General features: G+C 71.5%; 52 protein-coding genes and 1 tRNA gene (1 of these 53 running past the window's edge). 24 read left to right on the top strand and 29 right to left on the bottom strand.

Annotation, left to right across the window (positions count from 1 at the left end):
* From ACIF9R_RS04805 to ACIF9R_RS04780, 6 genes are all read left to right on the top strand, one after another.
* Window positions 1-408: the 3' portion of a Tat pathway signal sequence domain protein gene (locus ACIF9R_RS04805; protein WP_399974371.1), read on the top strand. Its footprint begins 195 nt before the window's first position; 408 of the gene's 603 nt are visible here — the last part of the coding sequence; the start codon falls outside the window, past its left edge; the stop codon is at window positions 406-408.
* 287 nt (window positions 409-695) lie between these two features.
* Window positions 696-1,928, top strand: coding sequence for a branched-chain amino acid ABC transporter substrate-binding protein (locus ACIF9R_RS04800; RefSeq protein ID WP_399974369.1), 1,233 nt, complete (start codon window positions 696-698; stop codon window positions 1,926-1,928).
* A 115-nt stretch (window positions 1,929-2,043) separates the two neighbouring features.
* Entirely contained in the window at window positions 2,044-2,976 is a 933-nt protein-coding gene (locus ACIF9R_RS04795; protein ID WP_399974366.1) for a branched-chain amino acid ABC transporter permease, read from the top strand.
* 5 nt (window positions 2,977-2,981) lie between these two features.
* Complete coding sequence (locus ACIF9R_RS04790) at window positions 2,982-4,808, top strand: branched-chain amino acid ABC transporter permease (protein WP_399974363.1); 1,827 nt, start codon at window positions 2,982-2,984, stop codon at window positions 4,806-4,808.
* A 5-nt stretch (window positions 4,809-4,813) separates the two neighbouring features.
* Window positions 4,814-5,731: an ABC transporter ATP-binding protein gene (locus tag ACIF9R_RS04785; RefSeq protein WP_399974360.1), complete on the top strand. Its 918-nt coding sequence runs from the start codon at window positions 4,814-4,816 to the stop codon at window positions 5,729-5,731.
* Window positions 5,728-6,444 (top strand): ABC transporter ATP-binding protein, encoded by a 717-nt coding sequence (locus ACIF9R_RS04780; protein ID WP_399974356.1) that lies wholly within the window; start codon window positions 5,728-5,730, stop codon window positions 6,442-6,444. The genes ACIF9R_RS04785 and ACIF9R_RS04780 overlap by 4 nt, the downstream gene beginning before the upstream one ends.
* Window positions 6,445-6,510: 66 nt before the next feature.
* On the opposite strand, the gene ACIF9R_RS04775 is transcribed toward ACIF9R_RS04780, so the two are convergent.
* On the bottom strand, window positions 6,511-7,167 hold the full coding sequence (locus tag ACIF9R_RS04775) for an ANTAR domain-containing response regulator (protein WP_399974353.1): 657 nt from the start codon (window positions 7,165-7,167) through the stop codon (window positions 6,511-6,513).
* A 105-nt stretch (window positions 7,168-7,272) separates the two neighbouring features.
* On the opposite strand from ACIF9R_RS04775, the gene ACIF9R_RS04770 reads away from it, so the two are divergent.
* Window positions 7,273-7,345: transfer RNA gene (locus tag ACIF9R_RS04770), tRNA-Leu, on the top strand.
* Between the two features lie 90 nt (window positions 7,346-7,435).
* Here ACIF9R_RS04770 and pyk read toward each other — a convergent pair.
* Window positions 7,436-8,872: a pyruvate kinase gene (gene pyk / locus ACIF9R_RS04765; protein ID WP_399974350.1), complete on the bottom strand. Its 1,437-nt coding sequence runs from the start codon at window positions 8,870-8,872 to the stop codon at window positions 7,436-7,438.
* A gap of 249 nt (window positions 8,873-9,121) precedes the next feature.
* Between pyk and ACIF9R_RS04760 the strand changes: the two genes are divergently transcribed.
* The gene (locus tag ACIF9R_RS04760) at window positions 9,122-10,927 is read left to right on the top strand and encodes a bifunctional metallophosphatase/5'-nucleotidase (protein WP_399974347.1); all 1,806 of its coding nucleotides are present in this window, start codon (window positions 9,122-9,124) and stop codon (window positions 10,925-10,927) included.
* Window positions 10,928-10,951: 24 nt separating this feature from the next.
* Here ACIF9R_RS04760 and ACIF9R_RS04755 read toward each other — a convergent pair whose 3' ends face one another.
* The 4 genes from ACIF9R_RS04755 to ACIF9R_RS04740 form a co-directional block, all read right to left on the bottom strand.
* Window positions 10,952-12,346 carry a lysine N(6)-hydroxylase/L-ornithine N(5)-oxygenase family protein gene (locus ACIF9R_RS04755; protein ID WP_399974344.1) on the bottom strand — a complete coding sequence of 465 codons (1,395 nt, stop codon included), beginning with the start codon at window positions 12,344-12,346 and terminating at the stop codon, window positions 10,952-10,954.
* Window positions 12,347-12,732: 386 nt separating this feature from the next.
* Window positions 12,733-15,228 (bottom strand): aminopeptidase N, encoded by a 2,496-nt coding sequence (gene pepN / locus ACIF9R_RS04750; RefSeq protein WP_399974342.1) that lies wholly within the window; start codon window positions 15,226-15,228, stop codon window positions 12,733-12,735.
* Between the two features lie 48 nt (window positions 15,229-15,276).
* Window positions 15,277-15,819 (bottom strand): two-component system response regulator, encoded by a 543-nt coding sequence (locus tag ACIF9R_RS04745; RefSeq protein ID WP_399974339.1) that lies wholly within the window; start codon window positions 15,817-15,819, stop codon window positions 15,277-15,279.
* Between the two features lie 111 nt (window positions 15,820-15,930).
* Window positions 15,931-16,305 (bottom strand): chorismate mutase, encoded by a 375-nt coding sequence (locus ACIF9R_RS04740; protein WP_399974337.1) that lies wholly within the window; start codon window positions 16,303-16,305, stop codon window positions 15,931-15,933.
* A gap of 107 nt (window positions 16,306-16,412) precedes the next feature.
* Between ACIF9R_RS04740 and ACIF9R_RS04735 the strand changes: the two genes are divergently transcribed.
* Complete coding sequence (locus ACIF9R_RS04735) at window positions 16,413-17,312, top strand: hypothetical protein (RefSeq protein ID WP_399974334.1); 900 nt, start codon at window positions 16,413-16,415, stop codon at window positions 17,310-17,312.
* Window positions 17,313-17,360: 48 nt separating this feature from the next.
* Here ACIF9R_RS04735 and ACIF9R_RS04730 read toward each other — a convergent pair whose 3' ends face one another.
* Complete coding sequence (locus ACIF9R_RS04730) at window positions 17,361-18,086, bottom strand: vWA domain-containing protein (protein WP_399974332.1); 726 nt, start codon at window positions 18,084-18,086, stop codon at window positions 17,361-17,363.
* Window positions 18,087-18,230: 144 nt separating this feature from the next.
* Between ACIF9R_RS04730 and ACIF9R_RS04725 the strand changes: the two genes are divergently transcribed.
* The 3 genes from ACIF9R_RS04725 (at window position 18,231) to ACIF9R_RS04715 (ending at window position 20,939) form a co-directional block, all read left to right on the top strand.
* A complete protein-coding gene (locus ACIF9R_RS04725; protein ID WP_399974329.1) occupies window positions 18,231-19,157 on the top strand; it encodes a rhomboid family intramembrane serine protease in 927 nt (308 codons plus the stop codon).
* Window positions 19,154-20,053, top strand: a complete 900-nt coding sequence (locus ACIF9R_RS04720; RefSeq protein ID WP_399974327.1) for a chitosanase — start codon at window positions 19,154-19,156, stop codon at window positions 20,051-20,053. Before ACIF9R_RS04725 ends, ACIF9R_RS04720 begins: the two co-directional genes overlap by 4 nt.
* A 91-nt stretch (window positions 20,054-20,144) precedes the next feature.
* Complete coding sequence (locus ACIF9R_RS04715; protein WP_399974325.1) at window positions 20,145-20,939, top strand: chitosanase; 795 nt, start codon at window positions 20,145-20,147, stop codon at window positions 20,937-20,939.
* A 161-nt stretch (window positions 20,940-21,100) separates the two neighbouring features.
* Here the strand turns inward: ACIF9R_RS04715 and ACIF9R_RS04710 are convergent, their stop codons facing one another.
* The 3 genes from ACIF9R_RS04710 to ACIF9R_RS04700 all read right to left on the bottom strand — a co-directional run bounded on the left by ACIF9R_RS04710 (window position 21,101) and on the right by ACIF9R_RS04700 (window position 28,261).
* Window positions 21,101-22,564 carry a glutamate synthase subunit beta gene (locus ACIF9R_RS04710; RefSeq protein WP_399974323.1) on the bottom strand — a complete coding sequence of 488 codons (1,464 nt, stop codon included), beginning with the start codon at window positions 22,562-22,564 and terminating at the stop codon, window positions 21,101-21,103.
* The gene (gene gltB / locus ACIF9R_RS04705) at window positions 22,557-27,158 is read right to left on the bottom strand and encodes a glutamate synthase large subunit (protein WP_399974936.1); all 4,602 of its coding nucleotides are present in this window, start codon (window positions 27,156-27,158) and stop codon (window positions 22,557-22,559) included. Before gltB ends, ACIF9R_RS04710 begins: the two co-directional genes overlap by 8 nt.
* A gap of 371 nt (window positions 27,159-27,529) precedes the next feature.
* The gene (locus ACIF9R_RS04700) at window positions 27,530-28,261 is read right to left on the bottom strand and encodes a VIT1/CCC1 transporter family protein (protein WP_399974320.1); all 732 of its coding nucleotides are present in this window, start codon (window positions 28,259-28,261) and stop codon (window positions 27,530-27,532) included.
* A gap of 261 nt (window positions 28,262-28,522) precedes the next feature.
* Between ACIF9R_RS04700 and ACIF9R_RS04695 the strand changes: the two genes are divergently transcribed.
* Genes ACIF9R_RS04695 through ACIF9R_RS04670 form a run of 6 tightly spaced genes read left to right on the top strand, consistent with a single transcriptional unit; the run spans window position 28,523 to window position 35,437 of the window.
* Window positions 28,523-29,527, top strand: coding sequence for an ADP-ribosylglycohydrolase family protein (locus ACIF9R_RS04695; RefSeq protein WP_399974317.1), 1,005 nt, complete (start codon window positions 28,523-28,525; stop codon window positions 29,525-29,527).
* A complete protein-coding gene (locus ACIF9R_RS04690) occupies window positions 29,524-30,819 on the top strand; it encodes an ADP-ribosylglycohydrolase family protein (RefSeq protein WP_399974314.1) in 1,296 nt (431 codons plus the stop codon). The genes ACIF9R_RS04695 and ACIF9R_RS04690 overlap by 4 nt, the downstream gene beginning before the upstream one ends.
* 7 nt (window positions 30,820-30,826) lie before the next feature.
* Window positions 30,827-32,008: an ADP-ribosylglycohydrolase family protein gene (locus tag ACIF9R_RS04685; protein ID WP_399974311.1), complete on the top strand. Its 1,182-nt coding sequence runs from the start codon at window positions 30,827-30,829 to the stop codon at window positions 32,006-32,008.
* Window positions 31,996-33,417 (top strand): ADP-ribosylglycohydrolase family protein, encoded by a 1,422-nt coding sequence (locus tag ACIF9R_RS04680; RefSeq protein WP_399974309.1) that lies wholly within the window; start codon window positions 31,996-31,998, stop codon window positions 33,415-33,417. Before ACIF9R_RS04685 ends, ACIF9R_RS04680 begins: the two co-directional genes overlap by 13 nt.
* A complete protein-coding gene (locus ACIF9R_RS04675) occupies window positions 33,414-34,610 on the top strand; it encodes a CaiB/BaiF CoA transferase family protein (RefSeq protein ID WP_399974306.1) in 1,197 nt (398 codons plus the stop codon). The genes ACIF9R_RS04680 and ACIF9R_RS04675 overlap by 4 nt, the downstream gene beginning before the upstream one ends.
* Complete coding sequence (locus ACIF9R_RS04670) at window positions 34,607-35,437, top strand: HpcH/HpaI aldolase/citrate lyase family protein (RefSeq protein WP_399974304.1); 831 nt, start codon at window positions 34,607-34,609, stop codon at window positions 35,435-35,437. Before ACIF9R_RS04675 ends, ACIF9R_RS04670 begins: the two co-directional genes overlap by 4 nt.
* Window positions 35,438-35,768: 331 nt before the next feature.
* Here the strand turns inward: ACIF9R_RS04670 and lgt are convergent, their stop codons facing one another.
* From lgt to hisI, 11 genes are all read right to left on the bottom strand, one after another.
* The gene (lgt, locus tag ACIF9R_RS04665; RefSeq protein ID WP_399974301.1) at window positions 35,769-36,761 is read right to left on the bottom strand and encodes a prolipoprotein diacylglyceryl transferase; all 993 of its coding nucleotides are present in this window, start codon (window positions 36,759-36,761) and stop codon (window positions 35,769-35,771) included.
* 96 nt (window positions 36,762-36,857) lie between these two features.
* Window positions 36,858-37,637 carry a DsbA family protein gene (locus tag ACIF9R_RS04660; RefSeq protein ID WP_399974299.1) on the bottom strand — a complete coding sequence of 260 codons (780 nt, stop codon included), beginning with the start codon at window positions 37,635-37,637 and terminating at the stop codon, window positions 36,858-36,860.
* A 134-nt stretch (window positions 37,638-37,771) separates the two neighbouring features.
* Window positions 37,772-38,587: a tryptophan synthase subunit alpha gene (trpA, locus tag ACIF9R_RS04655; RefSeq protein WP_399974297.1), complete on the bottom strand. Its 816-nt coding sequence runs from the start codon at window positions 38,585-38,587 to the stop codon at window positions 37,772-37,774.
* Window positions 38,584-39,867 carry a tryptophan synthase subunit beta gene (gene trpB, locus ACIF9R_RS04650; protein ID WP_399974294.1) on the bottom strand — a complete coding sequence of 428 codons (1,284 nt, stop codon included), beginning with the start codon at window positions 39,865-39,867 and terminating at the stop codon, window positions 38,584-38,586. Before trpB ends, trpA begins: the two co-directional genes overlap by 4 nt.
* Before the next feature lie 55 nt (window positions 39,868-39,922).
* Window positions 39,923-40,141, bottom strand: coding sequence for a tryptophan biosynthesis modulator TrpM (gene trpM / locus ACIF9R_RS04645; RefSeq protein WP_399974291.1), 219 nt, complete (start codon window positions 40,139-40,141; stop codon window positions 39,923-39,925).
* Between the two features lie 21 nt (window positions 40,142-40,162).
* Entirely contained in the window at window positions 40,163-40,972 is an 810-nt protein-coding gene (gene trpC / locus ACIF9R_RS04640; protein ID WP_399974288.1) for an indole-3-glycerol phosphate synthase TrpC, read from the bottom strand.
* A 153-nt stretch (window positions 40,973-41,125) separates the two neighbouring features.
* The gene (locus tag ACIF9R_RS04635) at window positions 41,126-41,566 is read right to left on the bottom strand and encodes a DUF2752 domain-containing protein (protein WP_399974286.1); all 441 of its coding nucleotides are present in this window, start codon (window positions 41,564-41,566) and stop codon (window positions 41,126-41,128) included.
* A gap of 78 nt (window positions 41,567-41,644) precedes the next feature.
* Entirely contained in the window at window positions 41,645-41,896 is a 252-nt protein-coding gene (locus tag ACIF9R_RS04630) for an HGxxPAAW family protein (protein WP_399974283.1), read from the bottom strand.
* Window positions 41,897-42,086: 190 nt separating this feature from the next.
* The gene (locus tag ACIF9R_RS04625; RefSeq protein ID WP_399974280.1) at window positions 42,087-42,731 is read right to left on the bottom strand and encodes a TIGR02234 family membrane protein; all 645 of its coding nucleotides are present in this window, start codon (window positions 42,729-42,731) and stop codon (window positions 42,087-42,089) included.
* A 50-nt stretch (window positions 42,732-42,781) separates the two neighbouring features.
* Window positions 42,782-44,305, bottom strand: a complete 1,524-nt coding sequence (locus ACIF9R_RS04620) for an anthranilate synthase component I (protein ID WP_399974277.1) — start codon at window positions 44,303-44,305, stop codon at window positions 42,782-42,784.
* 11 nt (window positions 44,306-44,316) lie between these two features.
* Window positions 44,317-44,742: a phosphoribosyl-AMP cyclohydrolase gene (gene hisI, locus ACIF9R_RS04615; protein WP_399974275.1), complete on the bottom strand. Its 426-nt coding sequence runs from the start codon at window positions 44,740-44,742 to the stop codon at window positions 44,317-44,319.
* 130 nt (window positions 44,743-44,872) lie between these two features.
* Here hisI and ACIF9R_RS04610 point away from each other — a divergent pair, with 130 nt between their 5' ends.
* Together ACIF9R_RS04610 and ACIF9R_RS04605 are read left to right on the top strand one after the other, a co-directional pair.
* Window positions 44,873-45,508, top strand: a complete 636-nt coding sequence (locus ACIF9R_RS04610; RefSeq protein WP_399974272.1) for a TIGR03085 family metal-binding protein — start codon at window positions 44,873-44,875, stop codon at window positions 45,506-45,508.
* Between the two features lie 21 nt (window positions 45,509-45,529).
* On the top strand, window positions 45,530-45,928 hold the full coding sequence (locus ACIF9R_RS04605) for a VOC family protein (protein WP_399974270.1): 399 nt from the start codon (window positions 45,530-45,532) through the stop codon (window positions 45,926-45,928).
* Between the two features lie 24 nt (window positions 45,929-45,952).
* Here ACIF9R_RS04605 and hisF read toward each other — a convergent pair whose 3' ends face one another.
* Genes hisF through hisD form a run of 8 tightly spaced genes read right to left on the bottom strand, consistent with a single transcriptional unit; the run spans window position 45,953 to window position 51,737 of the window.
* On the bottom strand, window positions 45,953-46,708 hold the full coding sequence (gene hisF / locus ACIF9R_RS04600; protein ID WP_399974267.1) for an imidazole glycerol phosphate synthase subunit HisF: 756 nt from the start codon (window positions 46,706-46,708) through the stop codon (window positions 45,953-45,955).
* On the bottom strand, window positions 46,705-47,109 hold the full coding sequence (locus ACIF9R_RS04595; protein WP_399974264.1) for a Rid family hydrolase: 405 nt from the start codon (window positions 47,107-47,109) through the stop codon (window positions 46,705-46,707). The genes hisF and ACIF9R_RS04595 overlap by 4 nt, the downstream gene beginning before the upstream one ends.
* Before the next feature lie 16 nt (window positions 47,110-47,125).
* Complete coding sequence (gene priA / locus ACIF9R_RS04590; RefSeq protein ID WP_399974261.1) at window positions 47,126-47,848, bottom strand: bifunctional 1-(5-phosphoribosyl)-5-((5-phosphoribosylamino)methylideneamino)imidazole-4-carboxamide isomerase/phosphoribosylanthranilate isomerase PriA; 723 nt, start codon at window positions 47,846-47,848, stop codon at window positions 47,126-47,128.
* 4 nt (window positions 47,849-47,852) lie between these two features.
* Window positions 47,853-48,494 carry an imidazole glycerol phosphate synthase subunit HisH gene (gene hisH, locus ACIF9R_RS04585; RefSeq protein ID WP_399974258.1) on the bottom strand — a complete coding sequence of 214 codons (642 nt, stop codon included), beginning with the start codon at window positions 48,492-48,494 and terminating at the stop codon, window positions 47,853-47,855.
* A gap of 5 nt (window positions 48,495-48,499) precedes the next feature.
* Window positions 48,500-48,658, bottom strand: coding sequence for a hypothetical protein (locus tag ACIF9R_RS04580; RefSeq protein ID WP_399974255.1), 159 nt, complete (start codon window positions 48,656-48,658; stop codon window positions 48,500-48,502).
* 3 nt (window positions 48,659-48,661) lie between these two features.
* Window positions 48,662-49,255, bottom strand: a complete 594-nt coding sequence (gene hisB / locus ACIF9R_RS04575) for an imidazoleglycerol-phosphate dehydratase HisB (protein WP_399974252.1) — start codon at window positions 49,253-49,255, stop codon at window positions 48,662-48,664.
* Entirely contained in the window at window positions 49,252-50,391 is a 1,140-nt protein-coding gene (locus tag ACIF9R_RS04570) for a histidinol-phosphate transaminase (RefSeq protein ID WP_399974249.1), read from the bottom strand. The genes hisB and ACIF9R_RS04570 overlap by 4 nt, the downstream gene beginning before the upstream one ends.
* Window positions 50,388-51,737 carry a histidinol dehydrogenase gene (gene hisD / locus ACIF9R_RS04565; RefSeq protein ID WP_399974246.1) on the bottom strand — a complete coding sequence of 450 codons (1,350 nt, stop codon included), beginning with the start codon at window positions 51,735-51,737 and terminating at the stop codon, window positions 50,388-50,390. The genes ACIF9R_RS04570 and hisD overlap by 4 nt, the downstream gene beginning before the upstream one ends.
* A gap of 193 nt (window positions 51,738-51,930) precedes the next feature.
* On the opposite strand from hisD, the gene ACIF9R_RS04560 reads away from it, so the two are divergent.
* The 4 genes from ACIF9R_RS04560 to ybaK all read left to right on the top strand — a co-directional run bounded on the left by ACIF9R_RS04560 (window position 51,931) and on the right by ybaK (window position 56,084).
* Entirely contained in the window at window positions 51,931-53,508 is a 1,578-nt protein-coding gene (locus ACIF9R_RS04560; RefSeq protein ID WP_399974243.1) for an oxidoreductase, read from the top strand.
* A gap of 188 nt (window positions 53,509-53,696) precedes the next feature.
* Window positions 53,697-54,773: a hypothetical protein gene (locus tag ACIF9R_RS04555; protein ID WP_399974240.1), complete on the top strand. Its 1,077-nt coding sequence runs from the start codon at window positions 53,697-53,699 to the stop codon at window positions 54,771-54,773.
* 11 nt (window positions 54,774-54,784) lie between these two features.
* A complete protein-coding gene (locus tag ACIF9R_RS04550; protein WP_399974237.1) occupies window positions 54,785-55,525 on the top strand; it encodes an LON peptidase substrate-binding domain-containing protein in 741 nt (246 codons plus the stop codon).
* A gap of 28 nt (window positions 55,526-55,553) precedes the next feature.
* Window positions 55,554-56,084: a Cys-tRNA(Pro) deacylase gene (gene ybaK / locus ACIF9R_RS04545; protein ID WP_399974235.1), complete on the top strand. Its 531-nt coding sequence runs from the start codon at window positions 55,554-55,556 to the stop codon at window positions 56,082-56,084.
* The last annotated feature ends 370 nt before the right edge of the window (window positions 56,085-56,454 follow it).

Raw genomic sequence — 56,454 nt, 5'->3', positions numbered from 1 at the left:
CCGCCCGAACCGCCGTACCCGAGCCAGGTGACGGCCTTCGCCTACCTGAAACCGCGGCCCGCGGATCCCGACACCGCCCCGCCCGGCTTCACTTTCGAGGTCGAGATGAGAACGGAATCCGGCCCTCCGGTCACCGTGACCCGGATATCCCAGCCGTACGCGGGGCTGTCCGTGACCTCCAGCCCACGCGTCCCCTTCCGGACGAAAGCAGGATCCCCCCGCAAGATCACCATCACCATGCGGGTGACGGAATGCGGAAAAGTGCCACGGAATGCCGGACTGCCTTTCCTGGATGTAACTCTGCGTAATGCGCGCGCAATGGAGGTACACAGCTTCATCCTCGGGTCCCCGTACGCGCGGGACCTCTCCCGAGCCCTACAGGTAGCCTGCGGCAACGATTCGAGGTAATCACCAAAACCGCCGAGACGCCTGAACCGACCCCTCCGGGTCCTGCGGTTTCTCACCATCCGGACAGAACAAATCGGCCAGAATTCTGCCCTTCCCCCCACGACGTACCGCTCTGCAATACGTCGTGTCATAACAAGAGCGTCACAGCCTTGGCCAGGGTCTCCTCCGTATTCCCGACCCGGCTTAGAGTCACGGCCAGTCACCGCGCCGCCTGATTCTCACTTCGGCCCAGCGCTCGACTCGGCCGTTTCCACCGGGAAGCGGCTGTCAGGGGAAAGGACTGGATCGTGCGTCAACGTTCGCTCATAGCCATCACCGCCGCGCTGGCGGCGGGAGCGCTCACCCTCACTGCCTGCGGCTCACGCGACGACGACGGCGGCGGCTCGGACTCCGGCAACGGTGGCACCACCGTGGTCATCGGCGTCGACGCGCCGCTGACCGGCGACCTGTCCGCGCTGGGCCTCGGTATCAAGAACTCCGCGGACCTCGCGGCCAAGACCGCCAACAAGGAGAAGTACGTCGAGGGCATCACCTTCAAGATCGAAGCCCTCGACGACCAGGGTCAGGCCTCCGTCGGCCAGCAGAACGCCACCAAGCTCGTCGCCAACGACGACGTCCTCGGCGTCGTCGGCCCGCTGAACTCCTCCGTCGGCGAGTCCATGCAGAAGGTCTTCGATCAGGCCAAGCTGGTCGAGGTCTCCCCGGCCAACACCAACCCCGCCCTGACCCAGGGCGTGAAGTGGCAGACCGAGAAGGTCCGGCCGTACAAGTCGTACTTCCGCACCGCGACCACGGACGCCGTTCAGGGCCCGTTCGCCGCGCAGTACGTCTTCAACGACGCCAAGAAGAAGAAGGTCTTCGTCATCGACGACAAGAAGACCTACGGCGCCGGCCTCGCCGCCACCTTCACCGACGAGTTCAAGAAGCTCGGCGGCAAGGTCGTCGGGACCGAGCACATCAACCCCGACAGCAAGGACTTCAACGCTGTCGCCACCAAGGTCAAGAACTCCGGCGCCGACGTCGTCTACTACGGCGGCGAGTACCCGCAGGCCGGTCCGCTGAGCAAGCAGATCAAGGAAGCCGGCGCCAAGATCCCGCTGGTCGGCGGGGACGGCATCTACAGCGGCGACTTCATCAAGCTGGCCGGCGCCGCCGGCACCGGCGACCTCGCCACCTCGGTCGGCGCGCCCGTCGAGGAGCTCCCCTCCGCCAAGGAATTCGTCGCCAACTACAAGGCCGCCGGATACAAGGAGGCCTTCGAGGCGTACGGCGGCTACTCGTACGACTCCACCTGGGCGATCATCGAGGCCGTCAAGAAGGTCGTCGAGGACAACGACGGAAAGCTCCCCGACGACGCCCGCGCCAAGGTCGTCGACGCCATGCAGAACGTCTCCTTCGACGGTGTGACCGGCAAGGTCGCCTTCGACGAGTTCGGTGACGCCACCAACAAGCAGCTCACCGTGTACTCCGTCAAGGACGGCGACTGGGCCACGGTGAAGTCCGGCACCTTCACCGGCTGATCCACGCCCGCACCACTCCCACGAGCCGCGCGGGGCGCTGTTCCACTGGCGCCCCGCGCGGACTCGGTTCCGGCCCCATCCGTCGAACTATTCCGAAAGTCTCGGAGGACATGCGGTGAACGAACTGCCGCAGCAGCTGGTCAACGGCCTGCTACTGGGATCCATGTACGGGCTGATCGCCATCGGCTACACGATGGTCTACGGCATTGTCCAGCTCATCAACTTCGCGCACGGTGAGATCTTCATGGTCGGCGCCTTCGGCGCGCTGACGGTACACATGTACCTCCTGCCCGACGGCACCTCCATCTGGGTCGCACTGCCCCTGATGCTGCTCGGCGCCATGATCGTCTCCGTCCTGGTCGCCATCGGAGCGGAACGGTTCGCCTACCGCCCGCTGCGCGGCGCCCCCCGCCTCGCCCCGCTCATCACCGCGATCGGACTCTCGCTGGCGCTCCAGCAGGCGATCTGGGCGTTCTACCCCAACGCGAAGTCCAAGCTCGCCTTCCCGCAGATCGAGGGCGGTCCCTTCACCGTCGCCGGCGCGACGATCCAGACCGGCGACATCTTCCTGCTCATCGCCGCCCCGGCCAGCATGGCCTTCCTCGCCTACTTCGTGATGCGCACCCGCACCGGACGCGGCATGCAGGCCACCGCCCAGGACCCGGACACCGCCAAGCTCATGGGCGTCAACACCGACCGCATCATCGTGGTCGCCTTCGCCCTCGGCGCCATCTTCGCCGCCATCGGAGGCGTCGCCAGCGGCCTGAAGTACGGCCAGATCGACTTCAAGATGGGCTTCATCCTCGGCCTCAAGGCCTTCACCGCTGCGGTCCTCGGCGGCATCGGCAACATCTACGGCGCCATGATCGGCGGTGTGGTCCTCGGCGTCGCCGAGACCCTGGCCACCGCCTACATCGCCGACATTCCGGGCCTGGGTCAGTTCGGCAGCCAGTCCTGGGCCGACGTCTGGGCCTTCATTCTCCTCATCCTCGTGCTCCTGTTCCGGCCGCAGGGCCTGCTCGGCGAGCGCGTTGCGGACAGGGCGTGACACCGATGACGACACAGACCACCGCTTCGACCAGCCCGGCCGCCCCGGCCGCGAGCACCCCCACCGGCCTCATCGGCATCCCCCCGCAGCTCGGCCGCGCCCTCGCCACCGGCGGCAGCGCCCTGGCCGTCGCCTCCACCTTCCTCGCGTGGACCTGGACCGCCGAGTTCCCCGGCGATCTCACCTTCTACGGCTATCCCGGCGGACTGCAGGTGCTCGTCCTCGTGGGCGCCCTGCTCTCCACGCTGTTCGCCGTCGCCTCCTACGGCGTCAAGGGACTCGGCTGGCTCACCCCGGGCGGCGCCGACGCGGCCCTCAAGTACGCCGTCCTGGGCACCTTCGCCACCGCCTGGTACACGATCCTCGCGATCAGCTTCAAGCTCGGCGGCCTGGTCAACCTCGAACCCGGCGGCTACATTGTCGCCGCCGCCACCCTGGCGGCACTCGTCGGCGCCCTGGCCCTCCCCTTCGAGCGGCCCGAACCCGACCCCATCGACCCGGACGACAGCTCCTGGGAGCAGTTCAAGCACGACCTCGGCCAGCGCTGGGCCACCCTCCGGGCGGCCTTCGCCGCCGGCAGCCCGCGCCCCGTGCGCACCCTGCCGTCCTACGCCGAGATCCTGATCATCGTCGGCATCCTGGCGGTCGCCCTGGTCGTCTTCACCTACGGCATCGGTACCGAGTACGACGAACTCTTCGTCGGCTTCCTCATCACGGCCGGTTTCGGGTTCACCGCCCTGCACCGTGCGGGTCTGATCAGCCATGCCTCACAGATCACCGCGCGCCACACCAACATCACCGTGTGCGGCGCCTTCATCGCGGCGGCCTGCTTCCCCTTCACCCAGACCGACGACCAGTACGCCACCCTCGGCGTCTACATCCTCATCTTCGCCACCGTCGCCCTCGGTCTGAACATCGTCGTCGGACTCGCCGGCCTGCTCGACCTCGGCTACGTCGCCTTCCTCGGCGTCGGCGCCTACGCGGCAGCCCTCGTCTCCGGCTCCCCCAGCTCGCCGTTCGGCGTCCACTTCCCCTTCTGGGCCGCCGTGCTCGTCGGGGCGGTCGCCTCGCTCGTCTTCGGCGTGCTCATCGGCGCCCCGACCCTGCGGCTGCGCGGCGACTACCTCGCCATCGTGACCCTCGGCTTCGGTGAGATCTTCCGGATCGCGGCCAACAACACCGACGGCACCTCCGGGCCGGACCTCACCAACGGATCCAACGGCATCGCGTCCATCCCGGACCTGAAGATCCTCGGCTTCGACCTCGGGGTCCAGCACGACATCGCCGGTTTCACCATCGGCCGGTTCGCCAACTACTTCTTCCTGATGCTGCTCATCACGGCCGTCGTCGTGCTGGTCTTCCGGCGCAGCGGGGACTCCCGCATCGGCCGGGCCTGGGTCGCCATCCGCGAGGACGAGACGGCAGCCGAGGCCATGGGCATCCACGGCTTCCGGGTCAAGCTCATCGCCTTCGCGGTCGGCGCCACCCTCGCCGGCCTCGCCGGAACCGTCCAGGCGCACGTCACCTACACGGTGACCCCCGAGCAGTACCTGTTCGCCGGCACCACCCCGCCCAACTCCGCCTTCCTGCTCGCCGCGGTCGTCCTCGGCGGCATGGGCACCATCGCCGGACCCCTCATCGGAGCGGCGCTGCTCTTCCTGATCCCCAACAAGCTCCAGTTCCTGGGTGACTTCCAGCTCCTCGCCTTCGGTCTCGCGCTCGTCCTGCTGATGCGTTTCCGTCCCGAGGGCCTCATCCCCAACCGGCGCCGCCAACTGGAGTTCCACGAAGAGGCCGACGCGCCCACAGTCCTGAGCAAGACAGGGGCCTGACCACCATGACCACCGACACCACCACGAAGGACACCGCCCCGGGCGCACCCGCCCCCGGCACCCCCGTCCTCGACGCACGCGGCGTGACCATGCGCTTCGGCGGCCTCACCGCCGTCCGCGACGTCGACCTCACCGTCAACAGCGGCGAGATCGTCGGACTCATCGGCCCGAACGGCGCCGGCAAGACCACGTTCTTCAACTGCCTCACGGGCCTCTACGTCCCGACCGAGGGCGAGGTCCGCTACAAGGACAAGGTCCTGCCGCCCAAGTCCTTCAAGGTCACCGCCGCCGGCATCGCGCGGACGTTCCAGAACATCCGGCTCTTCGCCAACATGACGGTCCTGGAGAACGTCCTCGTCGGCCGCCACACCCGCACCAAGGAGGGCTTCTGGTCGGCCGTCCTGCGCGGACCCGGCTTCCACAGGGCCGAGGCAGCCTCCCGCGAACGGGCCATGGAACTGCTGGAGTTCGTCGGCCTCGCCGCCAAGGCCGACCATCTCTCGCGCAACCTCCCCTACGGTGAGCAGCGCAAGCTGGAGATCGCCCGCGCCCTCGCCAGCGAACCCGGCCTGCTGCTCCTCGACGAGCCCACCGCCGGCATGAACCCCCAGGAGACCCGGGCGGCCGAGGAACTCATCTTCGCCATCCGCGACCAGGGCATCGCCGTCCTCGTGATCGAGCACGACATGCGGTTCATCTTCAACCTCTGCGACCGTGTCGCCGTCCTCGTCCAGGGCGAGAAGCTCATCGAGGGCGACCCGGCCACCGTGCAGGGCGACGAACGCGTCATCGCCGCCTATATCGGTGAACCCATGGAGAACGACCCCGGCGCCGCCGAAGCCGCCGAGGTCGAGGCCGCCGAAGCCGCCGCCGAAGCCGCCGCCGCTACGGACGCCGCGCCCGGCAAGGAGAACGACCGATGACCGCACTCCTCGAGGTCGAGGACCTCAAAGTCGCCTACGGCAAGATCCAGGCCGTCAAGGGCATCTCGTTCAGCGTCAACGCCGGTGAAGTGGTCACCCTCATCGGCACCAACGGTGCCGGCAAGACCACCACCCTGCGCACGCTCTCCGGGCTGCTCAAGCCCGTCGGCGGCCAGATCAGGTTCGAGGGCAAATCCCTCAAGAAGATCCCCGCCCACAAGATCGTCTCCCTCGGGCTCGCCCACTCCCCCGAGGGGCGGCACATCTTCCCCCGCATGACGATCGAGGACAACCTGCGCCTCGGCGCCTTCCTGCGCAGCGACCGGGCGGGCATCGACAAGGACATCCAGCGCGCCTACGACCTCTTCCCCATCCTCGGGGAACGCCGCAAGCAGGCCGCCGGAACCCTCTCCGGTGGTGAGCAGCAGATGCTCGCCATGGGCAGGGCGCTGATGTCCCAGCCCAAGCTGCTCATGCTCGACGAACCCTCGATGGGCCTCTCGCCGATCATGATGCAGAAGATCATGACGACCATCGCCGAGCTGAAGGCCCAGGGCACCACCATCCTGCTCGTCGAGCAGAACGCCCAGGCCGCCCTCTCCCTGGCCGACCACGGTCACGTCATGGAGGTCGGCAACATCGTCCTCTCCGGCACCGGTCAGGACCTCCTGCACGACGACTCCGTCCGCAAGGCCTACCTCGGCGAGGACTGAGGCACCCGCACACAGCTGAGGCCCGCGCCCCTCTCACGGGGGCGCGGGCCTCGGCCGTACGCCGTCCTAGCCCTTCGACGCCTTCTTCTCCTCGGCGTCGTCGATGACCGCCTGGGCCACCTGCTGCATCGACATCCGCCGGTCCATCGAGGTCTTCTGGATCCACCGGAACGCCGCCGGCTCCGTCAGGCCGTACTGGGTCTGCAGCACCGACTTGGCCCGGTCCACCAGCTTGCGCGTCTCCAGCCGCAGACTCAGGTCCGCGACCTCTCGCTCCAGCTCCTTCAGCTCCGTGAACCGCGACACCGCCATCTCGATCGCCGGCACCACGTCGCTCTTGCTGAACGGCTTCACCAGGTAGGCCATGGCGCCCGCGTCCCGCGCCCGCTCCACCAGGTCACGCTGCGAGAACGCGGTCAGCATCAGCACCGGGGCGATGCCCTCCTCGGCGATCTTCTCCGCCGCGGAGATGCCGTCCAGCTTCGGCATCTTCACATCGAGGATGACCAGATCGGGCCGGTGCTCGCGTGCCAGCTCGATGGCCTGCTCACCGTCACCGGCCTCACCGACGACGGTGTACCCCTCCTCCTCCAGCATCTCTTTCAGATCGAGCCGGATCAGGGCCTCGTCCTCGGCGATCACCACACGGGTCGTCAACGGAGGAACGTGCGACTTGTCGTCATCGGGCGCGTCTACGGGCTGGGGCGGCTCGGGGGCACTCACGTGGGCTCCTTGGTGCGGGGCAGACCGGTACTGCTGACAAGAGCGTACCCAGCTGCGATAAGGTGGGGGCACGGCGGGTGACCGTCGACCTTCGTTTTGCAGGGCGCCCCGGTAGCCCAGCGGTAGAGGCAATGGTCTCAAACACCATCCAGCGTCGGTTCGAATCCGACCCGGGGTACTTTTCCTCTGTATTCAAGGTCACCATTTGGGAGCGGATGTCCACCTTTTCGGTGAACATCCGCTTTTTTCTGTGTGCCGGGCGTGTCCGCTACCGGAGACCGTCGCTCTCGCCGATGTGATGGACACGGACGAGGTTGGTGGTGCCGGAGACTCCCGGCGGGGAGCCGGCCGTGATGACGACCGTGTCGCCCTGCCCGCAGCGGCCGTACCTCAGCAGCAGCTCGTCGACCTGGGCGACCATCGCGTCCGTGGAGTGCGCAGCGGGGCCGAGGAAGGTCTCCACGCCCCAGGTGAGGCTGAGTTGGGAGCGGGTCGCCGGGTCGGGAGTGAAGGCGAGGACGGGGATCGGGGAGCGGTAGCGGGAGAGGCGGCGGGCGGTGTCGCCTGACTGGCTGAAGGCGACCAGGAACCTGGCGCCGAGGAAGTCACCCACCTCGGCCGCCGCGCGGGCGACCGCGCCGCCCTGGGTGCGCGGCTTGTTGCGTTCGGTGAGGGGCGGGAGCCCCTTGGCGAGGATGTCCTCCTCGGCGGCCTCCACGATGCGCGCCATGGTGCGGACGGTGTCGACGGCGTGCTTGCCCACACTCGTCTCGCCGGAGAGCATCACGGCGTCGGTGCCGTCGATGACGGCGTTGGCGACGTCGGACGCCTCGGCCCGGGTGGGACGGGCGTTGTCGATCATCGAGTCGAGCATCTGGGTCGCCACGATGACCGGCTTGGCGTTGCGCCGGGCGAGCTTGATCGCACGCTTCTGGACGATGGGCACCTGCTCGAGGGGCATTTCGACGCCGAGGTCGCCACGGGCGACCATGATGCCGTCGAAGGCGGCGACGATGTCCTCGATGTTGTCGACCGCCTGGGGCTTCTCGACCTTGGCGATGACCGGGAGGCGGCGGCCCTCCTCGTCCATGATGCGGTGGACGTCCTTGATGTCGCGCCCGCTGCGGACGAAGGAGAGGGCGATGACGTCGAAGCCGGTGCGCAGGGCCCAGCGGAGGTCGTCCTCGTCCTTCTTGGAGAGGGCGGGCACGGAGACGGCGACACCGGGGAGGTTGAGTCCCTTGTGGTCGGAGACGATGCCTCCCTCGACGACGGTGGTGCGGACGCGGGGGCCGTCGACGGCGACGACTTCGAGGGTGACCCTGCCGTCGTCGACGAGGATCAGTTCGCCGGTGGTGACGTCGGCGGCGAGGCCGGCATGGGTGGTGCCGCAGCTGTGGCGGTCGCCCTCGGCGCCTTCCTCGACGGTGATGGTGAAGGTGTCGCCGCGTTCGAGGAGTACCGGTCCTTCGGTGAATCGGCCGAGTCGGATTTTCGGGCCTTGAAGGTCGGCGAGGAGGCCGACGCTGCGGCCGGTCTCGTCGGCGGCTTTGCGCACCCGGTGGTAGCGCTCCTCGTGCCCGGCGTGCTCGCCGTGACTGAGGTTGAATCGGGCCACGTCCATTCCGGCGTCGACCAGCGCTTTGATCTGGTCGTACGAATCGGTGGCGGGGCCCAGTGTGCAGACGATTTTCGCTCGGCGCATGGGGCGAGCCTATGGCTTACCGATGGGTAGTTATCCGGTGACGCATGACGACTCAACGGCCTGTCGGTGAAAGCTTTTTGACAAGTGTTGAAGTGTGCGCCGGGGTGCTCCGATGAGCACGTCCGGCCCCGTGGGCGGCTGGTCACCGGATCGCAACCCCCGGAGGGCCTGTTCTGGTGGGCGTGTTCAGGTCAGAATCGTCGGGCGAATCTACGCGCGTTGTTCGTCGTGGTGCGAGGAGAACCTGACATGCCGTTGAACCGCCGGAAGTTTCTGAAGAGGTCCGCCGTGACGGGGGCGGGGGTGGCACTGGCGGGTACGGCGGCGGCCCCCGCGGCCGAGGCGGCCGGGGCGGGACGGGGGAGGAAGCGGGTGAAGCGGTACGCGCTGACCGTGATGGGGACGACCGACCTGCACGGGCACATCTTCAACTGGGACTACTTCAAGGACGCCGAGTACACGGACCCGGCCGGCAACGCACAGGGCCTCGCCCGGGTGTCGACGCTGGTGAACCAGGTCCGCGAGGAGAAGGGCCGGCACCACACGCTGCTGCTGGACGCGGGCGACACCATCCAGGGCACACCCCTGACGTACTACTACGCGAAGGTCGACCCGATCGCCGCCGAGGGCGGTCCGGTGCATCCGATGGCGCAGGCGATGAACGCCATCGGGTACGACGCGGTGGCACTCGGCAACCACGAGTTCAACTACGGCATCGAGACGCTGCGGAAGTTCGAGGAGCAGTGCGACTTCCCGCTGCTGGGGGCCAACGCGCTGGACGCGAAGACGCTGAAGCCGGCCTTCCCCCCGTACTTCGTCAAGACGTTCCGGGTGAAGGGCGCTCCGCCGGTGAAGGTGGCGGTCCTCGGGCTGACGAACCCCGGTATCGCGATCTGGGACAAGGCGTACGTGCAGGGGAAGCTGACGTTCCCGGGTCTGGAGGAGCAGGCGGCCAGGTGGGTGCCGAAGCTGCGGTCGATGGGCGCGGACGTGGTCGTGGTGTCGGCGCACTCGGGCTCGTCGGGCACGTCGTCGTACGGTGACCAGGTGCCGTACGTGGAGAACGCGGCGGCGAACGTGGCGCGGCAGGTGCCGGGAATCGACGCGATCCTGGTCGGTCACGCGCATGTGGAGATCCCCGAACTGCGGGTCACCAACGAGGAGACCGGCAGGGAGGTCGTCCTGTCGGAGCCGCTGTGCTACGCGGAGCGGCTGTCCCTGTTCGACATCGGTCTGGTCCTCGAGCGGGGCCGCTGGCGGGTGGAGTCGGTGAAGGCGTCGCTGCGCGACGCGGCGACGGTGCGGGACGACCCGAGGATCACCCGGCTGCTGCGCGACGAGCACGCGCAGGTGGTGGAGTACGTCCATCAGGTGGTGGGGTCGGCGACCGAGACGCTGACGACGGTGGAGGCGCGGTACAAGGACGCGCCCGTGATCGACCTGATCAACAAGGTGCAGGAGGACGTGGTGCGGGCGGCCCTCGCGGGCACCGCGTACGCGTCGCTGCCGGTGCTGTCGCAGGCGTCGCCGTTCTCCCGGACCTCCGAGATCCCGGCCGGCGAGGTGACGATCCGGGATCTGTCCAGCCTGTACGTGTACGACAACACGCTGGTGGCGAAGCTGATGACGGGGGCGCAGGTCCGGGCCTACCTGGAGTACTCGGCGGAGTACTTCACGCAGACGGCGGCCGGGGCGCCGGTGGAGGTCGACAGGCTGACGAACGCGGGCGGCCGTCCGGACTACAACTACGACTACGTGTCGGGACTGCGGTACGAGATCGACATCGCGCAGCCGGCCGGGTCGCGGATCCGGAACCTCACCCACGACGGCGTCGCGCTCGACGACGCGCGGCAGTTCGTGTTCGCGGTGAACAACTACCGGGCGAACGGCGGCGGCGCGTTCCCGCACGTGGCGTCTGCGAAGGAGCTGTGGGCGGAGTCGACGGAGATCCGGACCCGGATCGCGGAATGGGTCACGGAGAAGGGCGTGCTGGATCCGAAGGACTTCGCGTCGGTGGACTGGAGGCTGACGCGGGACGGTACGCCGGTGTTCTGACCGCCGTCCGTCGTCGCGGGTGACTCAGGTCCCGTCCGCCAGTGGGGTGAGCCGTGCGGCTTTCCGGGCGGGCGGGATCTGCCGCGTCCGGGGCTGGAGGCCGAAGGTGGTGAAGGCGGTGCGGGCGGGCAGCGGGTAGACCTCCCGGCCGGCCAGGTGGTTGAGGATCGTGGCGCTGCGCCAGGCGGCCAGTCCCAGGTCGGGGGCGCCCACGCCGTGCGTGTGGAGTTCGGCGTTCTGGACGTAGACGCTGCCGGTGAGGGAGTGGTCGAGGCCGAGGCGGAAGTGCGCGTCGATACGGGGCCGGCCGGCGCGGTCGCGGCGCAGGTGGGGTTCGAGGGGGCCGAGGAGCCGGTCGAGGGGGCGTGCGCGGTGGCCGGTGGCGAGGACGACGGCGTCGGTGGTGAGGCGCGTGCGGGTCCGCTGATGGGTGTGTTCGAGGTGGAGTTCGATCCTCGCACGGGCGGTGCGGCGGGCGTCGCGGACGTGGACGGCGGGGGTGAGGACGGTGTCGGGCCAGCCGCCGTGGAGGGTACGCCGGTAGAGCTCGTCGTGGATGGCGGCGAGGGTGGCGGCGTCGACGCCCTTGTGGAGTTGCCACTGGGCGGGGACGAGCCGGTCGCGGACGGGTTCGGGGAGGGCGTGGAAGTAGCGGGTGTGGTCGGGGGTGAAGTGTTCGAGGCCGAGTTTGGAGTACTCCATGGGGGCGAAGGCCTCCGTGCGGCCGATCCAGTGGAGCCGTTCCCGGCCGGCGGGCCGGTGGCGCAGCAGGTCGAGGTAGATCTCCGCGCCGGACTGTCCGGTGCCGAGGACGGTGATGTGGTCCGCGGCGAGGAGGGTGTCGCGATGGGTGAGGTAGTCCTCGGCGTGCACGACGGGGAGGCCGGGAGCGGCGGCCAGGGGGCGGAGCGGTTCGGGCGTCCAGGGTTCGGTGCCGATGCCGACGACGATGTTGCGGGCGTGGACGCGGCTGGTGGCGGCGGTGCGGCCGTCGGGGGCCGGCCGGGTGACATCGGCCTCGAAGAGGGCGCTGCGGGCGTTCCAGCGGACGGTGTCGACCCGGTGGCCGAAGTGGAGCGCGGGCAGGTGGTCGGCGACCCAGCGGCAGTAGGCGTCGTACTCGGTGCGGCGGATGTGGAAGTGCTCGGCGAAGTAGAAGGGGTAGAGGCGTTCGCGGGCTCTGAGGTGGTTGAGGAAGGTCCAGGGGCTGGTCGGGTCGGCCAGGGTGACGAGGTCGGCGAGGAAGGGGACCTGGACGGTGGCGTCGTCGAGGAGCAGGCCGGGGTGCCAGGTGAAGTCGGGGCACCGGTCGTAGAAGGCGGTGCGCAGGGCGGGGAGGGGGTGGGCGAGGGCGGCGAGGGAGAGGTTGAAGGGGCCGATGCCGATGCCGAGGAGGTCGTACGGGGTGGGGGGCGTCATCGGGGACCTTCCGCATGGGCCTGGTGGACGAGGGTGAGCAGGCCCGCCGGCTCGCCGGCGCGGGCGGCGGGGTCCCGGAGGGTGGCCGACGGCCGGAGCCGGCCGTCGGCACGGGCACGGGCACGGGCACGGCCGGGGACGGTGCGGCCGGTGGCGGGCGACGGCCGCGGACGGTCGGGGCCCTGGGGGCCCGGGGCAGGGGGCGGCGACGTGCTCATGACTGTCCTCCGGGGTGGTGCGCGGGAGGATCAGCTTGTAGGGGGATGGGGCGTCACGCCCGGAAAGACAGGAGATCTGACCCAAAAGAGGGTATGCCCCGTTTGATGGGACGCGTGTGCGGAGGGCGCCTCCGTCCAGGCCGGAGGCGCCCCCGCGCGGGCGTGGGGCTACGCCTGCTGGACGCGCAGTGCGCGTGCCAGGTCGTCGAGCTGGTCGACGAGCCTGCGGCGCAGCGCGGGCGTCGGATCGGCCTTGCGCAGGCATTTCTCGCCGAGCTTGAGATGCTCGGCGTCGACGGCGTGGGCGGGGAAGGCCCAGCGTCCGACGGCCTCGGCGATGGCGGGCCCACGGCGTTCGGCGAGGGCGACGGCGTCCTTGTAGTAGCGGGCCACGTAGGGGCGTACGAGGTCGGCCTGTTCGGGCTGCCAGAAGCCCCGGGCGGTGGCGGTGAACAGATAGTTGGACAGGTCGTCGGAGCCGAACAGGGCGTCCCAGGCGCGGGCCTTGGCGTCCTCGTCGGGCAGGGCGGCGCGGCAGCGGGCGGCGCCCTCCTGGCCGGTGGCGCTGGGGTCGCGTTCCAGTTCGGCGGCGATGGCGGCCTCGTCGCAGTCGCCGAGCACGGCGAGGCGGGCGAGGATCCGCCAGCGCAGTTCGGGGTCGAGTTCCGGGCCGCCGGGCACGGTGCCGTCGGCGAGCCAGGCGGCGATGGCGTCGGGGTGGGCGGCGGTGTCGATGCGGTGCCGTACGGCGATGAGGCGCAGGCCCGGGTTGTCGCCGTCCTCGGTGCGGCGGATGAGGTCACGGCACAGTCCGGTGAGGGTGGCGAGCGCGGCGGGCCGCCGGCCGGGGACGAGGTAGCGGTCGGCGATGTGGACGGAGGCGAAGGCGAGGACGCCCTGGACGAGGGCGAGGTCGGTCTCCTCCGGCAGGTGGGCGGCGGCGGTCGCCAGGTAGTCGGTCGGGGCGAGTTCACCGTCGCGGACCATGTCGCGCAGGGCGTTCCACACGACGGCGCGGGTGAGCGCGTCGGGGATGCCGGACAGACCGCGCAGGACGGTCTCCAGGGAGGTGTCGTCGAGGCGGATCTTGGCGTAGGTGAGGTCCAGGTCGTTGGGGACGACGAGGGCCGGGCGGGTACCGGTGCGCGGCTCGGGTGCCGTGTCCTGGGAGACGTCGGTCTCGTAGCGCTCCCGCAGCAGAAGGGTGCGGCCGTCGTGGAGGTCCCGGTCGTAGACGCCGACGGTGACCCGGTGCGGGCGGTCGCCGTCCCGGCCGAGGGCGAGGGTCCACTGGCCGGGGCGGGAGTCGACGGACGCGGTGAGGGTGTCGACGCCGGTGGTGCGCAGCCAGGCGTCGGCCCAGGCGTGGACGTCGCGCTCGGTGGCGGCGGCGAGGGAGTCGATGAAGTCGGCGAGGGTGGCGTTGGCGAACCGGTGCCGCTTGAAGTGGGTGTTGATGCCGGCGAGGAAGTCCTTCTCGCCGAGCCAGGCGACGAGCTGGCGCAGCGCGGAGGCGCCCTTGGCGTAGGAGATGCCGTCGAAGTTGAGCAGGGCGGAGGCGGTGTCCGGGACGTTGCCGGGGGCCACGGGGTGGGTGGAGGGCCGCTGGTCGGCGTCGTAGCCCCATGCCTTGCGGGACACCCCGAAGTCGGTCCACGTGTCGGTGAAGCGGGTCGCTTCGGTGAGGGTCTGGTAGCCCATGTACTCGGCGAAGGACTCGTTCAGCCAGATGTCGTCCCACCACCTCAGGGTGACGAGGTCACCGAACCACATGTGGGCCATCTCGTGGGCGATGACCATGGCGCGGGTCTGGCGTTCGGTGTCCGTGACGGCGGAGCGGTAGACGAACTCGTCGCGGAAGGTGACCAGTCCGGGGTTCTCCATGGCGCCCGCGTTGAACTCGGGGACGAAGGCCTGGTCGTAGGAGTCGAAGGGGTAGGGCTCCTCGAACTTCTCGTGGTAGCGGTCGAAGCAGGCGCGGGTGATGTCGAGGAGTTCCTCGGCGTCCGCGTCGAGGTACGGGGCCAGTGAGCGGCGGCAGTGGATGCCGAAGGGCAGCCCGCGGTGTTCGGTGCGCACGGAGTGCCAGGGCCCGGCGGCGACGGCGACGAGGTAGGTGGAGACGAGCGGGGTGGGCGCGGCCCGCCACACACCGCCGCCGGTGTGCTCGGTGACGCCGTTGGCGAGGACGCTCCAGCCCTCGGGGGCGGTGACGGCGAGGTCGAAGACGGCCTTGAGGTCGGGCTGGTCGAAGGCGGCGAAGACCCGCTGGACGTCGTCGAGGAACAGCTGTGTGTAGACGTACGTCTCGCCGTCGGTGGGGTCGGTGAAGCGGTGCATGCCCTCGCCGGTGCGGGAGTAGCGCATGCTCGCCTCGACGCGCAGTTCGTGCTCGCCGGCGGTGAGGTTCCGCAGCGGCAGCCGGTTGCCGTCGAGGCCGCCGGGGTCCAGGGGCTGTCCGTCGAGGGTGACGTAGCGCAGCTCGGCGGGCTTGATCTCGACGAAGGTGTCCGCGTCCGCACGGGCGCCGAACCTGATCAGGGTGCGGGAGTCGAACGTCTCGTCACCGGTGGTCAGATCGAGTTCGATCGTGTAGCGGTGGACGTCGAGGAGCTGTGCTCGGTTCTGCGCTTCGTCGCGCGTCAGTACGGACATGCAGGCCATGCTGCCTGATGCCGTTGCCGTGGCACAGGGGCGGATCGGGTACGCGGCCTATGTCCGGTCTCGTTCGAGCTCCCCGGTCTGCGCCCCCGCGGGCTGTCCGGGCGCCATGTGCGCGTGCGGGTGGGGCAGGGCGGGGTGCGCGGGGGTGGGGGTGCGTTCGTCGAACCGGGCACGCAGGGCACGGATCTCGGCCTCCAGGGCGAGCCGGCGCTGATGTGCGTCGTAGAGGTGGCGGATCTTGGTGCGCAGGGCCCAGGGGTCGACGGGCTTGGTGACGAGGTCGGCGACGCCGAGGTTGTACGCGGCGGCCCCGAGCTGCCGGTCGCGGGCGAAGCCGGTGAGCAGGACGACGGGGATGTGCTGGGTCTGCTCCAGGCGCCGCATGTAGCGCACGACGTCGAGGCCGCCGGTGCCGGGCATGTGGACGTCCAGGAGCACCAGACCGACGTTTCCGCGCAGAAGCTGTTTGAGGGCCTCGTCGCCACTGGTGGCCCGGCCCAGCAGGTGGCCCAGCGGGGCCAGGGCGCTCTCCAGGGCGTACAGGGTGTCCTCGTGGTCGTCGACGATGAGGATCCGGGCGTGGGGCGGCATGGCGCACATCCCTCCTCGGAAGGGACCGGATGGCTGTCCGGACGCTGACGGACGGTGCTCGTCAGCCGACAAGGAGTGCACAGCGCAGCATGCTCCGCGCGGGCCGTTCTGTCACTCCCCGGCGGAGGAGGTTGTGGCCGGATTCGCCGGGGGCGTGGCGCCTGCGGTGTCGTCGGCGATGCGTTCGTGGTGGCGGATCACCTCGGCGATGATGAAGCCCAGGAACTTCTCCGCGAAGGCCGGGTCGAGTTTGGCGTTCTCGGCGAGGGCGCGCAGCCGGGCGATCTGGCGCGCCTCGCGGCCGGGGTCGGCCGGCGGCAGGCGGTGCTCGGCCTTCAGCCGGCCGACCTGCTGGGTGCACTTGAAGCGTTCGGCGAGCATGTGGACGACGGCGGCGTCGATGTTGTCGATGCTGTCGCGCAGCCGGCCGAGTTCCTCGCGGACGGCGGGGTCGGCGTCACCGGTCGTGGTGTTGCTGGTGGTCATGGCGCGTCAGCCTACGTGCGGGCGCCGGCGGGGGCCGACGCTGTCCGGGGCGCGGACCGGGGTGGGACCGTAGAGTGGAACGGGTTCAGGGCGCGCGGGGGTGCGACGTGGCGAACGGCGGACCGGTGGAGCACGGCTATCCGCATCTGGAGACGGTGCGGCAGGCCGTCACGGCGCTGTACAGGCGGCTGTCGTACGACACGGTCCGGACGTTCTCGGTGAGTGTGGCGCCCGTGGACGTGGCGTTCTGCGACACGGACGATCTGCATCTGAGGGCGCAGCGGGTGGCCTACGAGATGGTGCTCCACTACCGGCTGCCGGACGCGCGCCTGATCGTCGGATTCCGTGAGATGACCCATGCGGCGAACGTGGAACTGGCGGCGGGGCCGGAGTACTTCATCGAGCTGAACGACCGGTTCCGGACGCATCGGCGGGACATCGGGGCGGCGCTGGCGCACGAGGTGGCGCATGTCTATCTGCACCGGCTGGGGCTGTCGTTCCCCGGGACCCGGGACAACGAGATCCTGACGGACACGACGGCGACGTACCTGGGGGCGGGGTGGCTGCTGCTGGACGCGTTCCGCCAGGACGGGGCGTCGTCGCAGAAGCTGGGGTATCTGACGCCGGAGGAGTTCGGGTACGTGCTGGCGAAGCGGGCGCTGCTGTTCGGGGAGGACCCGTCGGTGTGGTTCACCAGCGCGCAGGCGTACACGGCGTACGAGAAGGGGATGGCGCTGGCGCGGCGGGACGGGGAGCAGCCACCGTTGCGCTCCGCCGGGTGGGCGGGGCGCCGGCGCTACGCGCGGGATCGGCGGTATGCGCAGGGTCACTCCGTGGCGGGCGAGGCCCGGCACGAGGCGTCCTACCGGTTCACGGCGGACGGGCGTGGACCGTTGCGGGTGTCGTTTCCTTGTCCCACCTGTCATCAGCGGATCCGGGTGCCCGTGAAGGGGAGGGTGCGGGCGCGGTGCGGGTTGTGCCGGACGGTGCTGGAATGTGACACGTAGGGGCTCACCGCGGAGCCGCGGATCGATCCGGCCCGCGCACCTCCGGCGCTACGGCTCGCGCACGATCCCTTGTGCTCTCGCTGCCGTCAGCCACGTGGGGAACTCCCCCACCAGGCTGTCGTACAGGTCGGCGTCCGTGACCCTGCCCGGATTCCGGCCCGCGTGGAAGAAGCCCGCGTTGTCCACGATCCGTTTCGCCGGGACGGCCAGTTCGTCGAGTCTGCGGAGGTAGTCGAACTGCTTGCTGTGCGGGTCGCCGAAGCCGATGAACTGCCAGAAGAGCGGGAGGCGGGCGGCCTTGCACAGGTACTTCTCCGCGGCGAGCTTGTTGACGGGGCCGCCGTCGGTCTGGAAGACGACAAGGGCGGGGGCGGTGGAGCCGCTGTCCAGGTAGTGGTCGATGACCGCGTCCATCGCCAGGTGGTAGCTGGTCCGGCCCATGTGGCCGAGGCCGGACACGATCCGGTCGATACGGCCCCGGTGATCGGCGAGGGTGATGTCGGTGACGGCGTCGACCTCGGTGGAGAAGAAGACGACCGGGACCGTACCGTCGTCGTCGAGGTGGGCGGACAGGCCCAGCACCCGGTCGGCGAGCGCCTGTACGCTGCCGTCCTTGTAGTACGGCTTCATCGAGCCGGAGTAGTCGACGACCAGGTAGACGGCGGCCCGCAGACCGTCCAGGCCGTGCCGGGCGAGGGAGACCCCGGCGCTCTTGTAGAGACCGACCAGCGCGGGCGCGGTCTCCTCTATCTTGGTCAGGCTGATCGCCGCCACAGGACTCCCCCTCGGTCACGGAACCGCTGCCGAGATTACGGCACTCCCACCCCACCCCTCGCTCCGTCCACCATCGTTCGCTATTTTGTTCGCCGCCGTCCCCACCGGCTCTTTCCTTTCCCGTCCCTCCCGAGGAGCCGGCCCGTGGAGTCCGAGTCCACCGTCACCACCTGCTATCGCCATCCGAAGGTGGAGTGCCACGTCCGCTGCACGCGCTGCGAGCGGTACATCTGCCCGGACTGCATGCGGGAGGCGGCCGTGGGCCACCAGTGCCCCGAGTGCGTGAAGGAGGGCGCCCGGTCGATGCGGCAGGCCCGCACCCTGGTCGGCGGCCGGGTCTCCGCAGTGCCCGTGGTGACGTACGTGCTGATCGTCGTCAACGTGCTGGTGTATCTGGCGGAGGTGCTGCGTCCGGAGATCGTGGACCGGTTCGCCATGGTGGGCGCGGGGCTGCTGGGTCCGGACGGCGACCACTATGTGTGGCTGTACCCGTATCCCGGGGGCTTCACCCCGGAGGGGCTGGTGGGCGGGGAGTGGTACCGGCTGCTGACCGGGGCGTTCCTGCACCTGCCGCCCACCGGGGGCACGTTCGGGGTCCTGCACATCGTGATGAACATGGTGGCGCTGTGGAACCTGGGCCGGCTGGTCGAGCCGATGCTCGGCCGTGTCCACTACCTCGCCCTGTACCTGCTGTCGGCGCTGGGCGGTTCGGTCCTGGTGCTGCTGCTCGCGCCCGAGGACGCCGTGGTCGGCGCGTCCGGCGCCCTCTTCGGTGTGGGGGCCGCGTACTACGTGATGGCGCGGCGCGTGGGCGCCCCCATGGGACAGGTCAACCGGTTCATGGCCGGGCTGCTGCTGTGGCTGGTGATCTCGGCGGTGGTCACGTCCTGGGAGGGGCACCTCGGCGGGCTGCTGGCGGGCGGAGCCGTGGCGCTGGTCTTCGCGTACGTGCCCCGGGGCGACCGCCGGGCGCTGATCCAGGCAGCAGCCTGTACTGTCCTGCTGGCGTTGCTGCTGGTGGCGGCGGCGGCCAAGGTGTCCGGGCTGACGAGTGGAGGTGCCCCGCTGTGAGACCTGCCGGTCTTCTGCTGTCCGCCGTTCCTGTGATCGCCGCGGCGGTGTACCTCCTGCTGCCGTCCGACTCCTCCGACATCCCGGCACCACCGCCGGCGGCCACCGCGCAGCCGGCGCTCGACGAGGCCAAGGACCGGGCCGAGAGCGAACGGGCGGCCGACGACGCCCTCGTCGCCGCCCGGCCGCCGGGGCTGGCCGCCCCGGAGAAGAAGGAAATCGCCCTGCGGCTGGTGGCGAGCGCCGAGCACGCGACGACCGACTGGCGCGGCACCTACGGCGTCATCGAGGACGCGGACGACGGCTGCGGGTACACGGCGGGCATCGTCGGCTTCTGCACCGCCACCCACGATCTGCTCGCGCTGGTCGAGACCTACACCGAGGACCACCCGGACAACGGGCTGGCGCCCTATCTGCCCGCGCTGCGCGAGGTCGACGGCACGGACTCGCACGAGGGCCTGGACCCCGGCTTCCCGGCCGCCTGGAAGGCGGAGGCGAGGACGCCCGCGTTCCGGGCGGCGCAGGAGGCGGAGCGCGACCGCAGATACTTCGAACCGGCGGTACGCCTCGCGAAGCTGGACGGCCTCGGCACGCTGGGCCAGTTCGTCTACTTCGACGCGATGGTCTTCCACGGGCCCGGCATCGAGGCGGGCGGCTTCTACGACGTACGCGCGCGGACCCTCGACGGGGCACGGACGCCGGCGGCGGGCGGACCCGAGAAGACGTATCTCAGCGCCTTCCTGGACGTCCGCCGCGCCACCATGCTGAGCCGCTACCCGGACCGCAACACCTCCCGAGTCGACACGGCCCAGCGCCGGTTCCTGACAGCCGGGAACCTGGGTCTGGACACACCTTTGACGTGGGAGATGCACGGCGAGCGTTACACGCTGCGCTGACGACGCCGGGGCGCCCGTACGCCGGTGAACGGGCGGACCGCGGCGGCGAACGGCGGCGCGGCCGGCACCGTCTCCTCCGTACGCTTGCCCCATGAAACGTGCCCTGCTCACGGCCCTGTCCGTCGTCGTCGCGCTCGCGGCGGCGGGCTGCTCGTCCGCCTCCGGGAACGAGGAGGCGGCGGGGCTGGCCAGTCCCGCCAAGAAGGAGATCGCGCAGCGCATAGTCGCCAGTGCCGAGAACGGCACGCTCGACTGGCGCAGCGCCTATGGCTACATCGAGGACATCGACGACGGACAGGGCTACACCGCGGGCATCATCGGCTTCTGCACCGGTACGCACGATCTGCTGACCCTCGTCGAGGAGTACACCGAGGACCATCCAAACAACGGTCTGGCCCGTTATCTGCCCGCGCTGCGCGAGGTCGACGGCACGGACTCGCACGAGGGCCTGGACCCGGGTTTCAGGGCCGCCTGGAAGGCGGAGGCGAAGCGGCCGGAGTTCCGGGCCGCACAGGACGCCAAGCGGGACGAGGAGTACTTCGACCCGGCGGTGCGGCGGGGCGAGCGCGACGGCCTGTCGGCGCTGGGGCAGTTCATCTACTACGACGCGATCGTCTACCACGGCCCCGGTGACGGTCCCACGAGCTTCGGCGGCATCCGCGCGGCGGCGATGCGGCGGGCGGACACCCCCGCCGCGGGCGGTGACGAGGAGAAGTACCTGGCGGCGTTCCTGGACGTGCGCCGCGAGGCCATGGGCGAACTGCACCCCGGGCACGACACCAGCCGGGTCGACACCGCCCAGCGCCGTTTCCTCGACGCGGGCAACCTGGACCTCGACACCCCGCTGGAGTGGGAGATGTACGGGATGCCCTACAAGGTGGCGTGAGCCCGGACGTGTGAAGGCACCTGCCCTGTTGTCCGGTCGGGGACGGGCGGGCAGGCGCCTTCTCGGGGGGTCTGGGGGGGTGTCCCCCTCAGATATCCCGCCCGTACGCCTTTGTACGGGACGTACATGAGGGACCGTCAGGTCCTGTGGGTACCGCTTCGTCAGACCATCAGCGAGCGGTCCGTCGGGCGGATCGGGGCCGGCAGCTCGCTCGCCCCGGTGAGGGCGCGGTCGCAGCCGCGGGCGGCGGAGCGGCCTTCGGCGATGGCCCACACGATGAGCGACTGGCCGCGGCCGGCGTCACCGGCGACGAACACTCCGGGCACGTTGGTCTGGAAGTCGTCGTCGCGGGCGATGTTACCCCGTTCGTCGAGCTCCAGGCCGAACTGGTCCACCAGGCCGTTGTCCCGGTCGGTGCCGGTGAAGCCCATGGCGAGGGTGACCAGCTGGGCCGGGATCTTCCGCTCGGTGCCCGGCTTCGACGTCAGCCTGCCGTCGACGAACTCGACCTCGCTCATGTGCAGCCACTGGACGTTGCCGTCCTCGTCGCCCTCGAAGTGGGTGGTGGAGACCGAGTAGACCCGCTCACCGCCCTCCTCGTGGGCGGACGTCACCTTGTAGAGCATGGGGAACGTCGGCCAGGGCTGGGAGACCGGGTCCCGCTCCTCGCCCGGGCGCGGCATGATCTCCAGCTGGGTGACGGACGCGGCGCCCTGGCGGTGGGCGGTGCCCACGCAGTCGGCGCCGGTGTCGCCGCCGCCGATGACGACGACGTGCTTGCCCTCGGCGGAGATCGGCGGGGCGACGTAGTCGCCCTCCTGCACCTTGTTGGCCAGCGGCAGGTACTCCATGGCCTGGTGGATGCCCTTGAGCTCCCGGCCGGGCACCGGCAGGTCGCGCGCGGTCGTCGCCCCGACGGCGAGGACCACGGCGTCGTACCGCTTGCGCAGCGCCGTCGCCGGCATGTCGCGGCCGATCTCGATGCCCGTACGGAACTTGGTGCCCTCCGCGCGCATCTGCTCGATACGGCGGTTGATGTGCCGCTTCTCCATCTTGAACTCGGGGATGCCGTAGCGGAGCAGGCCGCCGATGCGGTCGGCCCGCTCGTAGACGGCGACCGTGTGGCCGGCCCGGGTCAGCTGCTGGGCGGCGGCCAGTCCCGCGGGTCCCGAGCCGACGACCGCGACGGTCTTGCCGGAGAGGCGCTCGGGGATCCGCGGGGCGACGTCCCCGGTCTCCCACGCCTTGTCGATGATCGAGACCTCGACGTTCTTGATGGTGACCGGCGGCTGGTTGATGCCGAGCACACAGGCGGACTCGCACGGGGCGGGGCACAGCCGGCCGGTGAACTCCGGGAAGTTGTTGGTGGCGTGCAGCCGCTCGGAGGCGGCGCCCCAGTCCTCCCGGTAGGCGAAGTCGTTCCACTCGGGGATGAGGTTCCCGAGCGGGCAGCCGTTGTGACAGAACGGGATGCCGCAGTCCATGCAGCGGCTGGCCTGCGTGCTGATGATCGGCAGCAGGGAGCCGGGGACGTAGACCTCGTTCCAGTCCTTGGTGCGCTCCTCGACCGGACGGGACCTGGCGACCTCGCGGCCGTGGTTCAGAAAGCCCTTCGGATCAGCCATTGATCGCCGCCTCCATCATCTTCTCGGTGATCTCGGTCTCGGTCAGACCGGCCCGCTCGGCGGCGTCCTTGGCGGCGAGCACTGACTTGTACGTGCTGGGGATGATCTTGCTGAACCTCTCCACGGCCGTGTCCCACTCGGCGAGCAGCTTCTCGGCGACGGTGGAACCCGTCTCCTCCCGGTGCCTGCGGACCACGTCGTGCAGCCACTGCCTGTCGCTGTCGTCCAGCGCCTGTACGGCGTCCAGGTTGCCGGCGTTGACGTTGTCCCGGTCGAGGTCGATGACGTAGGCGATGCCCCCGGACATGCCGGCCGCGAAGTTGCGCCCGGTCCGGCCGAGGACGACCGCGTGGCCGCCGGTCATGTACTCGCAACCGTGGTCGCCCACGCCCTCGGAGACGACCAGCGCGCCGGAGTTGCGGACGCAGAACCGCTCGCCCGTACGACCGCGCAGGAACAGCTCACCGCCGGTCGCGCCGTACGCGATCGTGTTGCCGGCGATGGTGGAGTACTCGGCGAGGTGGTCGGCGCCGCGGTCCGGGCGGACCACGATCCGGCCGCCGGACAGGCCCTTGCCGACGTAGTCGTTGGCGTCGCCCTCCAGACGCAGCGTGACGCCGCGCGGGAGGAAGGCGCCGAAGGACTGGCCGGCGCTGCCGGTGAAGGTGATGTCGATGGTGTCGTCGGGGAGGCCCGCACCGCCGAACTTCTTCGTCACCTCGTGGCCGAGCATGGTGCCGACCGTGCGGTTGATGTTGCGGATGGCGACCCGGGCGCGCACCGGCTGGGCGTCCTCGGCACCGGCCGCGGACAGCGCGTCGGCGGCGAGCTTGATCAGCTCGTTGTCGAGCGCCTTCTCCAGGCCGTGGTCCTGGGTGACGACCTGGTGACGGACGGCGCCCTCGGGCAGTTCGGGAACGTGGAACAGCGGCTCCAGCTCCAGGCCCTGCGCCTTCCAGTGGTTCACCGCGCGGGTCACGTCGAGGACCTCGGCGTGGCCGACGGCCTCCTCGATGGACCGGAAGCCCAGCTCGGCGAGGAGTTCGCGGACCTCTTCGGCGATGAACCGGAAGAAGTTCACGATGTACTCGGCCTTGCCGGAGAACCGGTCCCGCAGGACGGGATTCTGGGTGGCGATGCCGACCGGGCAGGTGTCGAGGTGGCAGACGCGCATCATGACGCAGCCGGAGACGACCAGCGGGGCGGTGGCGAAGCCGAACTCCTCGGCGCCGAGCAGCGCGGCGATGACCACGTCACGGCCGGTCTTGAGCTGGCCGTCGGTCTGTACGACGATCCGGTCGCGCAGGCCGTTGAGCAGCAGGGTCTGCTGGGTCTCGGCGAGGCCGAGCTCCCACGGACCGCCGGCGTGCTTCAGCGAGGTGAGCGGGGAGGCGCCCGTACCGCCGTCGTGACCGGAGATCAGCACGACGTCCGCGTGGGCCTTGGAGACACCGGCGGCGACCGTGCCGACACCGACCTCGGAGACCAGCTTGACGTGAATGCGCGCCTGGGGGTTGGCGTTCTTCAGGTCGTGGATCAGCTGGGCGAGGTCCTCGATGGAGTAGATGTCGTGGTGCGGCGGCGGGGAGATGAGGCCGACGCCGGGAGTGCTGTGCCGGGTCTTGGCCACCCAGGGGTAGACCTTGTGGCCGGGCAGCTGGCCGCCCTCGCCGGGCTTGGCGCCCTGGGCCATCTTGATCTGGATGTCGTCGGCGTTGACCAGGTATTCGGAGGTCACGCCGAAACGGCCGGAGGCGACCTGCTTGATGGCGGACCGGCGGGCCGGGTCGTACAGCCGCTCGGGGTCCTCGCCGCCCTCACCGGTGTTGGACTTGCCGCCCAGCTGGTTCATGGCGACGGCGAGGGTCTCGTGCGCCTCCTGGGAGATGGAGCCGTACGACATGGCGCCGGTGGAGAACCGCTTGACGATCTCGCTGACCGGCTCGACCTCCTCCAGGGGGATCGGTCCCCGGCCGGAGTCGAAGCCGAAGAGCCCGCGGAGCGTCATCAGCCGCTCGGACTGCTCGTTCACGCGCGCGGTGTACTTCTTGAAGATGTCGTAGCGGCCGGAGCGCGTGGAGTGCTGGAGGCGGAAGACCGTCTCCGGGTCGAACAGGTGCGGCTCGCCCTCGCGGCGCCACTGGTACTCGCCGCCGATGTCCAGGGCACGGTGCGCGGAGGCGATGCCGGAGGCGGGGTAGGCCTTGGCGTGGCGGGCGGCGACCTCCTTGGCGATGACGTCGATGCCGACGCCGCCGATCTTGGTGGCGGTGCCGTCGAAGTACTTCTCGACGAAGTCGTCCGCCAGGCCGACGGCCTCGAAGACCTGGGCGCCGCGGTAGGAGGCGACCGTGGAGATGCCCATCTTGGACATGACCTTCAGAACGCCCTTGCCGAGGGCGTGGATCAGGTTGCGGAGGGCCTGCTCGGGCTCCATGCCGGGCAGGAAGGTGCCCGCGCGGACCAGGTCCTCGACGGACTCCATCGCCAGGTACGGGTTGACGGCGGCGGCGCCGAACCCGATGAGCAGCGCGACGTGGTGGACCTCTCGGACGTCACCGGCCTCGACCAGCAGGCCCACCTGGGTGCGCTGCTTGGTGCGGATGAGGTGGTGATGGACGGCCGAGGTGAGCAGCAGCGACGGGATCGGCGCGTGCTCGGCGTCCGAGTGACGGTCGGACAAAACGATGAGGCGGGCGCCGTTCTCGATGGCGGCGTCGGCCTCGGCGCAGATCGCCTCGATGCGGTCGGCGAGGGCGTCGCCGCCGCCGGAGACCCGGTACAGGCCGGAGAGGGTTGCGGCCTTGAAGCCGGGCATGTCGCCGTCGGCGTTGACATGGATGAGCTTGGCCAGCTCGTCGTTGTCGATCACCGGGAAGAGCAGCGTGACACTGCGGCAGGCCGCGGCGGTCGGCTCGAGCAGGTTGCCCTGCGGGCCCAGCGAGGAGCGCAGGGAGGTGACCAGTTCCTCGCGGATCGCGTCCAGCGGCGGGTTGGTGACCTGGGCGAACAGCTGGGTGAAGTAGTCGAAGAGCAGCCGCGGGCGCTCGCTCAGCGCGGCGATCGGCGAGTCGGTGCCCATCGAGCCGATCGGCTCGGCGCCGGCCTTGGCCATCGGCGCGAGGAGGATGCGCAGCTCCTCCTCGGTGTAGCCGAAGGTCTGCTGGCGGCGGGTGACCGAGGCGTGGGTGTGCACGATGTGCTCACGCTCGGGCAGGTCGGACAGCTCGATCTCACCGGCTTCGAGCCACTCCGCGTAGGGGTGCTCGGCGGCGAGGGCGGCCTTGATCTCGTCGTCCTCGATGATGCGGTGCTCGGCGGTGTCGACGAGGAACATCCGGCCGGGCTGGAGGCGGCCCTTGCGGACGACCTTCGCCGGGTCGATGTCCAGCACGCCGACCTCGGAGCCGAGGACGACCAGACCGTCGTCGGTGACCCAGTAGCGGCCGGGACGCAGTCCGTTGCGGTCGAGTACGGCGCCGACCTGGGTGCCGTCGGTGAAGGTGACGCAGGCGGGGCCGTCCCAGGGCTCCATCATCGTGGAGTGGTACTGGTAGAAGGCGCGCCGGGCCGGGTCCATCGAGTCGTGGTTCTCCCACGCCTCCGGGATCATCATGAGCACGGAGTGCGGCAGGGAGCGGCCGCCCAGGTGCAGCAGTTCGAGGACCTCGTCGAAGGACGCCGAGTCGGAGGCGTCGGGGGTGCAGATCGGGAAGATCCGCTCCAGGTCCGCCTGCGCGGGGCCGAACAGCCGCGAGGCGAGCTGGGACTCGCGGGCGCGCATCCAGTTGCGGTTGCCCTTGACGGTGTTGATCTCACCGTTGTGCGCGACGAAACGGTACGGGTGCGCGAGCGGCCACGACGGGAAGGTGTTCGTGGAGAACCGGGAATGCACCAGTGCGATCGCGGAGCCGAAGCGGCGGTCGGACAGGTCGGGGAAGAAGGGCTCGAGCTGGCCGGTGGTCAGCATGCCCTTGTAGACGATGGTGCGGGCCGAGAGGGAGGGGAAGTAGACGCCCGCCTCGCGCTCGGCGCGCTTGCGCAGCACGAACGCCTTGCGGTCGAGCTCGATGCCCCGGCTCTCGCCCGCGGTGACGAAGACCTGCCGGAAGACCGGCATGGTCGAACGGGCGGTGGCGCCGAGCAGCTGGGGCGCGACCGGCACCTCGCGCCAGCCGAGGACGGTCAGCTCCTCCGCGGCGGCGATCTCCTCGATCCGGGCGACGGCCGCGTCGAGGCCGTCCTCCGGGAGGAAGGCGATACCGACGGCGTAGCCGCCTGCCTCGGGCAGGTCGAATCCGGCCACCTCGCGGAAGAAGGCGTCCGGCACCTGGGAGAGGATTCCCGCGCCGTCGCCGGAGTCCGGCTCGGAGCCGGTGGCGCCGCGGTGCTCGAGGTTGCGCAGAACGGTGAGGGCCTGCTCGACCAGGGTGTGGGACGCCTCGCCGGTAAGGGTGGCGACGAAACCGACGCCGCAGGCGTCGTGCTCGTCGCGGGGGTCGTACATACCCTGCGCGGCAGGGCGAGCATCCATGAACGACCAGTTCGGGCGGTCGCTCGGAGAATGCTGGGACGGCTGGCGCGGCGTACGCATCGGCTCTCCCGTCGTCGTCATGTGGCATGTGAAGTGCCGAGGGACGACGTTGGCCCTCTGCGTGGAGCAAAAGCTGGTGCAGGTTACATGATGGCGCGGTTCCCGGAAACCGGGATGTCACGTTCCATCACGTGGACACCGGACGGGACGCGGCGGGGGTTCCGCGCCTGACGGCGAAAGCCATGAGGACCGGGCCGGACAGATCGGTGTCCGTCGGTCGGTGGCGGGAAAAGGCTGCTGCGCCCGCCCCGCAGGGCACGTTGTCGGCCTCATTGCCCACAGCGCTTACGGCTCATGCCCAGTGGTCATGCCGCCGAAACCAGCAGGTTACGAACTACTGGTGCGGCCCTCCGCACCGGACGAGAGGAGGACTATCCTAGGGTCGTTCCGAACGCCGCGCCCAGGGCGTACGTCACACCGGCCGCCGCACCGCCCAGCGCCAACTGCCGCAGACCGCTGTACCACCAGCTGCGCGCCGTCACCTTGGCCACCACCGCGCCGCACAGGAAGAGACCGAGCAGCGCCAGCAGCACGGCCGGCCACAGACTGCCCGCACCGAGCAGATACGGCAGTACGGGCAGCAGTGCGCCCAGCGCGAAGGAGCCGAAGCTCGACACGGCGGCCACGGTCGGCGAGGGCAGGTCGCCGGGGTCGATGCCGAGCTCCTCGCGGGCGTGGATCTCCAGGGCCTGCTCGGGGTCCTTGGACAGCTGCCGGGCGACCTCGCGGGCCAGGTCGGCGTCGACGCCGCGGGTCTGGTAGAGGGCGGCCAGTTCGGCCTCCTCGTCCTTCGGGTGCTTGCGCAGCTCACGCCGCTCGACGGCCAGCTCGGCCTCGACCAGCTCACGCTGGGAGGCGACGGAGGTGTACTCGCCGGCCGCCATGGAGAAGGCGCCGGCGGCAAGTCCTGCGAGGCCGGTGAGGACGACGGTCTGCTGACTCACCGCGCTGGCGGCGACACCGGTGATCAGGGCCAGGTTGGAGACCAGTCCGTCCATCGCGCCGAACACCGCGGGGCGCAGCCAGCCGCCGTTCACATCCCGGTGCGTGTGGTTGTCGCGGTGCGCCTCGTGCAGCGCCGCCTCGGTATCGATGATGGCCATGCCTGTCCCCCACAGCTTCCTCTTTGGACACATTCTATTCTTCGACGGCACTCAATGTACGCCTCCACATCGCCTCCCGCCAGCAAGGAAAGGCTGGGCTAACCTGCGGTTTTGCGCCTTCTGCTCGTTTGCGTAGATGGACGCACAGATGTCGACCGGGTGACGCTGAGGCCGCCGATGCTGTGGCGGACACCACACCGGGGACAGTTCCGCAAAGGGCTCCGCGCCCCTCTCGGGGCCGCGCCTGAGAGGAGAGCCGCGATGGTATCGACCGCCCGCATCCCCTCGCCCCCGGCGCCCGGGGAGGCCCTCGGGCGTCGTGAACGGGCGCGCGGCGCGCTGCTCGGCCTGGCCGTCGGCGACGCGCTGGGCGCCCCGGCGGAGAACATGAAGCCCTCCGAGATCCGCGCGAAGTGGGGCCGCATCACGGGCTACGTCACCGACCGCCCGGCCGGCACGGACGACACCGAGTACGCGATCTTCTCCGGACTGCTGCTGGCCCGGCACGGCTCCGCGCTCACCCCGGCGCACGTCGAAGCGGCCTGGCACGAGTGGATCGCGGACCGCTCCGAGGGCCCTTTCCGGGGCGCCGGCTTCAGCGAGCGCGGCACGCTGGAAAACCTGCGCCGGGGGCTGGCGGCACCCATCTCGGCCCAGCACCGGCACGCCTGGAGCGACGGGCTGGCGATGCGGGCGGCGCCGCACGGGGTGTTCGCGGCGGGCCGTCCCGACGAGGCGGCCCGGCTGGCGGCGATCGACGGATCGGTCAGCCACGACGGCGAGGGCATCTACGGCGGCCAGGCGGTCGCGGCGGGCGTGGCGGCCGCCATGGCCGGGGCGCCGGTGGTCGCGGTGGTGGCCTCGGCCCTGGCCGTGGTGCCGGAGGACTCCTGGACCGCCCGCTCACTGCGCCGCGCCGTGACGGCGGCCCACCTCGGCGAACGCGCGGTCCGCGCGGCGGTGGTGATCGGCGGCTACCCGTGGACCGACCTGGCCCCCGAGGCGGTCGCCCTCGCCTTCGGCGCGTACGCAGCGGCCGACGGGGACTTCGAGCGGGCGGTGCTCACGGCCGTCAACATGGGCCGCGACGCCGACACGACGGCGGCGGTGGCGGGTGCACTGGCGGGCGCCACCCAGGGCATCGACGCCGTCCCCCCGCCCTGGGCGGCGGCCATCACCCCGGCCCGGGGCACCTGCCTGCCCGCCATGGCGGGCCACCACGTCCTGACCATCGCGGACCTCCTGACCCCGGAGCCCCCCTCATGACCACACCCACCACCACCCCACAACCCCCACCCGCACCCGCACCCGCACCCGCACCCGCACCCGCCGACGGTGATCAGCCCCCACAGGGGCCACCCGCACCCGACCTCGAAACCCGCACGGGTGGTGCGGGTGGGAACACCCGGGCCGAAGGCGAAGCCGAGGCCGTTACCCTCACCCAGCGACCGCAGGTGGAAGGCCTCCTCCTAGGCCTGGCCGCAGGCGACGCCGCCGGCTGGCCCGCCGCCCGCCACCGCGCCGCACGCATGCCGGAGTGGACCAGACGCCTCACCCGCGAGCTCGACACCTTCGCCGAGCAGAACGCGACGACCACCCTCCCCGTCCCCATCGCCCTCAACCAGCCCTCCGAACCCCTCCGCCTCGGCCCCTCCGACGACGCCGAATGGGCGGCCTTCGCCGCGGAAGCCGTGCTCCGGGCCGGTGACGACACCGCCTTCGGCGACCTCAGCCGCGAACGCCGCACCCGCGCGGCCATCGACCTGACCTGGAACACCGTGGCCGCCGAGATCGCCGCGGCAGCGCACCGCGCCCCCGAGACCGAGTCCGCCGTGCTCCCCCTGCGGGCCCGCATCTCCGTCCGCGCCGGCCTCGGCAACCTCGCCACCGGCCTGCGCCCGCCCGCCACCGGCCACGACAATCCGCACTACTTCGACGACGCGGCCTGCGTACGGGCCTGTGTGCTGGCCGTGGCGCACCCCGGCGATCCGCGTGCCGCCGCGGACCTCGCCGAGTTCGACGCCCGCTACACCCAGGACGGTGACGGCGTGCGCGGCGCCCGCGCCATGGCCGCCGCCGTCGCGCTGGCTCTGACCGGCGCGGACCCGCACACCTGCGTGCGCGCCGCCTGCGCCGAACTGCCCGAGGACACGGAGATCGGCCGCAACGCCCGGTACGCGCTGAAGCTCGCGGCGGACGCCGACAGCGCCTTCGCCCTCGTCCCACCGCTCGAGCACCAGATCGTCGACCACGTCTACAGCTACGGCATCGCGGCCGCCGAGACCGTCCCCGTCGCCCTCGCGCTCACCACCGCCGCCCACGGCAGGATCGCCGAGGCGGTCCCGGCGGCGGCCTGCCTGTCCCGGGTCGCGGACTCCGCCCCGGCGCTCGTCGGCGCCCTCACCGGCGCACTGGGCGGCGGCGCGGCGGTCCCCGCGTCGTGGCGGGACAGCTGCCGCACCCTCTCCGGCTGCGTGCTCCCCCGGCTCACCGGCACCGACCTGGTGGAACTCGCCGGACTGCTGGCAGCCGCGTACCCGGCCCCGACGGAGGGATGATGCGGGCATGACGCGCGAAAAAGCACACATCACCCCCCGGGGTCCGTCCCTGGACGAGCGGATCACCGGCGCACTCGTCGGAGCGGCGGTCGGCGATGCCCTCGGCGGGCCGGTCGAGGGGTACTCCCCCGAGCAGATCGTCGAGCGCCACGGCGGGCGCGTCCACGGCGTCGTCGGCCCGTGGAACGGCGACGCCTGGCGCACCGCCCGCCCGATCGCCCCGTACCACAAGGGTGACGGCCACATCACCGACGACACCCTGATGACCCACGCGCTGATCCGGGTGTACGCGACGGTCCGCGACCATCTGGACGCCTACGCCGTCGCCGACCACCTGGTCCCGGACCTGATGACGAACCCGCGCTGGATCCCGGAACTGGAGGCGGAGACGATCCCGCTGCACCGGATCTTCCTCGCCGAGAAGTGGCTGGTGGCCCGACTGCACTACGGTCACGTCGACCCGCGCGAGGCCGGCACCGGCAACATCGTCAACTGCGGGGCCGCGATGTACATGGCCCCGGCCGGACTGGTCAACGCCGCCCACCCCGCCGCCGCCTACGCCGAGGCGCTGGACGTCGCGGGTGCCCACCAGTCGTCGTACGGCAGGGAGGCGGCGGGCGTCTTCGCGGCGGCCGTCGCGGCGGCGTGCGCGCCGGGCGCGACGGCGGACTCGGTGGTAGCCGCGTGTCTGTCCCTGGCGAAGGACGGCACCCGGGAGGCGATCGAGCGGGTCTGCGAAGAGGCGGCCCGGCACACGGACTTCGAGTCGGCGCTGCGTCCGCTGCGGGAGGCGGTGGCCCCGTACGACACCGTGGGCCCCGACTACCGCTCCCCCTCCCTGGGGGCGCGTCGCCCGTCGCGGCTGCACGCCATCGAGGAACTCCCGGTCGCGCTCGGCATGGTGGTGGTGGCCCGGGGCGACTTCCGGCACGCGGTGCTGGGCGCCGTGAACTACGGCCGCGACTGCGACTCCATCGCCACGATGGCCGGCGCCGTGACCGGTGCCCTCGGCTCGCCCGTCCCCGAGGACTGGTCCAAGACGGTGGCGGACGCCAGCCGCCTCGACCTGTGGGCACCGGCGGTCACGCTGGCCGGGGTGACCCGTGAGATCTTCGCGCGTGACGTGGAGCGCCGCCGCGCCCACGAACGGGCCGTCGCGGAACTGGGAGGCCCGGGTTGCTCCGACTGACCTGGGTCCAGCCGGAGGACCTGATCGGCCACGAACTGCGCCAGGCGTCCCAGGACGGCCGCGCACCCACGGCCGTCGCCGCCCGCTGGCGTGCGGCGGGCGGCCCCGAGGCCCCCCTGACCGCGGGCGCCTCCCCCACCCCGGCCTCCCCCCGCCTCCGTCTCCTGGCCACCGGCCTCCTCGACGAACTCGCCGACCTCCCCAGCCCCCTGACGGAACACGAACCGACCGACCTCCCCGCCATCAAGTCCCTGTGCCCCGACTGGCCGCTCGCCGCGGACGGCCGTACGGGGGAGGCCGGGCACGGCGGCACCCCGCGTGCGCCGGACCGCCCGCCTCACCCCCGCCCGGTGTCCCCCGCCCGCCTGGAAGCCGCCTGGCTGGGCCGAGCGGTCGGCTGCCTCCTCGGCAAACCGGTGGAGAAACTCCCCCTCACCGCCATCCGGAATCTGGCCCGGGCCGTCGGCAACTGGCCCCTGACCACCTATTTCACAGCCCGCGGCGTCCCCGGCGACCTTCTCGCCCGCCACCCCTGGAACCGCCGCTCCGCGTCGACCTCCCTCGCCGAGAACATCGACGGCATGCCCGAGGACGACGACCTCAACTACCCCCTTCTCGCCCTGCTCCTCCTGCAGCGGCACGGCCGCGGATTCACCACCACCGACGTGGCCCGCGTCTGGCTGGACGAACTCCCCGCCGGCCGGACCTTCACCGCCGAACGCGTCGCCTACCGCAACCTCCTCAGCGGCCTGGAACCCCCGCTGACCGCCCGCCACCACAACCCCTTCCGCGAATGGATCGGTGCTCTGATCCGCGCGGACATGCACGGCTGGACCAACCCCGGTGACCCGGCCGCTGCCGCCGAGCAGGCCCATCGCGACGCGACGCTCACCCACACCGGGAACGGCGTCTACGCCGCGATGTTCACCGCCGCCGTCATCGCCACCGCCGCCACCGGCGACCACGACATCCACGCGTGCCTGCGCACCGGCCTCACCGTCGTCCCGCCCCGCTCCCGCCTCGCCCGGGCCGTCCGGCAGGCCATCGGACTGGCCCACGATCACGCCGACTTCACCACCGTCGTCGATCTCCTCCACCGCACCCACGCCGCCACCCACCACTGGGTGCACGCTGTCCCCAACACCGCCCTGATCGCCGCCGCCCTCACCCACGCCCGAGGCGACTTCACCGGTTCCATCTGCCGTGCGGTGTCGGGCGGTTGGGACACCGACTCCAACGGCGCGACGGCCGGCGGCATCGCCGGCCTCCTCGCCGGCACCCCCGACGCCCTCCCCGAACGCTGGACGGCCCCGCTGAAGAACCGCCTGGCCACCTCCGTCGGCGGCCTCGACGGCTCCGGCTTCGACACCCTGGCCCGACTGACCCATCTGGAGGCCTCCCGCCCATGACGTCCACCGAACCCCCACTGACCGGCCTGCGCGTCCTGGACCTCGCCACGCTCTTCGCCGGCCCACTCGCCGCGACCCTGCTCGGCGACTTCGGCGCGGAGGTCGTCAAGGTCGAGCATCCGAGGAAACCGGACCCCTCCCGCGGCCACGGCCCGTCGAAGAACGGCATCGGCCTGTGGTGGAAGATGCTCGGCCGCAACAAACGCGCCATCACTCTGGACCTGTCCACCCCCGGCGGCCGGGCCACCCTCCTGCGCCTGGCGGAGACCGCCGACGTCGTCATCGAGAACTTCCGTCCCGGCACCCTCGAGAAGTGGGACCTGGGCTGGCCCGAACTGTCCGCCGTCAACCCCCGTCTGGTCCTGGCCCGGGTCACCGGCTTCGGCCAGTTCGGCCCGTACGCGCACCGTCCGGGCTTCGGCACCCTCGCCGAGGCGATGAGCGGCTTCGCGGCGATCACCGGTGAGCCGGACAGCCCGCCGACGCTGCCGCCGTTCGGTCTGGCGGACTCCATCGCGGGCCTGACCACGGCGTACGCGATCATGACCGCTCTCGCCGCCCGTGACCGTACCGGCGAGGGCCAGGTCGTCGACCTGGCCCTGATCGAGCCGATCCTGACCGTGCTCGGCCCGCAGCCCACCTGGTACGACCAGCTCGGCCACGTCCAGCCCCGCACCGGCAACCGCTCCCGGAACAACGCCCCGCGCGGCACCTACCTGACCGCCGACGGCACCTGGGTCGCCGTGTCCACCTCGGCCCAGTCGATCGCCGAGCGCGTGATGGTGCTGGTGGGCCGCCCGGATCTGATCGACGAACCCTGGTTCGCCACCGGCGAGGACCGGGCCCGGCACGCGGACATCCTGGACGAGGCGGTCGGCGGCTGGATCGCCCGGCACACCCGCACCGACGTCCTGGCGGCCTTCGAGAAGGCGGAGGCCGCCGTCGCCCCCGTCCAGGACGTACGGGACGTCATGACCGACCCCCAGTACCAGGCCCTGGACACCATCACCACGGTCGACGATCCCGAGCTGGGCCCGCTGCGCATGCAGAACGTCCTCTTCCGGCTCTCCGCCACCCCGGGCGCGATCCGCTGGGCGGGCCGCCCGCACGGTGCGGACACCGAGGCGGTCCTGACCGAGCTGGGTCTCACCACCGACGACCTCGCGCGGCTGCGCACGGAGGGTGCCCTGTGAGGCGCTTCCCGCTGACCTGGCTGTACGTCCCCGGAGACCGTCCCACCGTGGTCGCGAAGGCGCTGACCTCGGGGGCCGATGTCGTGGTGATCGACCTGGAGGACGCGGTCGCGCCCGACCGCAAGGCCTACGCCCGGTCGGCCACCGCCGAGTTGCTGCGCGACCACCAGCCGGTCCCGGTCCACGTCCGCGTCAACGCCCTGTCCGGCCCCTGGGCGCGTGCCGACCTCGCGGCCGTCGCCCCGGCACCCGGTCTGTCCGGTCTGCGGCTGCCCAAGGTGTCGTCCCCGTCCGACGTCGTACGCGTCGCTCACCAGGTGGTGTCCGCCCGCGGTGGTACGCCGCCCCTGTACGCCCTCCTGGAAACGGCCCTCGGCATCGAGCGCGCCCACGCGGTGGCCACCGCCCATCCGTCCCTGCGCGGTATCACCATCGGGGAGGCGGACCTCCGTGCCGATCTGGGGGTACGCGACGACGTGGGCCTCGACTACTCCCGTTCCCGGGTGGTCGTCGCCGCGCGGGCGGCGGGCCTGCCCCCGCCCGCCCAGTCCGTCCACCCGGACACCCGCGACCTGGACGGCCTGCGGGCCTCCTGTGCCCGGGGCCGCGCCCTGGGCTTCCTGGGCCGCGCCGCGATCCACCCCCGTCAGCTCCCGGTCATCGAACGGGCCTACCTGCCCACGGAGCAGGAGATCGAGCAGGCGGAGACCGTGATCAAGGCGGCAGCCATGACCCAGGGCGCCCAGGCCCTCCCCGACGGCACCTTCATCGACGCGGCGGTAGTCACCACAGCCCACCGCACCCTAAGCCTCACCCCCAAACCCTGACCCACCCCCACCCCCCCCCCCCCCCCACACACACCCGCTCCCCCGCACCCTGTGCCTCGCGCACTCCCGCACCCTGTGCCTCGCGCACTCCCGCACCCCCGCGCTTCCGCGCCCCGCCATCCACGCCCCCGCACCCCTCGCGCTCCCGCACCCCCGCCTTCCGCGCTCCCGCCTCCCGCGCCCCCGCGCTTCCGCGGGCAGTCGTGCCGCAGGGCGGCACGGGTGGGCGCGACGGCACCCCGTAGGCGCCGGGCTGCGCCGCACCCCCGCCCCACACACACCGAGGGCGCCCGGAAAACCCCGAGCGCCCTCGACCTCGTACAACAGACAGTCAGCCCTTCTTCGCCGACCCAGCCCCGTCCTTGGAGTCCTCGGACTCGGAGTCGGAGCCGGAGCCGGAGGACTCGGAGCCGGAGTCGGAGTCGGAGTCGGAGCTCTCCGAGGAACCGGGCTCCTCGGAAGACCCACCGCCCTCAACAGACGAAGCATCCTCGGCCGACCCGTCGGAGACACCCGGCTCGACCACGTCCTCCCGCCCCGGCCGCTTCCGCGCAGACAGCACGATGTACAGCACCGCCAGCAGGAACACCAGAACCGAGGTCCAGTTGTTCAGCCGCAGACCGAGGATCTCGTGCGCCTCGTCGACCCGCATGTACTCGATCCAGAACCGCCCCGCACAGTACGCGGCGACATACAGCGCGAACGCCCGCCCGTGCCCGAGCTTGAAGCGCCGGTCCGCCCAGATCACCAGCAGCGCCACACCGACGCACCACAGGGACTCGTACAGGAACGTCGGGTGGTATGTGCCCGGGACCCGCCCGTCGGACGAGGAGGTGATCTCGACCGCCCACGGCAGATCGGTCGCCCGCCCGTACAGCTCCTGGTTGAACCAGTTGCCCCAGCGGCCGATCGCCTGCGCGAGGGCGATACCCGGCGCGATGGCGTCGGCGTAGGCGGGCAGTGCGATGCCCCGGCGGCGGCACCCGATCCAGGCGCCCAGCGCTCCGAGGGCGATCGCGCCCCAGATACCGAGGCCGCCCTCCCAGATCTTGAAGGCGTCCACCCAGTCACGGCCCTCGCTGAAGTACAGCTGGTAGTCCGTGATCACGTGGTAGAGCCGGCCGCCGATCAGGCCGAAGGGCACGGCCCAGACAGCGATGTCGGCCACCGTGCCGGACCGTCCGCCCCGGGCGATCCAGCGCTTGTTGCCGAGCCAGACCGCAACGAAGACGCCGATGATGATGCAGAACGCGTAGCCGCGCAGCGGAACGGGGCCGATGTACAGCACCCCGCTCGACGGGCTGGGAATGTAGGCAAGTTCCATGGCAAGGTCGACGCTACCGTGCCGGACCGGGCGCGCGGCGGGCGGCCCGGCAACGGCTCCATAACAGGAACACCGGAGTTCCCCGGGAAATCGGCGCTACCCCTTGTTCGCCTCCTCGACCATCTGCTGGAACTTCTCCGGGGTCATCGAGCGGTCCGCGTAGATGTTCTTGCCGTCGAAGAGCACCGTCGGCGTGCCGCTGAAGCCGCCGCTCTGGAACGCCTCGTGGGACTTGGCGACCCAGCCGTTGTGCGTGCCGTCCTCGACGCAGCCGCGGAAGGCCGGGGTGTCGAGTCCCTCGACCTTGCCGGCCAGGTCGATCAGCTTGTCCTTGTCGGCGAAGGCGTCGTCGCTCTCCATCGGCTGGTTCTCGAACAGCACGTCGTGGTACGCGGTGAACTTCCCCGCGTCCTGGGCGCAGGCGGCGGCGTTGGCCGCGTTGCGGGAGCCGGTGCCGCCCAGGCCGTTGTCGATCAGTGTGACCAGGTGGTACTCCACCTTCAGCTGACCGGCGTCGGTCAGCTCGTGGATGGTGGGGCTGTAGACCTGCTCGAAGGACTTGCAGGCCGGGCAGCGGAAGTCCTCCCACACCGTGAGCGTCGCCTTGGCGTCCGGTTTCCCGACCGGGATGGCCGTGCCGTCCTTGCCGAGGGCGCCCGAGGGCGCCACGACCGGGCCCGCCGAGTCGCTCTCGGTGTCGTCACCCCCCGAATTCGCGGCGACGACCCCGATCACCGCCGCGAGCCCCAGGACACAGACCACGCTCGCGCCCACGATCAGGGCGCGTCGTCGCTTGTCCGCCGCCCTCTGCTTCTCGCGCTCGACCGCCAGCCGCTCCCGGGCGGTGCGCTTTCCCTCTCGCTTCTTCTCGCTCACACCCCGCAGAACGAACCGGGAAGGCGCACAGCGCCTTCCCGGTCCCAGGTCCACCCGTACGAGGGACCCGTATGACTGGCTGCGGATCTCTCGCCGGCTGCGGATCCCCGCTGGCCACCTGCGGATCCGCGCCGTCAGGCCCGCCCGCGCACGCCCTCGGCGAGCTCGCCTGCGAGCGCCCGTACGGCCGCGACTCCGGCCGCGTCGTCGGGGGCGTCCAGCATCCGCTTGACGAAGGCCGAGCCGACGATCACACCGTCGGCGAAGCGGGCGACCTCGGCCGCCTGGGCGGGGTTGGAGACGCCCAGGCCGACACAGACGGGGAGGTCGGTGGTGGCGCGGGTGCGCCGGACCAGTTCCTCGGCCTGCGCGCCGACCGACTCCCGGGTACCGGTGACGCCCATCAGGGAAGCGGCGTAGACGAAGCCGCTGCCGGCCGCGGTGATCTCGGCGAGCCGCTCGTCCTTGCTGCTGGGCGCGACCACGAAGACCGTGGCGAGCCCGTGCTTCTCCGCGTGCTCCCGCCACAGCCCCGACTCCTGAACGGGCAGGTCGGGCAGGATGCAGCCGGCGCCGCCCGCCTCGGCGAGCTCGGCGGTGAACCGCTCGACGCCGTAGCGGTCGATGGGGTTCCAGTAGGTCATCACGAGGATCGGCTTGCCGGTGGCCGCGTGCGCCTCGCGGACCGTGCGCATCACGTCGGTGATCTTCACACCGCCGCGCAGGGCGATGTCGTCGGCGGTCTGGATGACCGGGCCGTCCAGGACGGGGTCGCTGTGCGGCAGACCCACCTCGACGACATCGGCACCGCCCTCCAGCGCGGCCTTGATCGCCTCGATGCCGCCGTCCACGGTCGGGAACCCTGCCGGGAGGTAGGCGATCAGGGCGGAGCGGCCCTCGGACCGCGCCGCGGCGAGGGTCTCGTCCAGCAGCCGTACGTTCCCGCTCACTTCGCGTCCCCCTCGATCTCGGCGGTGCCGGCCGCGTCGGCGGCGACCTCGGCGTCGGTGTCGTACAGCCCGAAGTAGCGGGCGGCGGTGTCCATGTCCTTGTCGCCGCGACCGGACAGGTTGACGACGATCAGCCCGTCCTTGCCCAGCTCCCTGCCGACCTCCAGGGCGCCGGCCAGCGCGTGGGCGCTCTCGATGGCCGGGATGATGCCCTCGGTGCGGGACAACAGGCGCAGTGCCTGCATGGCGGCGTCGTCGGTCACCGCGCGGTACTCGCCGCGGCCGCTGTCCTTGAGGTAGGAGTGCTCGGGTCCGATGCCCGGGTAGTCGAGGCCGGCCGAGATGGAGTACGGCTCGGTGATCTGGCCCTCGTCGTCCTGGAGGACGTAACTGCGGGAGCCGTGCAGGATGCCGGGCTCGCCCGCGGTGAGGGTGGCCGCGTGCTCTCCGGTCTCGATGCCGTGGCCGGCCGGCTCGCAGCCGATCAGGCGCACCCCGGTGTCCGGGATGAAGGCGTGGAACAGGCCGATGGCGTTGGAACCGCCGCCGACACAGGCGACCGCGGCGTCGGGCAGCCGCCCGGCTCGCTCCAGGAGCTGACGGCGGGCCTCGACCCCGATGACGCGGTGGAAGTCGCGGACCATCGCCGGGAAGGGATGCGGGCCGGCGACCGTACCGAACAGGTAGTGGGTGCGGTCGACGTTGGCGACCCAGTCGCGGAACGCCTCGTTGATGGCGTCCTTCAGCGTACGGCTGCCGGACTTCACCGCGATGACCTCGGCGCCGAGCATGCGCATCCGGGCCACGTTGAGTGCCTGGCGCCGCGTGTCGACCTCGCCCATGTAGATGGTGCAGTCGAGGCCGAACAGGGCACAGGCGGTGGCGGTCGCCACGCCGTGCTGGCCGGCGCCGGTCTCGGCGATGACCCGGGTCTTGCCCATGCGCTTGGTGAGCAGGGCCTGGCCGAGCACATTGTTGATCTTGTGCGAGCCGGTGTGGTTCAGGTCCTCACGCTTGAGGTAGACCGTGGCTCCGCCGGCGTGCTCGGCGAAACGGGGGACCTCCGTCAGCGCGGAGGGGCGGCCGGTGTAGTGGGCCAGGAGGTCGTCGAGTTCCCGGGCGAACTCCGGGTCGGACTTGGCCTTGTCGTACTCGACGGCCACCTCGTCGACCGCCGCGACGAGGGCCTCGGGGATGAACTTGCCGCCGAAGGCGCCGAAGTAGCCTCCGGCGTTCGGGATGTGACCCTCCGGGTCGGGGATGAAGAACGTGCTGGGCATGCGTGTACCTCACGGTGAGTTGTGTCGGGCACTGTTCGCCGTGGGGCGGGGGTCGTCAGGCCGCTGCGGGCCTGTCGTGGCCTGTCGCGCTCACGCGACGCCAGTCGCGTGTTCGGTACAGCCCCGCGCCCCTTCGCGCCAGCTGCCATCGCCGCCCGTTCACCTGTCCGGGCTCGTCGCCGATCACGTAGCGGACCCTGCGGCCGTGCACCCGGCGGGCGGGCGCGCGGCAGCCACGGGGCCTGCAGCCACGTACGAGGCGGGAGAGCTTCATCGGGGGCAGCCTACCGGCGGATCAGCCGCGGCCGTGGCGGAGGGCGGGGTGTTCGCCCGCGGCCACCAGGTCGGAGACGGCCGTCCTCGGGTCCTTGCCGGTGACCAGGGACTCGCCGACCAGCACGGCGTCGGCGCCCGCGTTGGCGTAGGCGATGAGGTCGTGCGGGCCGCGGACGCCGGACTCGGCCACCTTCACCAGGTGGGCGGGGATCTCGGGGGCGACCCGCTCGAAGGTGCCGCGGTCGACCTCGAGGGTCTTGAGGTTGCGCGCGTTGACGCCGATGACCTTGGCGCCCGCGTCGACCGCGCGCTCCACCTCGTCCTCGTCGTGGACCTCGACGAGCGGGGTGAGCCCGATGGACTCCGCGCGTTCGATCAGCGACTCCAGGGCCGGCTGGTCGAGGGCGGCCACGATCAGCAGCGCCAGGTCGGCACCGTACGCGCGGGCCTCCCAGAGCTGGTACGACGTGACGATGAAGTCCTTGCGCAGCACCGGGATGTCCACGCGCGCGCGGACGGCCTCCAGGTCGGCCAGTGAGCCGCCGAAGCGGCGCTCCTCGGTGAGGACCGAGATGACGGCGGCGCCACCCGCCTCGTAGTCGGCGGCAAGCCCGGCCGGGTCGGCGATCGCGGCCAGCGCGCCCTTGGACGGGCTGGAGCGCTTGACCTCGCAGATCACCTTGACGCCGTCGCCGCGCAGGGCGGCCACGCCATCCTTGGCCGCAGGGGCCTTCGCCGCGCGCTCCTTGAGCTCGTCGAGGCTGACGCGCGCCTGCCGCTCCGCGAGGTCGGCACGGACTCCGTCGATGATCTCGTCGAGCACACTCACGCGAGCGGCCCCCTTCCTGGCGGTCGGACTTCGGTGGTCAGTGGTCACTGACGCACGTCACTGGTCACTGACTCACTGCGATGGTATCCGGAGCAGGCGTATGCCTCACATCCGGTGAGGGCCGGTCCCACTACCTGGACGTTCGCCACTTGATCAAGGATGCAACCAGCCGCCGAACGGCAGGTTCCGGACAACCGTGAAGACCAGCAGCAACGCTCCCAGGGACCACAGCAGCACCGGTGGCGGATCGATCCTCAGGGGTGGACCGCCGCGTGCCGCGCGGACCACCCAGACGGTCCACAGCACGGCGAGGCCCGCGTAACCGAGGACGGCGGGCCCGTTGGCCTGGAGGGCGGTCAGGAGGTCGCCGTGGGCGACGGCGTGCGCACTGCGCAGACCTCCGCAGCCGGGGCAGTACAGGCCGGTGAGGTGCAGCAGCGGGCAGACGGGATAGTGACCGGGTTCGTTGGGATCGACCGCGCCGACGTAGGCGAAGGCTCCGGTGACGGCGGCGAGCACCCCGGCGGGGACGGCCAGCCGGGCCGCCCTGCCGCCGCGGGGCACGCTGGGGCTGGGGGCGTTCACAGGGTGCATTGTGCCCCGGACACGGGTCAGGGGCGGTTCCGGCTCCGCCGTACGGGCCGCCGCCCCTGCCCGGGGTGCCGGTGGTGCTCAGCCCTGGGCGCCGGCCGTCGCGCTGTCGCCGGTGGTCCGGTGCACGGGGTGGGCGTCCTTCGGCTGGCCCATGCCCATCGAGCGCATGATGGTGCCGACGACACCGCCGAGGAGGACGACGCCCATGCTCGCCCAGAAGCCCACGGGCTGGTCCATCACCATGAACGCGCCCGCGGCGCAGAAACCGATGAAGGCGATGATGACACCGGTCCAGGCGGCCGGGGTGTGACCGTGGTTGCTGCCCGCCATTGCATGCTCCTCGTTGCTGTGTACGTGTCTGAGCAGGGCGCTCCCCGCCATTGTCCCGCACGTACCGGTCCGCCGTACGCCGGGGTGGGCCGGGGGTCGTTGCGCGGCCCGGCGTTCGCGGGGTGCCTCCCCCGGAGGGGGTGCCCCGGCGCCCGTCCGTGCCGCCCGGCACGACTGCCCGCGTGACGCGCTACGCCCCGGTCGGATCCTCGCCCCGGTCGAGTGCCTTCCAAAGGTCCTCCGGCCGGTCCGGGTCGGCCGGCGGAGCCTTGCGGCGCGGGCGCGCCGCCGCCCCGTCCCGTTCGTAGCGACCCGACATCGCCGGCCACAGTCGCCCGTACCGCAGCGCCAGCAGCCCCGCCACCAGCAGCAGCGCACCGCCCACGGCGGCGGCGTACGGCCAGGCCGTGTGGCTGAGGACGCCCACTGTCGCCGACGTGTCACCGGACACCTGTGCCGCCTGCTTGTCGAGCGCCGCACGGTCCGACGCACCGAGCAGCGCCCCGGTGATCGTGCCCGCCCCGGAGAGGGCGAGCAGCGCGGCGACGGCGAGGCGGCCGGCCCGGCGGACGGCGAAGACCGCGACGAGCGCGGCCAGCCCCACGATGGCGAGGGCGGCCGGGACACCGGTGATGTCGCTGCCCGTGGCGGTCAGGGGAAACGCGCCACCGGCCACCGTCGCGGTGCCCTCCGACCACTGTTGCCGGGTGGCGAGCAGGGTCAGGGCCGCGCCCAGGGCGCCGGACAGCAGGGCCACGGCGAGACTGAGGCGGCCGGTGCGGGCGGAGCCGGCGGCCTCGGAGCGGGGGGTAGGTACGGCAGTCACGACATCCACTATCGCCTGAACCCCGGGCGAACCGACACCCGGGGTTCGTCACGGAAGCCTCAGGCGTTTCCCAGCCGGTTCGCCATGTGCACGGCGCGGAGGACCGCGGCCGCCTTGTTGCGGCACTCGGTGTCCTCGGCGACCGGGTCGGAGTCGGCGACGATTCCGGCTCCGGCCTGGACGTACGCCGTGCCGTCCCGCAGCAGGGCGGTACGGATGGCGATGGCCGTGTCGGAGTCACCGGCGAAGTCGAGGTAGCCGACGCATCCGCCGTACAGTCCGCGCCGGGACGGTTCGAGTTCGTCGATGATCTGCATGGCGCGGGGCTTGGGCGCGCCGGAGAGCGTGCCGGCCGGGAAGCAGGCGGTGAGCACGTCGAAGGCGGTGCGGTCGTCCGTGACCCGGCCGGTGACCGTCGAGACGATGTGCATGACGTGCGAGTAGCGCTCGACGGACATGAAGTCGACGACCTCGACGGAGCCGGGCCGGCAGACCCGTCCGAGGTCGTTGCGGCCCAGGTCGACGAGCATGAGGTGCTCGGCACGCTCCTTGGGGTCGGCGAGCAGTTCGTCGGCGAGGGCCTGGTCCTCCTGCGGGGTGGTGCCCCGGTGCCGGGTGCCGGCGATGGGGTGGACCATGGCCCGTCCGTCCTCGACCTTCACCAGCGCCTCGGGGGACGAGCCGACGACGTCGAACCCGTCGAAGCGGAACAGGTACATGTACGGGGAGGGGTTGGTGGCGCGCAGCACCCGGTAGACGTCGAGGGCGCTCGCCGTGCACGGGGTCTCGAACCGCTGGGAGGGAACGACCTGGAAGGCCTCGCCCGCGCGGATGCGTTCCTTGACGTCCTCCACGGCCCGCTGGAAGTCGGGGCCGCCCCACAGCGCGGTGTACTCGGGCAGTTCGGAGGGCGGCAGCACGGCCGGCGGCTGGGCCACCGGGCGGGCGAGGTCGGCTTCCATGGCGTCCAGGCGGGCCACGGCGTCGGCGTACGCCTCGTCGACCCCGGTCTCCAGGTCGTTGTGGTTGATCGCGTTGGCGATCAGCCAGACGGAGCCCTCCCAGTGGTCCATGACGGCGAGGTCGCTGGTGAGCAGCATGGTCAGCTCGGGGAGCTTCAGGTCGTCCCGCTCGCCGGGGCCGATCTTCTCGAGGCGGCGCACGATGTCGTAGCCGAGGTAGCCGACCATGCCGCCGGTGAAGGGCGGCAGGCCCAGGTCGTCGGCGAGGTCGCGCGGGGTGTGCAGGGTCTGGAGGGTGGCGCGCAGGGCGCCGAGCGGGTCGCTGGCGGTGGGGACGCCCACGGGCGGGGTGCCGTCCCAGCGGGCCTGTCCGTCACGTTCGGTGAGAGTGGCGGCGCTGCGGACACCGACGAAGGAGTACCGGGACCAGGACCGCCCTCCCCCAGTGCTGAACGCCTGGGAGGTACCCCCATCCGCCGACTCCAGCAAGAACGTGCCGGGGCGCTCCCCGGCGAGTTTGCGGTAGAGCGCGACCGGGGTGTCGCCATCGGCGAGGAGCTTGCGGGTGACCGGGATGACCCGCCGGTCGGTGGCGAGTTTGCGGAACGTCTCGAGGTCCATGGCGGCAGACCCTACTGATCCGTGGCGGCGGCGTCGGCCATCAGCACGTCGGCGTCGAAGCAGGTGCGGGCGCCGGTGTGGCAGGCCGCGCCGACCTGGTCGACCTTGACCAGCACGGTGTCGGCGTCACAGTCCAGGGCGACCGACCTGACCCGCTGGACGTGGCCGGAGGTGTCGCCCTTGACCCAGTACTCCCCGCGGCTGCGCGACCAGTAGGTGCAGCGGCCGGTGGTCAGCGTGCGGTGCAGCGCCTCGTCGTCCATCCAGCCCAGCATCAGCACCTCACCGGTGTCGTACTGCTGGGCGATGGCCGGCAGGAGGCCGTCGGGGCTGCGCTTGAGCCGCGCGGCGATCTCCGGGTCGAGGCGGCTGGACGGAGCACTGTGGCGCGCTCCGTGAGGGGTGGTGGCCGGGCGACGGGCGGGCGTGCTGGTCATGCGGACCATTGTGCCGCGTGGAGCCGGGGCGGCCGCGGACTCGTCCACTGATTGGGAACGGGGGCGCTCGCGTCTCGTCGGGCCGGGTGACGGGTGGGCGGACGTCACGCCCGGCCGTAGGCTGGCTTGCATGTCGACCCATGCGAAGCGTGAACGACTCCTTCTGGCCGATCTGCTGGAGACGATGGGCCCCGAGGCCCCCACCCTGTGCGAGGGCTGGACGACCCGGGATCTCGCCGCCCATGTGATCGTGCGTGAGCGCCGCCCCGACGCGGCCGGCGGCATGCTGGTGAAGCAGCTCGCCCCGCGCCTGGAGCGGGTGACGGCGGAATTCACCGCCAAGCCGTACGAGGAGCTGATCCAGCTCATCCGGACCGGTCCCCCGCGCTTTTCCCCTTTCTCGCTCAAGCAGATCGACGAGCTGTCGAACATCGTCGAGTTCTACGTCCACACCGAGGACGTCCGCCGGGCCCAGCCCGAGTGGACGCCGCGCGAGCTGGACCCGGTGTTCCAGGACGCCCTGTGGTCGCGCCTCGAGCGGTCCGCGCGGCTGATGGGCCGCGGGGTCCCGGTGGGGCTGGTCCTGCGCCGTCCGGACGGCCGGACGGCGGTGGCCCATCGCGGCGTGCCCGTGGTCACGGTGACCGGGGAGCCGTCCGAGCTGGTGCTGTTCGCCTACGGACGGCAGAGCGCGGCCAAGGTGGAGCTGGCGGGCGACGAGAACGCGATCGCGAAGCTGCGGGAGACCAAGCAGCTCGGCATCTGACCCGCACGGAAGGCGCAGCTCATGATCAAAGTGGCCATGACCAGCGTATACGTCGACGACGTGGCGAAAGCGCACGCCTTCTACACCGATGTCCTCGGCTTCGAGACGCGTACCCACCTGGACATGGGCGACGGTGCGCTGTTCGTCACCGTGGGCGCGCGCGAGGGCGCTCAGCGGGATCTGGAGCTTCTGCTGGAGCCGGGGCAGGGATCCATCGCCGAGCCGTACCGCCGGGCGGTGCGGGAGGCGGGGCTGCCGGCGATCGTGTTCTCCGTGGACAACCTCCGTGCGGAGTACCAACGGCTGCGCGGGGAGGGCGTCCACTTCGTCCACGACCCGCGGGAACAGGGCCCGGTGATCTCCGCGGTCCTGGACGACACGGTCGGCAACCTCATCCAGCTGGCGCAGCCGACCGCCTGACCTCACCGCGTCGGCCGCCTGACCTCACCGGACCGGGTGGCCGGCCTCCCGCAGCGTGTCCTTGACCTGGCCGATGCGCAGATCGCCGAAGTGGAAGACCGAGGCGGCCAGCACGGCGTCCGCACCCGCCGCGACGGCGGGCGGGAAGTCGCCGAGCTTTCCGGCACCGCCGGAGGCGATCACCGGGACGGTGACGTGCTTGCGGACGGCGGCGATCATCTCCAGGTCGTAGCCGTCCTTGGTGCCGTCGGCGTCCATGGAGTTCAGCAGGATCTCACCAGCGCCCAGTTCGGCGGCGCGGTGCGCCCATTCCACGGCGTCGATGCCGGTGCCGCGCCGGCCGCCGTGCGTCGTGACCTCGAAGGAGCCGGCCGGCGTGCGGCGGGCGTCGACCGACAGGACCAGGACCTGGCGGCCGAAGCGTTCGGCGATCTCGCGGATGAGCTCGGGGCGGGCGATGGCGGCGGTGTTGACGCCGACCTTGTCGGCGCCCGCGCGGAGCAGCTTGTCCACGTCCTCGGTGGTGCGGACGCCGCCGCCCACCGTGAGCGGGATGAACACCTGCTCGGCGGTCCGGCGCACCACGTCGTAGGTGGTCTCGCGGTCGCCGGACGAGGCGGTGATGTCCAGGAACGTCAACTCGTCCGCGCCCTCGGCGTCGTACACCTTGGCCATTTCGACGGGGTCGCCCGCGTCCCGCAGGTTCTGGAAGTTGACGCCCTTGACGACCCGGCCGTTGTCCACGTCCAGGCAGGGGATGACTCGGACCGCCAGGGTCATGAATCCACGGCTCCTCTGAATGCTTCGAGTTCCACTGAGACCAGTACGCGCGAGTCGATGAAGCCCTCGACCACCAGCAGCGTGGTGACCGGGCGCACCGCGTCGAAGAGTTCCTTGTGCGCGCGCCCGGCGGCGTCGATGTCACGCGCGTGGGCGAGATGAACCCGGGTGCGGATCACGGACTCGATACCGAGCCCGAACTCGCCGATCGCCTCCAGGGCGAGGGTGAAGGCCACCTTGGCCTGCTCGTAGGGGTCACCCTCCCCGTACAGCACGTCGCCCCGGAAGGCGGTCGTGCCCGCCACCAGGACGCGGTCGCCCGCCGCCACGGCGCGCGCAAAGCCGAGGGCTTCCTCCCAGGGGTTCCCGCTCTGCACGCGCCGGACGGCGTCGGAGGTCATCGCGCGGTGTCCTTGTTCACGACGTGGCCTCCAGGGCCTCTTCCAGGGTGAACGCCTTGGCGTACAGGGCCTTGCCGACGATGGCGCCCTCGACACCGAGCGGGACGAGCCCGGCGATGGCGCGCAGGTCGTCCAGGGAGGAGACACCGCCGGAGGCGACCACCGGGCGGTCGGTGGCGGCGCAGACGTTCTTCAGCAGTTCCAGGTTGGGGCCCTGGAGGGTGCCGTCCTTGGCGATGTCGGTGACGACGTAGCGGGCGCAGCCCTCCTTGTTGAGGCGGTCCAGCGTCTCGTAGAGGTCACCTCCGTCGCGGGTCCAGCCGCGGCCGCGCAGGGTGGTGCCGCGTACGTCGAGGCCGACGGCGATCTTGTCGCCGTGCTCGGCGATGACCTTGGCGACCCACTCGGGGGTCTCCAGGGCGGCGGTGCCGAGGTTGACGCGGGTGCAGCCGGTGGCGAGGGCGGCGGCGAGGGAGGCGTCGTCGCGAATGCCGCCGGACAGCTCCACCTTGATGTCCATCGCCCCCGCGACCTCGGCGATCAGCGCGCGGTTGTCGCCGGTGCCGAACGCAGCGTCCAGGTCGACCAGGTGCAGCCACTCGGCACCCGAGCGCTGCCAGGCGAGCGCGGCCTCCAGGGGGGAGCCGTACGACGTTTCCGTGCCGGACTCGCCGTGCACGAGGCGGACGGCCTGGCCGTCACGGACGTCGACCGCGGGGAGGAGTTCGAGCTTGGCCATGTCTCTACAGGGTTCCGATCCAGTTGGTGAGGAGTTGGGCACCGGCGTCGCCGGACTTCTCGGGGTGGAACTGGGTGGCCCACAGGGCGCCGTTCTCCACGGCCGCCACGAAGGGCTTGCCGTGGGTGGACCAGGTGACCAGCGGGGCGCGCATCACCGGGTTCGTGGTCTCCAGGGTCCAGTCGTGGACCGCGTAGGAGTGCACGAAGTAGAAGCGGGCGTCCGCGTCGAGCCCGGCGAACAGCTCGGAGCCGGCCGGGGCGTCCACGGTGTTCCAGCCCATGTGGGGCACGATCTCGGCCTGGAGGGGCTCGACCGAGCCGGGCCACTCGTCGAGGCCCTCGCTCTCCACGCCGTGCTCGATGCCGCGCGCGAACAGGATCTGCATGCCGACGCAGATGCCCATCACCGGACGGCCGCCGGACAGCCGGCGGTCGACGATCCAGTCGCCGCGCGCCTCCCTGAGGCCCTTCATGCAGGCGGCGAAGGCGCCGACGCCGGGGACCAGCAGCCCGTCGGCGTTCATGGCGGTGTCGAAGTCACGGGTGATCTCGACGTCGGCTCCCGCGCGGGCGAGGGCCCGCTCGGCGGAGCGGACGTTGCCGAAGCCGTAGTCGAAGACGACGACCTTCTTGCTGGCGTTCACGTGCCTCACACCTCCAGGTACAGAAGGCCCGTACCGATACACATCACGGCGCCGATCGAGAGCAGCACGATGAGGCTCGTGGGCATCTTCTGCTTGGCGAAGGAAACGATCCCGCCGATGAAGAACAGGCCGAGGACGATCAGGACGGTGGACAGACCGTTCATGCTCTACAGCGCGCCCTTCGTGGAAGGCAGGATTCCGGCCGCGCGGGGGTCGCGCTCGGACGCGTAGCGCAGGGCGCGGGCGAGGGCCTTGAACTGGCACTCCACGATGTGGTGCGCGTTGCGCCCATAGGGCACGTGCACGTGCAGGGCGACCTGCGCCTGGGCGACGAAGGACTCCAGGATGTGCCGGGTCATCGTGGTGTCGTACTCGCCGATCATCGGCGCCATCTTCTCGGGCTCGGTGTGCACGAGGTAGGGGCGGCCGGACAGGTCGACGGTGACCTGGGCGAGGGACTCGTCCAGCGGGACCGTGCAGTTGCCGAAGCGGTAGATGCCCACCTTGTCGCCGAGCGCCTGCTTGAAGGCGGCGCCGAGCGCGAGGGCGGTGTCCTCGATGGTGTGGTGGGAGTCGATGTGCAGGTCACCCTCGGTCTTCACGGTCAGGTCGAACAGACCGTGCCGGCCGAGCTGGTCGAGCATGTGGTCGTAGAAGCCGACCCCGGTGGAGATCTCGGTCTTCCCGGTGCCGTCGAGGTCGATCTCGACCAGGACGGAGGTTTCCTTGGTGGTGCGTTCCACGCGTCCGACGCGGCTCATGCGCTCTGCTCCTTCGGGGGTGTGGGGGTGTCCCCCACAAGGCTCTGCATCTCTCGTACGGCGTCGAGGAACGCGTCGTTCTCGGCCGGGGTTCCCGCGGTGACCCGCAGCCATCCCGGTACGCCGTTGTCCCGGACCAGGACGCCCCGGTCGAGGATCTTCCGCCACGCGGCGTGGGAGTCCTCGAACCTGCCGAACTGGACGAAGTTCGCGTCGGACTCGGTGACGTCGTAGCCGATCGCGCGCAGTTCGGCGACCAGCCGGTCGCGCTCGGCCTTCAGCTGCTCGACGTAACCCAGCAGCGTGTCGGTGTGTTCCAGGGCGGCCAGTGCGGTCGCCTGGGTGATCGCCGACAGGTGGTACGGCAGCCGCACCAGCTGGACGGCGTCGACGACCGCGGGGTGCGCGGCGAGGTAGCCGAGGCGCAGACCCGCCGCGCCGAACGCCTTGGACATGGTGCGGGAGATCACCAGGTTCGGGCGTCCGTCGAGCAGCGGGAGCAGCGAGCCGCCGTGGCTGAACTCGATGTACGCCTCGTCCACGACCACCATCGACGGCCCCGCCGACTGGGCGGCCTCGTACAGCGCGACGACGGTCTCGGCCGGGACCGCGTTGCCGGTGGGGTTGTTGGGGGTGGTGACGAAGACGACGTCGGGCCGGTGCTCGGCGACGGCCTTCCGGGCGGCGGCGAGGTCGATGGTGAAGTCCTCGCGCCGCGGCCCGGAGATCCAGCGGGTGCCGGTGCCGCGCGAGATGAGGCCGTGCATCGAGTACGACGGCTCGAAGCCGAGCGCGCTGCGGCCCGGTCCGCCGAAGGTCTGCAGCAGTTGCTGGATGACCTCGTTGGAGCCGTTGGCCGCCCACACGTTCTCGACGCCGACCGGGTAGCCGGCGGTCTTCGTCAGATAGGCGGCCAGCGCGGTGCGCAGTTCGACGGCGTCCCGGTCGGGGTAGCGGTTGAGGTGCCGGGCGGCCTCGCGAACCCGCTCGGTGATCCGCTCGACCAGCGGTTCGGGCAGCGGGTAGGGGTTCTCGTTGGTGTTCAGCCGTACGGGGACGTCCAGTTGGGGAGCGCCGTAGGGGGACTTGCCGCGCAGCTCGTCCCGTACGGGGAGATCGTCGATTCCGAAGCTCACTTGTTCTCAGGCACCTTCCACCCACGCGACATTTGTTCGTCTCCGACAAACCTCGCCTTGATCGCCGCGCCGTGCGCGGGCAGGTCCTCCGCCTCCGCCAGCGTCACCACATGGTGCGCGACCTCGGCCAGCGCGTCCTCGGTGTAGTCGACGATGTGGATGCCGCGCAGGAAGGACTGCACGGACAGGCCCGAGGAGTGGCAGGCGCAGCCGCCGGTGGGCAGGACGTGGTTGGAGCCGGCCGCGTAGTCGCCGAGGGAGACCGGGGACCAGGGGCCGACGAAGATCGCGCCCGCGTTGCGCACCCGGTCGGCGACCGCGGCGGCGTCCGCGGTCTGGATCTCCAGGTGCTCGGCGCCGTAGGCGTCGACGACCCGCAGGCCCTCGTCGAGGCCGTCGACCAGGACGATCGCGGACTGGCGGCCGGACAGGGCCGGGACGATCCGGTCGTCGATGTGCTTGCTGGCCTCGACCTGCGGCTTCAGTTCCTTCTCCACCGCGTCCGCGAGTTCCGCGGAGTCGGTGACCAGGACGGCGGCGGCCAGCGGGTCGTGCTCGGCCTGGCTGATCAGGTCGGAGGCCACGTGCGCCGGGTCGGCCGTCCGGTCGGCGAGGATCGCGATCTCGGTCGGTCCTGCCTCGGCGTCGATGCCGATACGGCCGGTGAAGTAGCGCTTGGCGGCGGCGACCCAGATGTTTCCCGGGCCCGTGACCATGTTCACCGGCGGGCAGGACTCGGTGCCGTACGCGAACATCGCGACGGCGGTGGCGCCGCCCGCCGCGTAGACCTCGTCGACGCCGAGCAGGGCGCAGGCGGCGAGGATCGTCGGGTGCGGCAGCCCGCCGAAGTCGGCCTGGGCCGGGGAGGCGAGCGCGAGGGACGGGACACCGGCCTCCTGGGCGGGCACCACGTTCATGATCACGGAGGACGGGTAGACGGCCCGGCCGCCCGGCGCGTACAGCCCGACGCGGTCCACCGGTACCCACTTCTCGGTGACGGTGCCACCGGGCACGACCTGGGTGGTGTGCGTGGAGCGGCGCTGCTCGCGGTGGACGAGCCGGGCGCGGCGGACGGACTCCTCCAGGGCCGCGCGGACGGCCGGGTCCAGCTCCTGGAGCGCGCGCGTGAGCGCGGCGGCCGGGACCCGGACCTGGTCGAGCCGGACGCCGTCGAACCGCTCGGCGAAGTCGATCAGCGCCGCGTCGCCCCGATGATGCACGTCCTCGCAGATGGGCCGCACCTTCTCCAGGGCGGCCGCGACGTCGAAGTCGGCTCGGGGCAGCAGGTCGCGCAGGGCGGAACCCTCGGGGAGGGCGTCGCCGCGCAGATCGATTCGTGAGATCACGTGCTCAATTCTCTCAGACCCGGCCGGTGGGCCGTCCCCGCGTTCCAGTGGCTGATACGGAACCCCCGCGGTAACGGTCCGCGCACAAATACAAGATTCTCTTCACTTTCCGTGTTCGACAGGTCGCCGCACCGGGCATCACCGGGTGTACGAAGGCATGAACCGACGGGTAGGTGAGGAGGGAGGGAGGTCCGTGACCCACGGGGTGGGACCGGGTGGCGCGGAGCCGCCGGAGGACCTGACCGCCACGGAGGCCGGGATGTGGCAGGCCTTCCGCAACGGCAGCGTGTACGACCTGAGCAGCGGTGACACGGTCGTCGACGATCCGCACGGAGGTCATCCGTGGGGACCGGAGCGGACGGTCCGGGCGCGCGTGATGTGCTGGCTGCTGCTGGACGGGCCGCCCGCGCTGGCCGGGCGGGTGTCGTCCCTGAAGCTCGTCGGGGTGCGGATCAGCGGCGTGCTGGATCTGGCCGGGGGCACGGTGGTGCCGTACTGGGAACTGCGCGGCTGCCGCTTCGAGCGGGACGTGCTGCTGCCGGAGACGCGCTTCACGACCGTACGGATGGTGGACTGCTCCGTACCGCGTCTGGAGGCGGCCCGGCTGCACACCGAGGGCGATCTGCATCTGCCGCGCTGCCGGTTCCTGGGCGGCATCCGGCTCACCGACGCGCGGATCGGTACGGACCTGCTGCTCAACCAGGCGATCGTGCACCGGGACCGCAGCGGCCGCTCGATCGCCGCCGACGGGATGACCGTCGGGCAGGACCTCCAGGCGGAGATGCTGGAGTCGCACGGCGAGCTGAGCCTGCGCAGCGCGACGATCGGCGTCTCGCTGAGCCTGCGCGGCGCACGGCTGGGCAACTCGCACACCCGGCTCGCGCTGAACGCGCCGCAGCTGACCGTGGAGCGCACGCTGTATCTGACCCCGGCGGGGGTGGGCGCCCAGGCGCGGAGCGGGATGACACCGGCGCGCGGGACGCGGATCCAGCGGTTCGAGTGCCGGGGCGGGGTGCGGCTGGACGACGGACGGTTCGGGGACGCGGTCGACTTCGAAGGGGCCCGGTTCCTCCTGACCGACGAGCAGGAGCTGTCGCTGCGCCGGGTACAGACGCCGGAGCTGCGGTTCCTCGGGGAGCGGCCGGCGCGCGGCAGGGTGGTGCTGTCCGGGGCGCGGGTGGTGAACCTGGTGGACCGGGCGGACAGCTGGCCGGGCCCCGGCCGGCTGCAGATGGGCGGTTTCCAGTACGAGAATCTGGTGCCGCGCGGGCCGTTCCCGCTGGCGCTGCGGCTGCGCTGGGTGGACGCGGCGAGCGCCGAGTACAACCCGGAGCCGTATGAGCGGCTGGCCGCCGTGCTGCGGGCGGGCGGGGAGGACGAGCACGCCCGGGAGGTGCTGCTCGCCCGGCAGCGCCGCCGCCGCGAGAGTCTGCCGATCGCGGCCAAGCTGTGGGGTTACGCGCAGGACTGGACGGTCGCGTACGGATACCGTCCGGGCCGGGCCGCGGTCTGGATGGCGGTGCTGTGGGCGGCCGGTTCGCTGGCTTTCGCGCGCGCGGACCACCCGCCGCTGAAGAGCGACGAGCATCCGGCCTGGAACCCGGCGCTGTTCGCGCTGGACCTGCTGCTGCCGGTGATCGACCTGGGGCAGGTGGGCTTCTGGCAGCTGCGCGGAGGCTGGCAGTGGCTGTCCGCGGCCTTCGTCCTGCTCGGCTGGATCCTGGCGACGACGGTGGCGGCGGGCGCGACCCGGACGCTACGGCGCACGTAGGCCCGTCCGGCGGACGCTCCCCGCCGGACGCCCCCGGTCCGCGGTGTGTGGTCCGTGGGACCGGTGGGAGGGGAGGGGCCCGCGCAACATGAGGGACCCTCTGCTTTTACCTGGCCTTGACCGAGGCGCGTACAACTTTCCATGACTTCCGTGCGGCCTCTGGCGTAGCTGTGACCTGCGGACTTTCAATGGTCGACACCATGGCTCTGCTGCACGGGTTCACCCGTACGTCCCGGAGGCGGGGAGGGGCGACGGACGCCGCGCCCCCCGTTTCCGTCGCGCTGCCCGGCGACGACGAGGTACTCCTCGACGCACCCGACGACGCGCTGGGCCCGGCACTGCTCGGCGCCGCGCGCGGCGACCACACGCCCGCCGCCGAACTGCTCGCCGCCACCCGGCGCACGGACGCCTGGGAGCACCGTGACCGGTACACGCGCCGGCTGGCCGCCTTCGCCCGCTCGCGCCCCGAGTGGCTGGACACCTGGCGCGCCCTCGCCCCGCACGACCCCGACGCGCTGCTGGTTGACGCCCAGCGCGCGGTGGACCGCGCCTGGGACTCACCGGCACGGGCCGAGTCGCTGCGCGAGGTGAGCCCGCTACTCACGGCCGCCGCCCGGGGGGACGACCGCGACCCGGTGCCCTGGCGGCTGGCCCTGGACCACGCCCGGGGCGCGCGGGCCGGCCACACCTGCTTCGAGGAACTGTGGGAGGCGGCCGTCCGGCGCGCACCGCACCACCACGGCTGCCATGTGGCGGCCCTGCGCTATCTGGCGTCCTCCTGGCACGGGGCGCACCGGGAGTGTCTCGACTTCGCGGACCGGGCCGCCCAGGACGCGCCGGAGGACTCGCTCACCCAGGCGCTGCCGCTGCGGGCGGCCTTCGGCTATCTGACCGACGACTACGGTCCCGAAGTGCCGCGGGAACGGCTCGAAGCGGCGGCCGACCGCGCCGCCGCGCTGTCCGCGCGGCTGCCCGCGGGCCAGTCCTGGCCGGCCGAACTGCGCAACCTGCTGACCTATGTCCTCATCCGCCTGGAACGCCGGCAGGACGCCCTTGAGCAGCTGCGTCTGACCGGCCCGTACGCCACGTCCTTCCCCTGGGACCGGGACGCCGAGGACCCGCTCGGGCGGTTCCTGGAAGTGCGCCGGGAGGTGTGCGCGTCGGTCGCGTCCGGGGCCCCCGCGGCCGGATCCGGTGCGTTCGTTCCGGCTTCCGGCCGTCCGAGGAGTGGGCGGCGCGGACGACTCCGCTCCGGCGACCATTAGGCTTTTGCGTCGTGACCACCGTCCGGCTCCCGCTCTTCCCCCTGAACACGGTGCTGTTCCCGGGGCTCGTGCTCCCGCTCAACGTCTTCGAGGAGCGCTACCGCGCCATGATGCGCGAGCTGCTGAAGACCCCGGAGGACGAGCCACGCCGGTTCGCCGTCGTGGCGATCCGCGACGGCCACGAGGTCGCGCCGAGCTCCCCCGGGCTGCCCGACCCGACGGCCGTACCCGAACGGGGCCCGGCAGCGGGCTTCGGCACCGAGCCGCTGCGCGCCTTCCACAAGGTGGGCTGTGTGGCCGACGCGGCGACGATCCGGGAGCGGCCCGACGGCTCCTTCGAGGTGCTGGCGACCGGGACGACCCGGGTGCGGCTGCTGTCGGTCGACGCCTCGGGGCCGTATCTGACGGCCGAACTGGAGCCATTGGAGGAGGAGCCCGGCGAGGAGTCGGGGGCGCTGGCGGAGGGCGTGCTCCGGGCGTTCCGCCAGTACCAGAAGCGGCTGGCGGGGGCGCGGGAACGGTCACTGGCGACCGGCGCGGACCTGCCGGACGAACCGGGTGTGGTCTCCTACCTGGTCGCCGCGGCGATGATGCTGGACACGCCGACGCGGCAGCGTCTGCTCCAGGCGCCGGACACCGCGTCCCGGCTCCGTGACGAGTTGAAACTCCTTCGCGCCGAGACCGCCATCATCCGTAATCTGCCGTCGTTGCCGGCGTCGGAGCTGACGCGCGGTCCGATGAGTCTCAACTGACGTACGACTGTCCGGAGTGGCGGCCAGCATGGCGAAGAAGTCCAGGAAGCAGCAGCCGGGTGGCACACCCGCGACGGTGGCGCTCACCACGGCCGGGGTGCCGTTCACGGTGCACTCCTACGACCACGACCCCTCCCACCCCTCGTACGGCGAGGAGGCGGCCGAGGCGATGGGCGTCTCGCCGGACCGGGTGTTCAAGACACTGGTGGCGGACGTCGACGGAGCGCTGACGGTCGCGGTGGTGCCGGTGGCCGGCCGGCTGGACCTGAAGGCCCTCGCGTCGGCGGCCGGCGGCAAGCGGGCGGCGATGGCCGACCCGGCGCTGGCGGAACGCACCACGGGGTACGTACGCGGCGGGATCTCGCCGCTGGGCCAGCGCAAGAGGCTGCCGACGGTCGTGGACGAGTCGGCCACGCTGCACGACACGATCTGCGTCTCGGCCGGCCGCCGGGGGCTGGAGGTCGAACTCGCCCCCAAGGACCTCACCGACCTCACGTCGGCGACGCTCGCCCCGATCGGACGCGTCCAGCCCCTCGACGGCGTCCGCGACTTCGGCTAATCACCAAGGGCATGTCGAAGAGAACCCGCAAGCGCAAGTGGCGCACCAGAAAACACCGCGCCAACCACGGCCACCGCCCAGCCTGACGGCGCCCCCGCCCGCCCCACCAGGCCCCACCGCAACATCCCCACCGCTCCCGCGGGCACTCGCGCCGCTGGGGCGATGGGGGTCCCCCCGCTCGAGCGAAGCCGAGAGTGGGGGAGGGTGGGCGCGACGGCACCCCGCCAACACCGGACAGCGCAACCTGCCCCCGCCCCTCCCGCGGGCAGTCGTGCCGCTGGGGCGATGGGGGTCCCCCCGCTCGAGCGAAGCCGAGAGTGGGGGAGGGTGGGCGCGACGGCACCCCGCCAACACCGGACAGCGCAACCTG

This window comes from Streptomyces sp. NPDC086080 (genome assembly GCF_044540255.1).
GTDB lineage: Bacteria > Actinomycetota > Actinomycetes > Streptomycetales > Streptomycetaceae > Streptomyces.
Note: the sequence above shows the minus strand (reverse complement) of the source record. Positions and strands in the feature narration are given on the sequence as shown.

Bases quoted from the DNA above. Each gene is read 5' to 3' on its own strand.
- ACIF9R_RS04745 (WP_399974339.1), bottom strand. From the start codon at position 15,819: ATGCCGCCCCACGCCCGGATCCTCATCGTCGACGACCACGAGGACACC.
- ybaK (WP_399974235.1), top strand. From the start codon at position 55,554: ATGGCGAAGAAGTCCAGGAAGCAGCAGCCGGGTGGCACACCCGCGACG.
- ACIF9R_RS04710 (WP_399974323.1), bottom strand. From the start codon at position 22,564: ATGGCTGATCCGAAGGGCTTTCTGAACCACGGCCGCGAGGTCGCCAGG.
- hisB (WP_399974252.1), bottom strand. From the start codon at position 49,255: ATGAGCCGCGTCGGACGCGTGGAACGCACCACCAAGGAAACCTCCGTC.
- pyk (WP_399974350.1), bottom strand. From the start codon at position 8,872: ATGCGCCGAGCGAAAATCGTCTGCACACTGGGCCCCGCCACCGATTCG.
- ACIF9R_RS04740 (WP_399974337.1), bottom strand. From the start codon at position 16,305: ATGACCACCAGCAACACCACGACCGGTGACGCCGACCCCGCCGTCCGC.
- ACIF9R_RS04580 (WP_399974255.1), bottom strand. From the start codon at position 48,658: ATGAACGGTCTGTCCACCGTCCTGATCGTCCTCGGCCTGTTCTTCATC.
- ACIF9R_RS04760 (WP_399974347.1), top strand. From the start codon at position 9,122: ATGCCGTTGAACCGCCGGAAGTTTCTGAAGAGGTCCGCCGTGACGGGG.
- pepN (WP_399974342.1), bottom strand. From the start codon at position 15,228: ATGGCCTGCATGTCCGTACTGACGCGCGACGAAGCGCAGAACCGAGCA.
- ACIF9R_RS04690 (WP_399974314.1), top strand. From the start codon at position 29,524: ATGACCACACCCACCACCACCCCACAACCCCCACCCGCACCCGCACCC.
- ACIF9R_RS04755 (WP_399974344.1), bottom strand. From the start codon at position 12,346: ATGACGCCCCCCACCCCGTACGACCTCCTCGGCATCGGCATCGGCCCC.
- ACIF9R_RS04685 (WP_399974311.1), top strand. From the start codon at position 30,827: ATGACGCGCGAAAAAGCACACATCACCCCCCGGGGTCCGTCCCTGGAC.
- ACIF9R_RS04610 (WP_399974272.1), top strand. From the start codon at position 44,873: ATGTCGACCCATGCGAAGCGTGAACGACTCCTTCTGGCCGATCTGCTG.
- trpM (WP_399974291.1), bottom strand. From the start codon at position 40,141: ATGAAGCTCTCCCGCCTCGTACGTGGCTGCAGGCCCCGTGGCTGCCGC.
- ACIF9R_RS04605 (WP_399974270.1), top strand. From the start codon at position 45,530: ATGATCAAAGTGGCCATGACCAGCGTATACGTCGACGACGTGGCGAAA.
- ACIF9R_RS04695 (WP_399974317.1), top strand. From the start codon at position 28,523: ATGGTATCGACCGCCCGCATCCCCTCGCCCCCGGCGCCCGGGGAGGCC.
- priA (WP_399974261.1), bottom strand. From the start codon at position 47,848: ATGGCCAAGCTCGAACTCCTCCCCGCGGTCGACGTCCGTGACGGCCAG.
- hisI (WP_399974275.1), bottom strand. From the start codon at position 44,742: ATGACCAGCACGCCCGCCCGTCGCCCGGCCACCACCCCTCACGGAGCG.
- ACIF9R_RS04675 (WP_399974306.1), top strand. From the start codon at position 33,414: ATGACGTCCACCGAACCCCCACTGACCGGCCTGCGCGTCCTGGACCTC.
- ACIF9R_RS04780 (WP_399974356.1), top strand. From the start codon at position 5,728: ATGACCGCACTCCTCGAGGTCGAGGACCTCAAAGTCGCCTACGGCAAG.
- ACIF9R_RS04620 (WP_399974277.1), bottom strand. From the start codon at position 44,305: ATGGACCTCGAGACGTTCCGCAAACTCGCCACCGACCGGCGGGTCATC.
- ACIF9R_RS04790 (WP_399974363.1), top strand. From the start codon at position 2,982: ATGACGACACAGACCACCGCTTCGACCAGCCCGGCCGCCCCGGCCGCG.
- trpB (WP_399974294.1), bottom strand. From the start codon at position 39,867: ATGCCCAGCACGTTCTTCATCCCCGACCCGGAGGGTCACATCCCGAAC.
- ACIF9R_RS04555 (WP_399974240.1), top strand. From the start codon at position 53,697: ATGGTCGACACCATGGCTCTGCTGCACGGGTTCACCCGTACGTCCCGG.
- hisF (WP_399974267.1), bottom strand. From the start codon at position 46,708: ATGACCCTGGCGGTCCGAGTCATCCCCTGCCTGGACGTGGACAACGGC.
- gltB (WP_399974936.1), bottom strand. From the start codon at position 27,158: ATGCGTACGCCGCGCCAGCCGTCCCAGCATTCTCCGAGCGACCGCCCG.
- lgt (WP_399974301.1), bottom strand. From the start codon at position 36,761: ATGGAACTTGCCTACATTCCCAGCCCGTCGAGCGGGGTGCTGTACATC.
- ACIF9R_RS04630 (WP_399974283.1), bottom strand. From the start codon at position 41,896: ATGGCGGGCAGCAACCACGGTCACACCCCGGCCGCCTGGACCGGTGTC.
- ACIF9R_RS04715 (WP_399974325.1), top strand. From the start codon at position 20,145: ATGAAACGTGCCCTGCTCACGGCCCTGTCCGTCGTCGTCGCGCTCGCG.
- ACIF9R_RS04635 (WP_399974286.1), bottom strand. From the start codon at position 41,566: ATGCACCCTGTGAACGCCCCCAGCCCCAGCGTGCCCCGCGGCGGCAGG.
- ACIF9R_RS04785 (WP_399974360.1), top strand. From the start codon at position 4,814: ATGACCACCGACACCACCACGAAGGACACCGCCCCGGGCGCACCCGCC.
- ACIF9R_RS04700 (WP_399974320.1), bottom strand. From the start codon at position 28,261: ATGGCCATCATCGATACCGAGGCGGCGCTGCACGAGGCGCACCGCGAC.
- ACIF9R_RS04595 (WP_399974264.1), bottom strand. From the start codon at position 47,109: ATGACCTCCGACGCCGTCCGGCGCGTGCAGAGCGGGAACCCCTGGGAG.